The organism is Lysinibacillus fusiformis, assembly GCF_003049525.1.
Lineage (GTDB): Bacteria > Bacillota > Bacilli > Bacillales_A > Planococcaceae > Lysinibacillus > Lysinibacillus fusiformis.
Map to the genome: position 1 here is coordinate 1 of NZ_PYWL01000016.1, position 56,924 is coordinate 56,924.

Here is a 56,924-nt window from a genome sequence, read left to right on the forward strand (position 1 = left end):
ACTATATTCACTACTACAATCACAAACGAATGAAAGAAAAATTAAAAGACCTAAGCCCGGTGGAGTACCGAACTCAGGTCTTAGCAGTTGCTTAACTAAATATGTCTAACTTTTTTGGGTCAGATCAATACTAATCTCGATGGCTTTTATCATTTTCCTCCTGGACGCTCCCGAGGTAACTAGTACTTTTCTTCATGAATTTTACTGCTCTTGATGGATTGTCATGGAAATGAAAAAAGACTATAGGCAACTCAAAAGTTTTAGAGTTGATCTATAGTCTAATCCCACTTCTACTAAATTAGGGCATTTTATTTATTTCACATATTTAAAGACATTGACAAAGAATAACAGTACGGAAAGGGCTACAGCAATGCCGCCACCTGAAACGAATAGCTCAAATAACCACCGTGGCACATCAAGATAGACCATCATCATTCCAACTAATAGGAATGGAAGACCAATATTATAAAGCCAGAACTGTGCTTTAGCGAGACCTGTTTCCGCAGCATCTTTATAAGTCGAATAAATTAAACCAATGAATCCAGTAGTCAGCCAACCTACCACACCAATATGAGCATGTGTCGCTTTCCATTGAAGTTGAACAGTATAATGCATAAACAGTCCAAAAGCAAAAACAATCAATAAATAGAAGACTGAGAGCTTTATCCATTTAGCACCCATTTTCAACAACTCCTTTCCTGAAAGTGAATTTAGCTAGCTGCTACAGTATATTCGTGTCAAATAAAAATGATGCTTGTATGTATTTGAAAATATATGTCTTTTGTTGTTTTTTCTAACAGAAATAGAATGGGAGCTGTGACGGAAGTAAAATAGTTTAAATATAAATAGTTTAGTGTTAAACTATTTTTTGAATAGATTAGAAGGAGATGTGTATGAATGGGTAAATTAGATAACAAAGTAGTCATTATTACTGGTGGTGCAGGTGGTATTGGCAGTGGTATGGCTAAAGCAATGGCAAAGGAAGGAGCCATTGTCACGATTGTTGACTTAAATGCAGAAGCAGGCGAAGCCATGGAGAAAGATTTACAACAAATTTCTCCAAAGTCTATGTTCTTGCAAGCAAATTTAATGGAACGAGATCAATTACCAAAAATTATCGATACAGTTGTAGAAAAATACGGTAAACTAGATGTGCTAGTTAATAACGCTCATGCTGCGAAACAAGTTACAATAGAAGAAACAACACAAGCGGATCTTGACTTATCATTTGGAACAGGTTTCTATCCGACATTTTATTTAATGCAGGCTGCATTACCACATTTAAAAGAAACACAAGGTAATATTATTAACTTTGCATCTGGAGCAGGTATCCAAGGCCATGAGACACAGGCAGCCTATGCTGCAGCTAAGGAAGCAATCCGAGGCATTTCTCGTGTTGCTGCAAATGAGTGGGGCAGATATGGCATTAACGTCAATATCATTAGCCCACTTGCAGATTCACCAGGTGTACAAGCATGGGCAAAAGCACAGCCAGAGTATTATGAAGCAGTGAGAAATAAAATTCCACTAGGTCGTTTTGGTCATATTGAGCAGGATATCGGACGAGTAGCTGTCTTCTTAGCTTCCGACGATTCGCAATACATTACAGGTCAAACGATTATGGTAGATGGTGGTTCATTAATGCTTCATTAATGCTAGGCGTTTGAGGAGGATTTTTTTGAAACAGACAAGTATTTTTAAACTGATTCATATGATTGAACAGGTGAATAACGCCAATATTATACGTTTTACAAAAGCGTTTCCTTATCCATTAGGAATTTCACCAATTTTAGTATTAAATGAGCTGCATGTTAAAGGCCCTCAAAAACAGGCAGAATTAGCTGAAACCATTGGCTATACAAAAGGTGCAATGACAAGCATTGCTGAAAAATTAGTCAAGCTTGGATTAGCTGAAAGACTGTATGATCCATCTGATCGCCGTACCATTCGCCTGGACATTACTGATGAGGGAAAAGTAGCCCTATCAAAGGCTCAATCTATAGGGAAAGAAGTCTTTGTACAACTTTTTGAAGTATTAGATGATACAGAAATTGCCCAATATTTACAGATTCAAGAGAAGCTAGTACAGGGCATTCAAAATAAAAATGAATAACTAAAATTTATTTTATGTAAGAAGATGACCTATCCAAATCAACTCACCTCGATCAATTTTTTAGAGGTGGGTTGATTTTTTATTGTATATTTGTTGATTAACTAACAAGAAGGAATGAAAGCATAGCCTCAAGACTAGTCAAATACCATAAACAGGAAAGCGAGCTAGAGGTACATCTGATCATCTACTAAATGTTGTTGTATCTTTGCAGAAAAAATATGTGCATCAATTTGTAAAATAGTTGAATTTATTGAAAATTGTCCGCCTTCATTTTATAATACAATTACGGTTCTATTATAGAGACATATGAGGTGTAAGATGACATTAAAAACATTAGATAACTCATTAGAGGTTCTAAAATATTTTAATAAAGAAAATCCTACATGGGGTGTTCGAGAATTAGCGAAAGAAATGAACATTAGCCATTCTATTATTTATAGGATTTTAGCTACATTTGAAAATCAGGGCTTTCTAATTCAACACCCTGAGACAAAGAAGTATGAACTTGGGCTTCGTTTTCTAGAGTACGGTCAGATGGTAAAGGATAAATTAAACCTTTCTGATTTTGTATTACCCATTATGAAAAATCTGGCTGAAGCCATTAAGGAATCCGTATTTCTAACATGGCTAGATGGCACAGATGGCGTGACAGTAGAGATTGCAGAGAGTTCTCAAACTATTAAGTTTTCTGTGTCAATTGGCACACGCACCCCATTACATATCGGGGCATCATGTAAAACAATCATGGCTTTTCTTCCAGAGGAGAAGAAAAAAGAGATTATGGACCATGGCATGAAAAAAGTAACCCCAGAAACGATTACAGACCCTGATCAAATGTTAGCCGATTTGGAGAAAATTCAACAGCAAGGCTGGTGCTTTACTACGGGAGAATATTCTCACTCGGTATTTGGGGTAGGGGTCCCTCTTTTTAATAGCAAAAAAGAAGTGATTGCTTCTCTAACCATTGCGGGTCCAATTTATCGTAAACCAACAGAGGAGAAGCTACCTGAAATGATTAACGTTCTTCAGTACGGCGCGATGAATATTCAACGATATTTCGATCAATATAGCTTTAAATTGTACCAAGAATAAGGATGTAAAAAAGCCCGAGATAGTTAATGACTATCTGGGGCCTTTGTTTTGGTTAGCTCAATGAATTCCTTGATGCTGGTTACCGCGCTATCGATTTCTTCGAATGTATTAAAATAATGAGGTGAAAAGCGAGCCATTTTACGAATATGATTGCGCTCCATGATAGTATTAGCCATAAAAGTACCAGCTTCTATAATAATGCCTCGATCCGCTAAAAAATTAGTAACATCATCTGGAGCAAGTCCCTCAATATTAAACGGTGTAACCGATAATCGATATTCGCTATTTTGTGGGCCATAGAGGACAATGCCTGGAATCGTTTTAAGCTGCTCGATTAAATACTTCGTCAGCTGTTGAACACGCTCATATATTGGCTGCATACCAATCGCATTTGCGTAATCGATGGCCGACCCTAACCCTAATATACTTGGAATGACAGGACAGCCTGGCTCGAAACGTTTAGCTGTCTCTACGAATGAGTAATCGTTGTTTTCATAATTCCAGTTCGTGCTACCCCAGCCGATCATGATAGGGGTAATGGTTGGAATCAAGGCTTGTCGCACATATAAAAGACCAGAGCCTTCTGGACCACGTAGCCACTTTCGCCCACTAGCGACTAAAAAATCACAGCCTAGCTCTACCACATGGATAGGGAGTAAACCGACTGTTTGATTGGCATTAATGAACGTAAGCACGTTGTATTGTTGAGCAAGCTGACAGATGTCCCTTGCTGGCTGAAGGGCACCTGCCGCGTTTGACATATGGGCAAAGGCTATTAATCTTGTACGAGGCGTTATGAGCTGTTCAAGCTCTTGTAAGTCCACTATATAGTCCGCATTCGTTTTCAAAACTTTTAAGTGAACTCCTCGTTGCTGAAGGGCAAGCCAAGGTACATAATTACTTAACATTTCTGTATCAAGTATGATCACCTCATCATCTAATTGCCAATCTATGCCACCTGAAATATAATTAATAGCCATTGAACCATTTGGCACAAAGGCAATTTCCTCTTTTTTGGCACCGATAAATAAAGCCGTTTTTTCCCGAATTTGCTCTACCTGTTCATACGTTTCTTTACGAAAAGAGGGTAAATAAGGGCCGATACTCGCCTGTTTTTGAAGATAACTTGTCATAACATTCACTACAGGCTGAGGCATGGCCGAAGCGGCAGCTGTATTCAAATATATATATTGCTCTAGCAGGGGCATATCCTTTTGAATGGTCATCATATCCATCATTGCATTCACCAGCCTTATAAAATGATTAATTCTTTTGAAAAGGTCATTAAATTCTCGTAACCATTATTCGTAACTATGAGATTATCCTCGATCCGAACCCCGGCAACATCCTGTATATAAATTCCGGGCTCCACAGTAAATGCCATGCCTTCTTCTAACACAAGTGAGTTACGTTGCATTAAGTAAGGTTCTTCGTGAGCGCTCAAACCAATGCCATGACCAAGTCGATGTGTGAAATAGTCACCATAACCACCATCGCGAATAATTTCTCTTGCAATGCAATCTAGGCTTTGGGCAGTCGTCCCTGGCTTAATAGCTTCTATTGCTGCTTCATTGGCTTGTTTAACAAGGCTATAAATGTTTTGTAACGTTGGAGATACATCTCCTAAAGCTACTGTTCTAGTCATATCAGCCACATAGCCCTTATAAATAGCACCAAAATCAATGACAATGAATTCGCCTGCTTCTATTTTTTTAGTGCTTGCTCTGCCATGTGGGAGTGCACCACGATAACCTGAAGCAACAATAGTGCCAAATGGTGTTCCTTCTGAACCACGACGTCTCATTTCATATTCCAATTGAGCTGCTACTTCCATTTCGGTCACACCCACTTGTATCGTCGGTAAAGTAGCTGCAAGACTTTCCTCGACAATTTGTACAGCCTGTCGCATGTAGGCTAGTTCTTGCAGATCTTTTTTCATGCGTAATTCGCGAATGGACTCGCCAATATCAGATAAGTTTTCATATGTAAGCATTTCAATCGATTTCTGTTCATGGACACGCATAGTGTCAAATTCTACACCAATGGTCTGCAATGTTCCCATTTCCTTTTTTAGTCGCTGAATCGCCAGTGTAGGCCCTTCCTCATCAGAATAGGATAAAATAACGCCACCATTGCTAAGATCAACTTTATTTAGTTCTACTTGTGTCAAAATAAAATATAAATCATTATTAGCCGTTATAACAGCAAATGTTAGACGTTCACTTTGCTTTAGATGAAGACCAGTAAAATAATGCATATTTGGCCCTGGTACCAAAATAGCTATATCCATATGCTGCTGCATACGGGAAACTAACTTCTCTCTTCTTGTTTGAAACATAGGGTGATTCCTCCTAAAGGTAAGCAATAATAAGTCGGTAAAACGTTTCTAATATAGAGACGTTGTATCTTAAAAATAGTATAAATCAACAATAATGAATTTTCAATTTATTAAAGCGGAGAAACATACAATAGTAAAGGAAATGAAATAACAAATGTAGGAATAGTTTGGGGTAAATAAAGTAAATACTAGTGTACGTCTTTTTTTCGTCTAATATGCATATAAGTAGACTAGATAAACTTTTTTCCAACTTAATACGTCAAAAAGAGGGGCAAAATTGTTAAGCAAGAGAGGACTAACGTATGGAAAAAAACATGAAACGCTCTAAAGAGAAAAAGAGCAAGAAAAAATTATGGCTGTGGATCGTTGGTAGCCTACTAACTATTTTTTTAATTTTTATAGGAACTGCCTACTTTACCATCCAAAAAACAATGAACAAAATAAATACACCACTTTTACAAACAACAGATGCAGCACAGCTAGAAGAAAAAACAGTGATTAAAAAAGAACCTTTCTCGGTTCTGATGCTAGGCGTAGATGAACGAAAAGATGATAGTGGACGTTCTGATACGATGATTGTGATTACTGTGAATCCGGAAAAGCAAACAATGAAAATGCTTAGTATTCCCCGTGATACTCGTACAGAAATTGTCGGTCATGATACCGTTGATAAAATAAATCATGCCTACGCTTTTGGTGGTGTTCCAATGGCTGTAGATACGGTAGAAAATTTTCTAAATATACCGATTGATTACTATGTGTTTATTAATATGGAGGGCTTTTTACAAATTATAGATACGCTTGGTGGCGTGACAATTAACAATGATATGGATTTAACCTATGACGAATATCATTACCCAAAAGGAGAAATCACATTAGATGGTAATGAAGCACTTATTTTTTCCCGTATTCGTTATGAAGATCCACGAGGAGATTTTGGACGTCAAATTCGACAGCGACAAATTATTGAAGCGGTTATGAAAAAGGCCTCAACTCCGGCTACATTATTAAAGGCAACAGATATGCTGACGGTTTTAGGCGATAACGTTCGCATGAATTTCTCAGTAAAAGAGCTTATTCAGCTTCAAGGTATTTATAAGAAAATGGATAAGGGTATTGAGCAATTATCATTTGAACAAGGTGATGGTGAAAGGATTAACCGCATTTGGTACTACATTCCGAACGAGGAAGAGCTTCAAAAAATACAAGCCGATCTAAAAAACCATTTACAAAGCAAGTAAGCTTTTGCTTACAACAAGTATAATATATATGTAAAATTTTTGGCCATGAAGGGAGGGAGATGAATGAATGGGAGGACCCAGGTCCTTAGGTATACAGCTCTTAATCATTGCATGCAAAGCTATGTACCTAAACGCAAAACGCGAAGAAATCCAGTCCGTTCAACTATTAGAGGCCTACAAATATTATGTTTAAAATTATTTATGTAGTGCATAAAAAATCATTCATGTAGGGTGCATGCCTAGTTGAATGATTTTTTTTGACATGAATCATTTATCTATATTTCTTGAAATATCTGAAAATTCGATGTATACTGATATTAGAAATGGTTCAAAGGAGTGATTGTGATGATTATAGGCACAATTTTATTAGCAATTGCATTACCAGTTGGTATCGTATTAGCAGTAGATTTATTGAACGAGCAGCAACAGGTTGCTCCACAATCTAACCATTCTTAATTGGCAAATAAACAGAATCAGATATTTCTAGACAATGCTACATAGTAGCCTTGTCTATTTTTTATGGCGAATGAAACAATTTGTGTGATTCATTCGTCAATGAAGTATAGAAAATGTTATACTATTAAAAAAACAGTATCGGGGAATGAACATGCAAGAGGAAAAAACAACAAGCTTTAAAAAAGAACTATTATCCTACATCAAAATTATTGTCATTACAGCAATTGTCGTGTTTGGCTGTAAGCAATTTTTATTTGCCCCCATTAAAGTACAGGGGGCATCGATGTACCCAACCTACCATGATAAAGATGTGATAATTGTAAGTAAAACAAGTAAAATCGAGCGTTTTGATCAAATTGTTTTCCAATCACCTGTAGAAGATGAACTATATATTAAACGTGTCATCGGTGTACCAGGTGATAAGGTGGAAATGAAAGATGATGTATTGTATGTGAATGGCAAAGCCTACAAAGAAGATTACGTCAATCGTGAAACAGATGATCCTAACCAATTACGCATTACTGAAAACTTTACATTAGAGCAATTAGTGAATGAAAAAGAGGTGCCAAAGGGCATGTATTTTGTGCTTGGGGACAATCGCCTAAAAAGTAGTGATAGTCGCCATTATGGTTTAATTTCAGAGGATGCTGTTTATGGCGAGTCGAAATTAATCGTCTATCCATTTAAGCATTTTCACGTTGGCTCAAAATAAGAAATGATTAAGAGGCTACTTTAATAGTGGCCTCTTTCTCTTTATGGGATGGTACATCTTTACATATTTTATAAGAGGGATAATAAACACAAATCATTGAATTTTCAACGGTTTCTTTAATAGGGGTTTGATTACTTCTTATGTGAGAACTGAGAGCTGGTTCTTCGATTGTGAGCTCTTCGGCTACTAATTCAACACCATAAAATAGTAATAAAAAATAGCATACAAATCCTACTATTCGCAAACAATCACCTCGTAAAATAGTTATTGTATGTTATTATGTATGGTCAAATTCATCAAAATATAAGCAGAAAATCGAAATTTTCTCTCGAGTAAACGAAATTTTTATGAAATGAACTCTATGAAAAAAAGGTATTGTCAATAAATTTTTCATGTGCTACTATAGCTAAAGTAAATATTTGAACTGTATAACCTCAATAATATGGATTGAGGGTCTCTACCAGGAACCATAAAATCCTGACTACAAAACTTTGTTTCATTTTTGTAGTCAGGATTTTTTTATTTTGATGCAGCCCATGATGTTGATATAGAAATGTCTGCTGAATCAAGCTCATGCAGCCTCAAACATATATTACAGATTTTGCAGTAGAGCTTATGTGGCAACTTCTTCTGCAAAATCTGGACAGGGGTATCATGGCTGATGAAAAATCTCCTATAAAAGTGAAAATGTAACGAAAGGGAGATTTCAATGAATTGGAGAGTTTATATTCTTGCGGTGACTACCTTTGCAGTAGGTTTAGTTGAATTAATCGTAGGTGGAATCCTACCAAATATTGCAAAGGATTTGAATGTTTCTTTAGCAACAGCAGGGCAATTAATCACTATTTTTGCACTTGTTTATGCGATTTCAGCGCCTGTTCTACTATCTTTGACAGCGAAGGTAGAACGAAAACGCTTATTCCTTATATCCTTATTTATTTTTACATTAGGTAATTTAATGACCTTCTTTAGTACAACGTTCACCGTTGTCCTAATTGCCCGAATTTTTACAGCGATGAGTACAGCATTAGTCATCGTTCTATCATTAACGATTACAACGAGAATTGTAGAGCCTAGACACCGTGCGAAAGCATTGGGGCTTGTTTTTATGGGCGTAAGTTCTGCACTTGTTATCGGTGTTCCAATGGGGATTTTTATTACGGAAGCTTTCGGTTGGAGAGCCGTATTTTTAGGCATTAGTATTCTTTCAACAATCTCAATGGTTTTAATAGCTTTGTTATTAGACAAAATGCCAATCGGGGAAGTCGTACCACTGAAGAAGCAAATGAAGTCATTGGCGAATTTAAAAATCCTTACAGCGCAATTAACGACTTTGTTTATGCTAGCAGGTCATTATATGCTCTACGCATATTTAACACCCTTTTTAGTAGAAGCCTTTGATATGAATGCTTCATGGATTAGTATTTGTTACTTAATCTTTGGTATTGCCTCTGTGAGCGGTAATGCTGTAGGTGGTTGGGTGAGCGATAAAATCGGGACAAGTAAAGCCCTTATTTTAATCGTCTCTACATTTGCGCTTGTCTTGTTTAGTATCCCTTATACAGTCATTGCCTTACCGGTCTTTTTACTGTTTACCGTTTTATGGGGAGCATTGAGCTGGGCTTTAACACCGCCATTACAAAATTATTTAATTCAAGCAGATCCTCAATCATCCGATATACAGCAAAGCTTAAATACCGCTGCGCTTCAAATCGGGATTTCCATCGGCTCAGCGCTGGGTGGTGCCGTATTTGCCTTTACTGGTTCTGTCATGCATTTAGCAAGTTTCGGAACTCTATTAGTTCTCTGTGCTTTAGGATGTGCTATCTTCTCCATTAAAAGAGCGCCTGTCTCACATGAGCATTCTGCGGATTATTCATCAGCGCAGCATCACTCATAATAAATGGTGAAATTATCCAAAAGTGATCCTGCTATAGCAGGATAATAGCAGCCTGATAGCGAATGTAAGGATAGAGGAGGTTGGTAATAGATGCAAGTAGATTTAACCGATTTTCAAAATGTCAAAGTCATCGCGACGATTGATCAAACTTTTTATAGAAATGTAGGTGCTATCATATTATATGAAGAGGATTCACACACATTATCTGTACGAAAATTGACTCGGAAAACAGTGGATCATTTTATACCAACAGACGAACTCGAACACTTTACATTTGCCTCTCATGCAGATGCCATAAAGTTCACGCACAAGCTTACGCGCATGAGTGCCTTGGATTACTTATTAGTGGCCCATAAAGAGAGACCCATACAATCATAACTGCCTTTATAAGCATTGGGAAAATAAAACATTCCCAGTGCTTTTTTTTGTCTAAGTGAATCTATTTGAGTTTTCTCTATAAAAATTAATTTCTCACTAGTTTATTATCATACTCTAGTTAACTATGGAATAGATTGTTGTAGTTAATGAATTTCACACAGACTGATGAAGTTTGAGATTTTATGGTGCCTATTATTTTCCAGAAAATAGTATGTGACCTTTAAATCTTGTGAATGGAAGGAGAACCCTATGACTGAATATCATCAACAATCGTCTACTGAAGTCATGAAGATATTGAACGTCACCACAGAAGGCTTGACCGATGGGGATGTTCAAAAGAGGCAACAAGTCTATGGCTATAACGTATTAGAGGAAGGTAAAAAGACTAGTACATGGGCTGTTTTTATGGGCCAATTCAAAGATTTATTAGTCATTATTTTATTGGTCGCTGCCTTCGTTTCCTTTCTACTTGGAGAGGTAGAAAGTACAATTGTCATCATGATTGTTGTTTTTCTAAATGCTATTTTAGGCACGGTACAGCATGTTAAAGCTGAACAATCTTTAGACAATCTGAAGGCGCTAACCTCGCCGATTGCCAAAGTAATGCGTAATAATCAGCTTATGGAAATTCCTTCTGAGGAAATTGTGGTGGGGGATCTTCTTATGTTAGAGGCTGGCGATTACATCAATGCAGATGGCAGACTATTGGAAAGTCATAATTTGTATATCAATGAAAGTTCTCTTACTGGAGAATCAATTGCCGTTGCCAAAAGTACTGACCCTATTCGAAAAAACAATGTTACGATTGCCGATAAGAAAAATATGGTGTATTCAGGTAGCTTCGTGACCAATGGACGAGGCATTGTAATGGTTACAGCTATCGGGATGCAGACTGAAATCGGGAAAATTGCTAATTTACTCGATACGGCTAAGGAAAAGAAAACACCTTTACAAATTAGCCTGGATCAATTTGGTGAAAAATTAGCATTAGGTATTACAATCATTTGCTTAGCCATTTTTACAATTGATCTTATTCGTGGACGAGCATTAGTAGAATCCTTTATGTTTGCCGTATCTCTAGCTGTCGCAGCTATTCCTGAGGCTTTGAGTTCCATCGTTACAATCGTCTTAGCATTCGGTACACAAAAGATGGCGAAGGAAAATGCCATTATCCGTAAGCTTTATGCGGTAGAAAGCTTAGGAAGTGTATCTGTAATTTGTTCTGATAAAACGGGTACTTTAACAGAAAATAAAATGGTTGTACAGGAAGTTTTTGTCGATCAGAAAAAAATTCCTCATGATTGGCTAAACCCAACAAATTCAGTGGAAAAAGAACTGATGGTAAAGGCACTTTTATGTAGTGATGCTGTCGAGCGTGAGCACAAGGAAATTGGTGATCCGACAGAAATAGCGCTTGTGAAATTAGGAAAGCATTACGGCTTAGATGAATTGATGATTCGCGAGCAATATCCAAGACTAGCTGAAATTCCATTTGATTCGGCACGAAAGCTTATGAGTACTGTAAATAAAATAGATAAACAGCCTGTTATGATTACTAAAGGAGCATTAGATGTTCTCTTGCCTAAAGTGACTAGAATAAAAACGGCAACAGGCATTTTTGAGATGACAGCTCAGCATCGCCAAAAAATCGAAGCGGTCAATCATGATTTTTCGAGGAATGGTTTACGGGTGATAGCCATTGCCTACAAAGATGTTTTACCGCAGCAAACAATTGATACAAGAGTAGAAAGAGATTTAATATTTGTCGGCTTAGTGGCTATGATGGACCCACCAAGAAAAGAGTCCAAAGAAGCTGTAGAAAATTGTATTAAGGCAGGCATTAAGCCAGTTATGATTACAGGTGACCATAAAATTACAGCTACAGCGATTGCCCAACAAATTGGGATTTTAAAAAATCCAGATGAAGCCATTGAAGGACATGCTCTCGAAAAATTCACAGATCAAGAGCTACAGGAAAAAGTTGATGATTATTCTGTGTATGCGCGTGTTACACCTGCTCAAAAGATTCGTATCGTCAAAGCGTGGCAGGATAAGGGTCATGTTGTCGCGATGACAGGGGATGGCGTCAATGATGGGCCGGCACTAAAACAAGCAGATATCGGGGTGGCAATGGGAGTGACTGGGACGGAGGTCGCAAAAGATGCCTCATCCATGATTTTAACAGATGATAATTTTTCTACGATTGTCAAGGCGATCGCCAATGGTCGGAGCATCTATACAAATATTAAAAATGCCATTTTGTTCTTATTATCAGGGAATGCAGGAGCTATATTTGTAGTGCTATATGCTACAGTACTCGGCTTACCAGTTCCTTTTGCACCCGTTCATCTATTATTCATCAACCTATTAACAGATAGTCTTCCAGCAATCGCAATCGGATTAGAGCCGAATAATAAGAAAACGATGAAGGACAAGCCTAGAAATGTTCATACCCCTCTATTAAATAAATCATTTACGACACAGGTGGTGCTAGAAGGAATTTTAATTGCCATCTCTACCATCATTGCTTTTCAAATTGGATTATCAACTGGCGATACATTAACGGCAAGTACAATGGCGTTTACAACACTTTGTTTATCAAGATTAGTGCATGGCTTTAACTCCAGAGCTAAACAATCGATCTTTACGATTGGTGTCTTTTCGAATAAATATGCATGGATTGCATTTTTAATCGGTGTCCTAAGCTTGCACATTGTATTGTTTATGCCAATGCTAACAACGGTCTTTGAAGTGGCTCCATTAACAATTGCCCAATTAGGCTTTATTTATAGTCTATCCGTGTTACCGTTCCTCGTAAATCAATGGTATAAGCTCCTGTTTGTAAGAAGTCGATAGAAGATGATTGAATGTTAAAACCACCTACATATAACGAGTAGGTGGTTTTGCTATTGTTTAATATTTAAAATGTACAAAAAAACACACTATTAAAAGTAGATTTAATAATGTGCAACGTAATGAATGATTTCGTTCAGCCAACATTTTTATTGGGCTGGTGCTAGAAGCCAGCCTTTAATTTTACTCAGTTCGATCAACTTAGACCCAAGTATAGCATAGCGCATATGGAGTTCACCATATTTGGCAAGATGCTTTTTCTTTACTGACAATTCCAATGCTTGGCTTACAGCAAGTAAAGAGGAAGCAATATTCATAGATAAAATGGCACTAATTTCACTATCATTAATGATGGATTTTCCACGTATATCCGTCATTTTCATTTTACTGTATGACATAGTTGTAGTGGGGGCAAGAACACCATTTTCCTTTAATAATAATGTCAGCTGTTTATTTTCCTCTTTTAAACATTGAATGAATTCCAAAATCATAATCTTTAATTTTTTATCTCGGGTATGGTTAAAAAAGGCATGGCTTGAAGCAATATAGCTTTGATTGACACCGAGCTGCGACCAAAGCCTAAACATCTCCTTAAATTGTAATGATGCTAGTTTGTCATTTATCATCGTTATTGTGACACTTCCTAACTCCTAGTATTTATCTAAGATTAGGATGGAACAGTTTATGACATTCTATTCATCTTTTACAATAAAAGTTTAATACAAGGGGTATTTTAATAATACGTGCCATACGCATACATATGTGGGGAAGGGTAATGGTATGGATATGGATAAGGGTATGGGTTTGGGTATGGACATGGTTTCATGGATGGCTTCTTTTGCTTGCATGAAGAATTATCAGTTGCCGATTCCACTCGATTACAGCCTTTTGGTGGCCCAATATAAGTAGATGGAACAATGGGTGCAATGGTTTTCTTCCATTGTTCCTCATCTAAACAATAGGTATGCGCCATAATATTGGCAGGTGTAAATTTCAATATATCGGAGCCTAAAATAACCTCTGGTGTTGGAGCGTCAAAGATAGCAAGCAAATGGGTGTTATCCTCTGTGGCAACCTCATAATGCCACCAGCCCTGTGGGATATTAGCTACTTGCCCAGGCTTAATCGGGTAGTTTTGAAGTTTTTTTGTAAAGGGATTTAAAAGGGAAACCGTTGCTGCACCAGAAATACAATAGACAAGCTCAGCTGCATTTTGGTGATAGTGTGGCTCAATGACATTATCTTTGCTTAAAAAAATATCCAGTAAAGATGTATTTTCTAATGTATTTAATTGTTCTACGCCAAGGATATTAATGTAATTTCGTGCATCTTTTTTAAAAAGCGTACTTTTGTTGACATCAAAGGTAAACTCTGCAGAAGGCGATGTATAATCGACATTTGTGTTAATACTTACATCCTTTCTCACTAAAATTGTGATATTCATCATCATCACAGATTATGATTGAAATGTTTATAGACTTATACAAATGCCTAGCGTTTGTCTAGAACTCTTAGCAAGCATATGCTAGAGGAATTGTATTAAATTACCACTGCTATTAAAGAACGTATGTGCGTATAATAAAAAGAACGTATGTTTTGTTTTGAGGGCGGCGTGGAAATCTTAGCAAAGCAGTCATGACTTTCAACGTTTTAGTTTTCTCGCAAGCGTCCCCCGTAACTGAGCTGAAAGGATGAGATAATATGATTAAAGATCGAGGAGCTATGAAATGGACATCGATGATGCTTCCAGAGCATTTACTGCTTTTGAAAAAGTGGAAGCAAGAGGTGCAGACAGAACCGCCACGGGAACGTGCAGAATGGGAGCTGGAGGAATTACAGCAAACCATCACACGTGCATTAGCAGAACGTAACTATATTATGTTAACTATTTGGGAAGAGGCTAATTTTGTTCAATATGGTGGCATTATTAAAGAGATGAATGAGATGGAACTTCTGCTAGAAACGATTACAACAACGAAACATATCGCATTGAAATATATTTATGCTGGCTATATAGAGGTGGATGGCAATAGCGGTATTGAATGCACAATCAGTGAGTGAATTTAGTGCCTAATAATGAATGGTACGAATGACAGCGGATAACAAAGTCACTCATTTGAACATCGAAAATGAGTGACTGTCTCCTTATAGGTGCAATTGCATCACTATTTGCTCACCAATTGGTCCCATTCGTCTTTCACCATTATCTTCAAAACCTACGTTGAGATACAAATTCTGCGCAGCGATATTTTTGTGATTTACCACTAACACTACTTCGTTAAATTCTTTAAATTCATGCTTGACAAAGTCAGCCAGTAAAAGCATTGCTTTTTTTGCATAACCCTTACCTTGCTGTTTATGATCCATAGATAAAGCGGTAAGTAACATCGCCTGTGGATTGCTAGAATATTCCTGTACTCTTTCAGTTGTATGAAGTACGAAAAAACCAACAGGTATTTTATTACTTAAAATCACAATAGGGTACTGTCCCACTTTTTCGATAGTAATCTCTTTTGGTAAGGCAGTAAATTGGTGCTGTTCTACGGGCAATTCAAACTCATTTAACTGGTCTGCATAGTCTTCTGAAAAATGTACTAATTCAATGTTAATTGTGTCTTGCATAAACAAGCCTCCTTTTTTATTATTGTATACATAGAACAAATGTTCGTCAAGAAGGCTTGTTTAATAATCAGGCAAGCTGGCGTTCTTTTACTTTATAAATTACCAAAAAATAAAATAAAAGAAATACTCACAATTAAAATCAGTGTTAAAGCCATTGTCACAATGCCTCTCAGCAAGGTCGCTAAATTTCTGACATCTTTCATTCCTACAACACTTAGGTAGAAGCATACGATTGACAATAGCATTGTCAGTGTCAATGGGTGAAGATGGACATAGGTGACAAAAAAGTCTTTTAAGGAACCGGACAGAAAAAATAATAGGATGCAACCTAAAGATAAAATAAAGGACCAAAAATTTAAATTAATGCCCATTTGTTTTCCTCCTCTCTACTAAAACGATAGTTCTAGAAAATCTATAATAGAGTAAAAGGATGCAAAAAGAGGCCACTTGGATGAAAGTGACCCCTAGAACCAATAAAGGAGTGTCATGTAAAGTAGAAAGAACTTTACAATACTATTATTATGTTAAGTTATCATTTGGAGATAGTTATCTATCTTCAATGGCGTAAGAAATATATTTTTATTATCTCATAACAGGTTAGAATTGGGTGAAGGGGAAATAAAAAAGGCTTTAAGCTTTTTCATCATTAGAAATAAACAGAAGCTAAAGCCTTCATATGACCATTAGCAAATGAAGCTTGCACCAACAATATTGAGAAGAATGAATAGGACAACGATGAGCACGAAAGTTGAACTGTTACCACTGCCATCATTTCCGCCACAAATAATTATTGAAATTGCCTACATTTCCACAGTATCCCACAAAGGTTTCCATATCAATTGTATGTATAAGATTCAAATGGAGGAGCGATCATCATCTAAGTAACTAATATTAAATGGTGCCATCAAAAAAACATCCTACACGGATGTTTTTAATATAACGGCTGCCGCGTTTGACAAGGCGGAAAACCATTGACATCTTGAATCATATGAAAATCATACTGCTTTAAAGCAAATTGACTTTGATACAAATATTCGAGGACAAGAAGCTTCCCACCTGAAACGCCACAAAGAACACCAGATGTTCCTTGCCCATTCGTCAATGAAACACCGACCGGTTGCCCGATTAAATAGTAAATTTTATGTTGCCAAGGCACTATGCCACTCCCTTCAATCTAATTATATGAATGTAATGGTCAAAGGTGCATAGGGGAATGCCTAAGGTGGGATCACTTTAAAGTGGACTATTAATTACACCATTAAAATATTGGTTTATATGCTATAATATGGATATAAAAAGGCGTGAATGAAGGGGTGATAATTGCGTGAGGAAATATATGATGTTTGCATAGCAATGGCTATGGCAAAAAAATATTGAGCATAGCCGTTGCTTTTCCTAAAAAAATCTACACATTTAGGAGTGCAACATGAGCTATAAAAAAGCAAAGCATATTTTACCTGAAGAGTTGTTAGCGGCCATTCAGGAATATATGGATGGCGAATATATTTATATCCCGCGGAAAGAACAACATAAAGCTGGGGATCTCGTACCACTATAAAAGCTGAATTGGATTTGAGAAATGCCAATATTTATAATGTTTTTTTATCTGGAATGGTTAGAGAAACGCTAGCTGAAAAATATTATTTATCCCTAAAGAGCATCCAGAGAATCATTTTAAATGAAAAAAGAAAAGCAGCAAATCAACAGTCATTGCGTTTTTAAATCGCGATGGCTTTTTTTCTTTTATGAAGGAATATTGAGGTTTTATCAAAATTAATAATCAGCTATATTACAGGTATAACAAGAATTACCAAATGGGAGAGAGCGATGAATTTTACTGAATTATTGGGCATGTCATTTCCGACCATCCAAACAGAACAAATTCGATTAAGAAAATTAAAACGAGACGATGCGCCATCATTATACAATTATTATTCTAATGAAAACATCTATCGTTATTTGGATTGGAATGGTCCAGAATCCATTGAAAGAAGTATTGAGGTCATTCATATTTGGAATGAGGGCTTTGAAAAGGGGTGGATAATTCGTTTTGCTATTGCTGATAAAATGTCAGATGAGGTGATAGGCACTATATTTTTAAGTGAATTTGAGGGTAAACGGGCTGAAATAGGTTATGAGTTATCAGAAAAATATTGGCATAAGGGTATTATGTCAGAAGCTATGAATGAAGTATTGGCAATTGGATTTAATCAGTTAGGGTTAGTGAGGATACAAGCCATTGTTGCTGAAGAAAACATAGCATCAAGGAAGTTATTAACGAAATTCAATTTTAAAGAAGAGGGCTATTTAAGACAATATGAATGTCATAGTGTGACTGGCGAATGTAGAGATATGTTGATTTATTCTTTACTACGGAAGGGATAACAACGTAGAGAAAGCCGATAGGAGAGAATTATGATCGCCAAAAACCACGATGTAAAGCTGGGATAGCGTTGTACAAAAACATCTTGGGGGCGATGTTAAAGTTGCTATCCCGCAATTAATGTATGTTGTTGTAGTTATGAACATAACCACTGTCAATAAATTGAAAAGTAAATGAAATAAAGAGGCAAAGTTGAATCGTTAACATCTTTTTTGAACCATCTATAAAAAATTGAAAAGAAAAATTAAAAAAACTCAGCATACAATTACGTGTTGCCTGAGTTTTCTTTACGTAGCTACGAATTGGTGGATTTTCCGCCATCCACATGTAAAACCTGTCCCATTACATGTCTAGAATCATCTGATGCTAAATAAACGAATGTCGGGGCCACTTCAAAGGGCTGTGCCATTCGGTTAAAAAGATTCCCTCCGTGCAATGCGTTTTCGTCAGAGGAAAAACTGGAGGGGATTAATGGTGTCCAAATTCGACCGGGGCAATTGCATTGACGCGAATCTGCTTTTTAGCCATGCTCTTTGCTAAAGAAGGAGTCCAGCCGACGACAGTTGCTTTTGTGGCAGAGTAATCGATTAATAAAGGCTCACCAGCATAAGCTACTACAGATGCGGTACCAATTATGTAGCTACCAGCCTGTAAATAAGGGAGGGCCGCTCTTGTCGTATAAAAATGTGAATAAATATTAAGCTTAAACGTTTCATCGAATTGTTCATCTGTAATGTCAGTCAGGTCATTTTGTTGAAACTGAATGCCAACATGGTTACATAATATATCTAAGCGTCCAAACGTATTAATGGTTTCATAAACAATATTTGCACAATGTTTTTTTTCACGGAGATCCCCAGGAAGGAGTAAACATTTTTCTCCTAGTTCCTCAATTCAATTTTTAGTTCGAGTAGCGTCCTATGCTCATCTAAATAAGCAATTGCTACGTCGGCCTCCTCTTTCCGCAAAGGCAATCGCAGCAGCTGCACCCATCCCACTATCACCCCCAGTAATAAGGGCTACTTTCCCTTTTAATTTTCCACTACCTTTATAATGAGGGTTTTCAATGATAGGCTTCGGCACCATTAAGCTTTCGAGCCCTGGTTGACGAAGCTGCCTTTGTTCAGGTTGGGTAAGAGGTACTTCTTTATATTGCGTAATCTTTCCATAGACAGGATATTGAGGGTATGGATCTTCTTTTTTACTGTCCTCAAACCATTTTTGATAAAAACGAATTTGTTCCATTAAATCTTGGTTATCTTGAGCTGGCCCGTCACTTGGATTGTTAATAACCAATCCCTCCTTTTCAACATATACTATGATTGATTACCTTCGTATGTTAGCAAGAAAAAGACCATCATCGCAGGGGATGGTTAGAATGGAGATTGAATTTTTCCCAGAAGTGACACGGTTACTAGAAAATAACGTATATTAATTAAACATTCATTATTTAAATTACAGCTGGTTTACACCGAGTATTGGTGTTAGACCCCCATATTATTGGCATCCCATTTACGAACCTTATTATCCATTAGTTTAAAGAAGTCTATGAGCTCACGTTTTGATCGAGCTCATTTTTATTTTGTTTTAAATGAGGAATTTGACATAATAGCATCGATGGCACAAGAGTGTAGGGGGATCAATATAATAAGTATGCGATTGTTGAATCTTGATGTTTAGGAGTGACACTAGGAAATGTTCATGACCGCTGTATGGGTAACGTTCATTTTTGGCAGTTTTTCATATATAATGTTGAAATATCCTCATGATGTTTTAAAGGTGAGCCCCTTTTCAAGAGGATTTGCGGAAAGCCCATTATTAAAAATCTACATCCAGTTGGTAGGATGGGTATTTGTATTACTGATTATTGGTGTTTGGACCGATGTCTTCATTCAATGGCAGTTTCTATAAAGTTTTTAAAAGATGAAAAATGCAGAATATTATTCCAATTTGGTGATTTTTTGCTTATTATTAAATTGGAGGTGGTTAGTAGATGTATAGTAATACTGCAAATATGATAAAACAAACAACAAATCTTATAAATTCATTGAATAAATTAAAACAAAATCTGACCTTTGTAAAATCATACGTCACTAGCGATAAAATATTGGCTATCTATTTTTTAAGTAATGCATATAGTGACTTTAATTTATTCAAAACTATTTATCTATCTGTAACACCTGGCGATCAAAAAATTGATGAATTCTTACAAGAGTTTGAAAAATTCTTTGTAGAAGTAAATAAATACTTACAGTTTATTTCTGAAGATAGTATGGAGGATCAACTGCATAAAGAAATAATGCTTTCGATTAATGAAACAGAAATGTACTTATTAAATTTATTAGATATTTATAGATAAATGTTTAGACATTCCTATGAAGGAGTGTCTTTTTATTACTAATACAGTATAACCAAGCTGAAAAATCGTATTAAAGAAGCTAGGATAAAATTGCAAACATTGCAAATATTTTATTTTTCAGAATTCGCCACCACAGAATCTTTGTACAGGGCCAAAGAGAAAGCTTTTAGCTAGTGGTGAATTATGTCCAACTAAAAAGCCGGATCTCGATAACTTGATTTAAAACATTAAGGGTGAGTGCAATAAAATCATTTGGAATGATGATTCACAAATAGTTGAGATGAATGTACGGAAGTTTTATTCAGAGCAGTCTAGAGCAGAGGTGACGATTAAATGAAAAATACATTTTGTTTACTGGTGATGCTCATGAAACGGTTAAGTTTGATTTTACAGCAAAGCATATTGCACTTTTGAAACTAGGGCTTTTAATCAACAAGATAGCTCAAAGGTTTTTAATCAGTAACGCTAATGTAGCTTTAATTGTTATGGACCTTGTGTTGGCGGGACGGATTGGGCCAAGAGCTGGTGGGTTGTTAGGTAAGAAGAAGGTGGTAGTTAAAAGAAGATGTTCAGCAAGGAAGGAGGAATCTTGCTGAACATTATTTTAAATATGATGATAATAATTTTACTGAAGGTTGGATTATTTATTAATTAATGAAATCTTGAGGAACGCATTCACGAACACCAGAATTTCTTAATGAGTTAAATAAAGCTGCACTAATTCTTAATAAAACATTGTTATCAGTGCCATTTTCTAAATCATAGATGACAAAATAAGAATTATCGACTGTAAAAATACATTTTCGTTCTAATTTAAATCCAGGTGGTACAGGAGGAAGGTTAAAACGTGGTACAACTACAGGTGTATCTCCTTCCTCTCTGATAAAATTGAAAGTTTGCTGGTCAATCTCATAGATATTAACTGGATCAATCTCCACACCTTTTTCTGGAATTGTAATTTCATCTTCAACTAATAGGAAAAAGCGCTCGTTTCGAAAATTAAAAAGACTTCTCGCTCCAATTTCAAATGATGCCAATTTATATTCACCTCCTCTTCTATACAATATTTTATTCATATCGAATACAGTTGTTTGGACCAAAAGGAAGGTGGAGTGAAGAATAGTTTCTGGACTGAAGTCATTAAAAGATAATAGTAAAGGTGAGATTGGTTTATTAATTTCAAATATGCATGGAGATTGACTGAACAATATGAAAAAATGTGCAATAAAAAGATCAGCTAACAATAAAGTTAACTGTTCAATGGGCTCTTTAAAAGTGTTTTACTTGGTAATTTTCTTCAGAAGTATCTACAACAGCTGATTTTTTCTTATTCTCATTACCAACAACATGACCTTCTATATATACTTCATTGTCGCATATTCACCTGAAGAACTAACTTCATTTATTGTAACATTGATATTGTTTTCCTTTTTAAAATGCTCAACTGTAACTTGTATTGCTTATTCTTTTGTATCTGACCATGCTTTTTCACTAAATTCCTTATTCATACCTTGGTCGATAAGGAAAAAGCCGCTAGAGCTAAAGCGATAATTGTAGTACCACCAAAAATAGATAAATATTTAATTAGTTTGTCATTCATAAAAAATTCTTCCTTAAATCATGTTTTCTAATAGTTTTTTAACAATAGTAATCCTATAACACGATTTTAGTTTTAACAATTAAATTTGGGTTACATGAAACTTATAGTAAGTATTAAGATCAATAAATGTACACGAGTGTTACTGAAAACTTTGAGGAAATGATTCATATTTAAAACACTCAGCATTACAGCTTGTGGCCGATGATGAATAAAAGATCAGTCCAAAATAGAAAAGCCGCAGCGTTTGCAGACGCTACAGCTCGAATTGGATTATGCCCTTTGATGGTGTTCACGAAGATTTACTTCAGTGGATTGAGAATTATCGTTGGATGGTGGAAACAATCGAGGAAGCAAGGCAGCCAGTAGCCTAAATCGATAACAACAGCTATATTCGAACTAAAATAGCTATGTATGGTATTGAAGCTACACTACCAAAGGTAAGTGGTGGGACGAGTGATCCAGTGTTTACAGAGGTACAACGACGTGTTTATTCGCTAAATTATCGGATTAAGGAATACGAGCAAAAGATTGCAGAGGTGCAAAAACGTATTTTGTTAGTACAAGGTGACAGAGAGGTTGAAGTGCTTCATAGATTGCTAGACGGGGATAGAATGAGGGTAATTGGTAAACATATGGGGTTATCTAGTACAACAATATTTAGGGTCAGAAAACAACATATTGAAACAAATGTTGAAGTAGCCGAAAGGCTGCTTCTTTTTAGTTTTTATAAAAGACTTGATCCTTAAACTAATAGCGCAGGTTTGTTCTATAACCAAAATAGGTTTATATCCAATTTTATATTTCTTTTTAACATATTCTAAAAATAATAGTGGGGTGAAACTCTCAGCTTATGGACTTATCACAAAGAATTACCAGTTGAATTTTTTAACGATTTTCTTTTTAGGGTTAGTAATGTTAATTTGGGGAATTAGAGAATTTCAACAAGAGCGAAAAGTTTATGGTTGGCTACTAATTGCGATATTTTTATTTTCAGTATTTGTGTCAATTCAGAGTTTCATATTGCTCTAAATATGGCTTGGTTTTTATGTGAACTTCGTCCACTTACCTTTTAGTCAAACTAACTGAGCAACAAAGTGCGCGGATACGCACTATAAATAAAAACACAATTCGCTTTACAAATATAACGTGGTGCAGCTCTACCACGAGTCGCAAATGAGCTAACTCGACAAAAACAATAGCAAAGCTTTCATCTTAGGATGGAGGCTTTTTCTTTTGCTTTGAAAACTACATCAACAGCCAAAACGCTATGAGTAGAGAGGGCGGAGTTTGGTGTGGTTTTAAGAGCAAAAAGGTATTACATATATTTCATTCTCAGGTTTAAGACTGGTTGGGAGGTGGAGATTGAAAAGAAATTATAAATTATTGTTGCAAACAAAGGGTATGGAAAAATATTTTAAACCCTATTCTAAACTTGATATTTATGATAGTGATACTATGAAGTCTCACTTACAAGTGAAATGGAAAGAATTTAGTTATGAAGATTTAAAATTAATGGATGAGACAATAGAAAAAGATATTAATAATAGCAACTTAATTAATTCACTTCTTGGTTTAGGGATTAGTATACTTATTTCTTAAGTAGTAGGATATGCAGCGATTAGAATGGGCTTTAAAGCAAATGATGCAAAAATTGATAAAGTAGTATCTTTAATATCTGTATCACTGTTTATAGTAACCTTAACTACGCTTGTGGTATAACGTATATCCAAAATATACGGTTGAAGAAAAATTAGATTACAAACTATAGTTAGAGCTTTATTAGATATAAAAAAATCTGAACAAAATACATAAATCTTGCTATCACTTTCAGGGTGGTAGCATTTTTTGTTGGAGGTGGTGATGTATGAGATATGAGAAAGCAGTTTATCTTTAATTAAAAAAAGCCACTATTACTGTGGCAAAATAAAAAAATACTTTTTAATATTGATCTCTATCTTTTAGTAATCACATATCCAAGCTTTCCCTACCCAGTAACACTGAGCAGCAGATGCAGTAGGGGCTGTAGAAGCAGCAGCAGCTCCGAAAAGTGCAGCAACTAATAAAATCATACCTAATTTCTTTTTCATTTTACTATCACCTCCTTATTTAATTATATTCTGCGAATTGGAAAAATATTACCTGGTTATATATTAAAATCTATTTTTTTATATTAAGTAGACTCTGAGAAAGAATGTAACTAGTTTTAGGTGGTTTAAAAACAAATGATGGAGGTGGGGTATATGAGAGATGGCTAGAGCAAGAGATACAAATCGAGCAATTGCAAAAATGTTTGGTGTTCCAGAAAAAACAAATGGTTCATGGAAATCAAAGGATAATTGGAATGAGAAACTTAATGGAGTACTCCAATCAGATGAACGGAGTACCCCGAATAAAGCAGGAGCTCCGAAAGGTAATGTATGGGGATGGATGACGAAGATGCGAAGAAATTTGCTCAAACTGGCATCTTTGAATTGATGGGGTGAAGATGATGACATTAAATATCTAACAAAAGATGTTAATGATCAAATGATCGAGAAACACCTGAATCGCTTAGAAGCGAACATCATGCGTATAGCCAAAAGCGTGAACTTCAGTGATGAATCGTTTGCAGGTAATTCTACAGGTGTGGCAATGAAGTATAAGCTTATGCGGCTCGAGAACAATTGCAAAACAATGGAGCGAAAGTTCATTACTGCTCTTGATCCTAAAGAAGTTGATGAGTCATGAATAAACAGGAAATCAATCAAATCTTAGATGAACTGGGAGCTAAAGCAGAGAGGGATATTGAAGTTGTATTTGCAAGAAGTTTAAAGTCTATTCTCGCTCATATGTTAGAGGGGCATCGTAAGTTTGGTAAGAACGGCCAAGCTACCTGGATTGACGTTAACAAGTACAATCGCTTTAATCAAGAGATGAAGTTAATTGCTCAACAGTTAAATGCTGTTTATAAAGAAGTTATTAAGCTCATACAAGCGTCACTGGAGCGTCTTTACATCGAGAGATACTTATTGATAGCTTACCTCTTACAACAGTCTACTGGCGAGGAAATGGTTATACAGACATGGCAATACGAATTGAGCAAGCTATGGGATGAACGAGGAAGAAAGCTATCCTTGTTGCTCGTACAGAGGGTGGTCGAGTTAGATCACAAGTAGATTTGGCTATTGAGGAACAGGCTAGCAAGACAGCACGGCTAACCAAGGTGTGGATATCATCACTTGATACTACAGTTCGCAAGTCTCATAGATAGCTAGACGGGCAAAGAGCTGATAAAGACGGCTATTATCATTATGGCAAGTGGAAATCAAAAGCTCCACGGCTTTGGGGCATAGCATCGATGGATATTCAGTGTCGCTGCCATACAATTTTACATGATCAATGGCAAACTCCCTGAGTACAGACGAGGCAGAGATTACATGGATGATACTTACCAAAAGAAATTAGCTACTCTAATTGAAGCTTACATGTCTGCTTAAGGATTGACCTACAAACAAGCTTTAAATAAGGCTTACAAAGAGGTGAAACCGCCTAGGGTCACAGTGCCATTCATAAGCTTTGAGGAATGGAGACAACAGTTTAGTGGTGAAGGGTGATTGAATAAACAAGTGTGCTTTAAGTTTTCTGAAAATTATGGGAGGATATAAAAAATGTGAACAATGTTTAATTTTAAATGAATTGCTTCTATAATAAAAAGAGCGCGCGCTGTATTTAATTGGAAGGAGCAACGAAATGATTGCAGATCAACAATTAGTTATAAACAATCTTGAAGAAAAAATAAGAATATTCACTCACACAGTTAATGGAAAGCTTATCAATGAAGAGGACTTCATTTTTACGAATACAGAAATACCCACGGATACATTTAATATACTTTTGCCGAAATCTTCACAGATAAAAAATGAATTTAACATTAGAAGTAGCATCGAAAGTATGACTCTTAAAGAATATCCCTTTAGTACGTGGATTGACTCTCGGTATTTGAACGCAAGCTGGCAAGACCTGATGGAAGAATATGACCTAAAAGAAGCAGAACGTAATGTAATGATGAAACTTGAAAATACTCTTAATATAGGTCAAAGAATTTCCCATCAACTTATGATTACTAGTGTGAAAAATAATGAAGATCTTTTAAAATATATAGAGGTATTTAAGAGCTTATTTGAAGGTACACCAGAAGAAGAGGCACTAAAAAGTTATTTTAACGAGTTTTCACTAAAAAAATTAGGTTCAGAAGTTCAAATGTTTATTGGTTGTATAGACGAAATGGCTGTAACTACCGGTTTATTAATAGAAAGCAAAGATAGTTATGGTATTTATGATGTGATGACAAAAGAAACATCTAGAGGTAAAGGACATGGCAGTGAAATGTTTCAATTTCTTCTAAATCAAACAAAGGATAAACAAAAACCGGTTGTATTACAGGCTTCCAATGATGGGAAAAATATTTATAAGCGATTTGGTTTTATAGAAATCGGAGAAATGGTTGTTTTTGAATAAATAGTTTTCTTGTTAAGCAAAAGGGCACTTTTATGCAACAAAGATTTTAAACTTCTTCATTTTATAATAGGGTAATTTGGACAATCTTACATTTCAAAAACATGCTTTGTAGATTTGTTATCTTATTAAGTTTATACGGTTAATCTAATCCAAGTTTTTTACAAATTTATCGTATGTGAAGTTAATGATAAATTTGTGATTAAGCCATTCATTTTGAGTGGCTTTTTTTATTTTTGTCTTTTTTCTCGTAGACGCTATAAAGAACGAGCACAAAAATATTTTCGAACAATTTAGTCAATCGAATAACTAAATTGGGCAAGAAGGAAAACATGAAACCCAATCCATTTAACCTAAAAACTTTTATACCTTAAGATATTCAGATGCTTGTAGGAGAAGGTAATCCTAATCCAGAGCCCGCTTGAACCTACATCGGAGCCAGCACCAGGAGGAAACGGTCAAGGGGCTATGTTGACACTTGAATCGGTTCAATCATTTTTAAACACAGAAACCAACAGAAAAGGATGATGGCACAATGAATTCACTAACGATACAACTAAAGCAAACAAGCAGTAGATAAAAAAATTATTGATAAGTCACACCTAGATAAATTTGACACTGGCACATTAACAGGTGGAGATTTTGAAGGTTTGAAGATCAGCATTGTACAGCATAGCGCTTAACATTACGGGCCCGTTACCTTAATTGGTAATGGGCTTTAATTATTAAAAAATATTTAATTCTAGAAAGTCATCAGTTTCCATAAAACCAAACTTCTTATACACTGGTCTACCCATTTTTGAAGCCCCAAGCCAGATTTGTGAAATACCTGAAATCTTAGCTTCATCAACTAATTTAGTTAACAGCTTTGTTGCGATTCCTTGCCCACGATAATTTTCATTAGTATACATATTTGTGATATAAGCCTTTTTTCCAGTCTTATTGGTGTAACAAGGTGGAAATTCATAAAAAATTACTGCACCACAAGCTATAATTTCTTCATTATCTTCCACTAGCCATTGAATTAAAGTACCATCACTTAGTTTATTTTTAAAGAAAACAAATAGTTCTCTATCAATATCTAAATTAGGTTCTATCCCCTCATCAACTAATTGCTTTTTTCTTAACTCGACCAATTTATCAATATCATCGACATTTGCTTTACGATATTTCAACTTCTCACAACTCCTTTATAAAATTATAACTGACCAGCTCTATAGCATAATTAATTCTAATCATTTTCGTTCTTATTAAACTAAACTGCATTAAGTTATTTACTAACCTGCACCGTTACTTTAATAAAACAACTCCCTAGTAAAGAAAACTCATAGTAAAAATACAAAAGCAAAAAGAATAAGACTTATTTATCTCACCTCCTACCCAAATTATACCATTGTCTATAGCGGAAAATAACACCTTCTTTCACTAACCTGCTCCGTCAGTTGAAGAAGAATCCGTTCCTCAACTCTTGAGGTTTGATTCTGTGCTTTTTTTACTTCTATAAATTAACACTCGTAAAAATACGAACGTTTGTTATGTAATTACACAAACGAATGTTCTTATCGAGGGGATGGAGTTGTATGTCGAATCCTGAGCAACGGCGACTATTTCATGAATTTTTAATTCTAGAAATGGCAGTTCAATCATTGCAACGTGATTTCTCAGTAATAGAAAATTTAAAAATGAGTAAAGGTTATTTACCAATCCTCGATAAGTTATTAAAAGACATAGGCCAAGATTATTACGTTTCAAAAAGGTTGTTGGCAAAAGAGAAAATAAGATTATTCAAAGTAGAAAAGATTGACGAGTATTTTAGTGATGTGTATGTAGCTACAGCAGAATTCCTCCTTCCAAATGCAATACAATAAAATTGTATCAATACTGGGTAGGTGTTGTTAGTATAGAATTCAACTGGTGCCCAAATAAATATAAAAGTAGATAAATAGAGAGAAAGATTTAGTGAGCCTGTAGGATAGGGTTCTATAGAAATGTATCAAAACTAGAAAATCTATAAACAGCTTTCTAAGCCGTTGGCAGGGTAATAAATATATAAAGAAATTAAAATATTTAGTCATTCAGGAAAACTAAGTGACTATTATTATCGTTTTCTAGTTATCTGTCCATTTATTTTTCTGTACCCCAAGTACCCCAGTAAAAAATCTTCTGTACCCCATTTGTACCCCACATAAGAATACAATTAACGGCATATAAATAAAGGTAGTTCAAAAATAAAATTTTCAGAACGTTGATTTAATGATAGTTCACTAACTTAAAATACTAGTAAATAAAACTAAATCTTAAGAAATTCTTCAGGTTCTACTAAGAAAATATTTAAGTTTATAGTATATACTTATAAAAAAAGGAAATTCACGAAACCATTTGAAGTTTTAAAACGTATTGGTAGTTGTAGAAAGAATATTGGAGTAGGTGAAGAAGTGGCACATACGATTTACATAGTATTAACTAAAACAGGGACATTATTATCGAAAGCGATAGGTATGTATACTGGTAAAGAGATGAATCATGCGTCAATCGCATTTGATGAGAGGCTATACGAAATGTTTAGCTTTGGACGTAGGCAATTAAACAATCCTTTAAGTGGTGGCTTTTTGCGAGAGGATGCGGAAAGAGGGCTATTTGAGTCAGCGGATTGTGTCATTTATCGTTGTAGAATTTCTCATTATCAATATTTAGAAATGGCTAAAATCGTGCGTTATATGTATTGGAATCGAGATCGTTATAAATACAACTTTATCGGGCTTTTTGGCGTGATGATGCAAAAGGAGGTAAGAAGAGAACGCGCTTATTTTTGTTCCCAGTTTGTAGCGACGCTATTAAAGGTGGGAGGTTTAAAGATTTATCAAAATCCAGCATTAATGACGCCTCACTGCCTAGGACAATTACCATATTTAGAGCAAGTATTTGTAGGGAAGCTGGCAGATTATTTACATGTTGTGCGTGAGCCAGCTATGATGTATGGCTAACCTATTCCGATTGATAGAACGTATAAATTTAAATGGCAGAATAGAAGGCTATTCAGGCAATCTTTTTGGAATCCAGAAGATGGCCTGATTTTTTTGCGTTAGTAATATTTTCCTCATGTAGAATGAAAATAAACCTAGTTGCACGATAAGTGAAAATGAGTCCTAATGCTGTTAATGAGCTACCATAAAATTGGTATCATAATGAATAGGTTAGTAGAGTCGATAGCGACAATTGCAAGGAGGAAACGTAAATGAGTGAAGAGGTTATGGCGGTAGGCTGGGATGCGATTGATGAAGCTGTATCACAGGTACATGGGGAGCAGGAGCCAAAGCATTACGGCACCATGATTCCTTATTCATTAGGTGGACAAGACCCTTTGGATGGTATAAGTGCCTATAAAAGTGAAATTCCAGTTCCCCATTGGCATTTTGTCACATATGGGTTCTCGGAACTATATGAAAAAGAGCTTGAAAATAAAGACTATAGTGGTTATGGATTTGAATTGACGTTTCGCTTAGTGCGCTCCGAAGAGGAGGATGAACCACCAGCGTGGGCGTTGAATCTATTACAGAATATGGGTAGATATGTTTTTAATAGTGGGAATGTTTTTAGAGCGGGTGATTATTTAGATGCAAATGGTCCGATCTGTCTGGATGCTGATACGCAATTAACAGCGCTAGCCTTTACGCATGATCCTGAGCTTGCTGAAATGGATACGCCGAATGGCAAGGTGGAGTTTATCCAAATGGTCGGCATTACAGAGGATGAACTAGAAGCAATGCAGACATGGAAAACTCTTGGTGTACTACAGGCTGGTATTAACCAAATTCCAAGCTATATAACGGACTTAACACGTCCCTCACTATTACAAAGCCCTGAGATTGTAGAGGCGGTAGAGCGAGGAATGATGGAAGATGGTTCAAGTACAGGCTTTTTATTTGTCGATCAGCTGGCTTGGCAGGTAGGGAAAAAGGGCTGGTTTAACAAACAATCCCATGTTATTCAATTAGGGGCGAAGCAGGCAGATGTCATCGGCAAATTATTACGTGGGCGAATAGTAAAGGAAAGAAATCTTAGCTTAGTCGGTCAAGATTTAACTATAGTATTTAAACCAGATCATCAAGTGGGTTATCAGGAAAATGAACAGGAAATTACCATTACATTGAACAAAGAGGCAGCTGAGGAGTTAAGTCAAAATTTAGTGCCGCAAGAAAAGCGGTTTGCCCTATCTTCATTAGAAGGTATAAGTTTCCAAATTATGAAAACACATATAAAGAATCAAGAAGGAGCGGTTGTGAAAACAATCGGATAAGGTAATCTCTCGCTAAATATTTTTTGGCGAGAGATTTTTCTCTAAGAAAGGATGGAGCAGATGCAGCAGTCTATACAATATTTTTTAGCGGATGTGTGGGATCAACTTACCAAAGTCTATCAGCAAGAAAGTAAACGTCTTGATGGTATTCAACATCAAAGCCGACTACAAGCAGGTATCTTTAACTATTTAAAAATCACATGGAAAAAAGGCAAAAGTCAATACGGGACTATTTGTATAGATGTCTATGAACCATTTAGCTGGAGTGATAGTGCTTATAAGGTGGATGCAGGGACATACATACAGGAAATTATAGAACAAAACTATGTGGAGGATCTTTTTTCGGTTTTATGTACGAAGATGGAGCAAATGTTTCAGGCACAGTCATATGGTCCTCGATTTTTTGATTATCATTTTCAGGTGTTGCTTGAATTTGAGTATGGTGAGACGATGTGGGCATTTCAAAAGGAGCTGCTTAATGTTCAGAAGCTAGCGTTCATGAAACATGAATTAGCGTCTTTTATGGAAACGAAAGTTATGGCAGAGCTTCCTGTGCTTCCAAGCGACAATGATGAGTTTTTCTTAGCACAGCATTTAGTCAATCCACATTTTTTCCAACAAACAGCAGAGGAGATCGAACCGATTATTCGTCAGCTACAGGAAAAACATCTGGCGAATAAAGAGCGTTTAAATCAGTGGAGCTATTATTTTACAAATGCTTTTAAACATTGGGCAGAAGACCACTTTTTAAAGAGCTATTTTGAGCAAACAGATGATTACACCAATGAGTGGTTACTTAAAAACGAAGACATAGAACCTTCTATGGAGCAGGAAAAGCTAGATTTCTTTCTCTATGTGGCGGTCAAAATCGGTTATAAAGAACCAGCTACTCGTTTACAATACCTTACTCTAGCTAAAGAGCTTGGCTCACAGCAGGCAACAGAGTATTTACGAAATGGAAGTGGTCGTTTTGAAAGTAAGTGCAAAAGTGCTTTTATTGAGGGGAGAGCAAATGATATTTTGCAAACGATTGATATACAAATAAAAAAGGAAGAGGAAGCGGCTTATCGTGAAGCGCTTCATTATATCATTCATCTTTTACAGGAAGGCTTTCCGAAGGGCTATAAAATGACTTTAAAGACGAAAGTGAAAAATTTCCTTCCGCTTAAAAAGCTAGCCAAATCGAAGCTTCATCAGTTTTTTGCTAATTGCCTAGCTTATCCTAGCCTTTTTCCTTTATTAGCAGACTATGCTCAGGTGGCAATGAAGGAATATGCATGGTACCAGGATGTAGAGCCAAGTGAAAAATCAGCCATGCCTGGAACCTATGCGGTTTTGGGCTTAGGGCTATATAGTAAGGATTATTTTCCGCTTGTGCAAAGCTACATGACCCTGGTCGATTCTGAGCATCAGTCTGTACAGGATTCCTATGGGGAGGCTTTTATTGAAGCTCACGTCTTATCGGTAGAGCTTATTCCTGTGTTTGTAGGCATTCTTCTTGGTGCTAATGAATCAGCAAAGCCGCTAAAAGGGATTGAAAATATGGAAGTAGAACTACTAAAGGCACTTGTTCAGGAGTTAGAAACGAAAGAAAGCTATGAGCGTGAATTTGTTTTGTACCGAATATTTGGCGGTGCTAAGAAGCTTGCGCAGCGTATAAAACAAGAAGAAAGGAAGGAAGTGCTAGAAAAATTACAACAATGGGTCAATTAGGAGGGGAAGCCAAATGGAATGGGCGGAGGTTAGCAAATCTAAAAATCTGGAGACTGTGCGAAAAGCTGTGAGCAAGCTGGATGTAAATGAACGCGATGCGCGAGGAAGAACACCGTTAATGCTTTTCATCACAAATCGAATGTCAATGGAAGGGATTGAGCTTCTGCTTGCGCAAAATATAGACTTGGAGGTACGAGATAAGCTGGGTGATACAGCACTTAAAAAAGCCGTGAAATTTAAGCGAAAAGAAGTTATTTCATTACTCCTTGCTAGAGGCATTTCTTTACAGGCTACAGAAGGAATGACAGCCACTGCCTGGTATGCCGCAAGAGCGCAAAGCGAAATAGCCGATTTATTGTTGGATACACCAGGCGCCATCAGATTGACCTTGAATTCGGAAGAACAGCGACAAGTGGATACCATCCTTTATGAAGAAAATCTCGAGAAGATGTGTCAACAAATTAGCAAGGTTTCCTCGTCTATTATTTTGCATGCCATTGTCAATCATTACAACTGGGATGATGGGCCAGAGCCGATGATAGAGGCATTAAACAATCCAGTATGTGCGGTGATAACCTTTATGAACATCTTTGAGTTAATGGAGGGTGATTATTGGCTCGCGCAAACAGAAGAGGAACTGGATGGCTTGCCTTGGAAGCAGCAGTGGAGAGAAATGGCGGAGAAACTACAGGTCAAGTTAGAACTTTAGTAGGAGGAAATTTTTAATGGATCAAAAGGCAAAGAAAATTTTAATGCAAACATTTTGGCAATCTGGTAGATGGAGAGATGGGGAGTATACGTATACAGAGGAGGATTTTCAGTATGCGAAAAGGATGGGCTTGATGTTTGATCGTTTAACGATTTCCCATGATGAATGTATACAAAGACTGCGACAGCTTCATGATGACAGGCTAACTAAGGATCTTGTGGTGAAGGCTTTTTTGCACAGCCTCTCGACCCGTAAAGTATATTTACGGAGTGCGTTATCAAGCTGGGCTCTTACTGCACAACTACCGATCCATACGTATCATGAGCGACCTGAAGAGTTAGTATCCTACAGTGCCTGTGGCTATTGTAATGAACATAAAATAATGTCGAATGAAAACTATATAAACGAAGATCTAAATGTCCTTAATTTTGAACGAGTGAAGTGGGGAGGTGTTCGCTTAAACTGGCTAGTGTATTGTTTGCTCGATCTTGAATGTTTAATACAAGAACAAGAGTCATTAATCGTTTGTGAGGCAGATATAGAGATTTTCAAACAGATGCTAGAGGCTATAAAGTCCTGTGAAGATATGGATGCTGCTAGACAATTAGAAAAGCGTTGGAAGGATGTTTTCAAGTCCAATCAATATGAGCGAGATGCCGTTATGGAAATATGGGGGTATGCTCGCCTACTAGAATCGACAAACGATTATCGCAAGGAACGCGGGCGGGGAACTGATTTTATGTCTATGGCAACTTGGAGAGGTCAGGACGGCTATTCAGAAGAAAAAGTGAATTTCTACTTTGGCTCTTATTTATAAAAAGAAGCTTTTTTGCAATGAATATAGAATGGTTCGTGCAATGGCGTCAGCAGAGCTGTAATACCTTTTACATATGACTCAAAAGTTCACGTCATTACAATTAAAGAGGGGCTATATGAAAAAAATCAAAATTATTTTGTCTTTACTTATAATCGTCATCGCTATTGGCTTTTTGATTGCAAAGAAAGACGGAGGATACTCTGCAACAGACGTATTAGAGAACGCTAATTTTACTGTTGAAAATCCATCTATAACCATTCATACCGTAGATACAGACAAAGAAGATATATATACACGAATTAAAATTCCAGAAGAAACGCAAAAAAGGCTTTTACAAGCTTTTCAGAATGCAAAATTTGATAAAGCAACTATAAATCCAGTTGATTACGATTACCGAATCACCATTTCATTAAATACAGGTTATACTATGTACCTTGTTTCAGAAAAAAGGTCATTGACCGTTAATAGGACGGAAGAAAATTATACCATGGTAAACGATAACGATTTTTTTAGCATATTAGAAAAGGTAACTAAATAAAGAGTCCACCATTTACTATTGTAAAGTGAGATTCTAAAAGCTTTGTGATTCTGTTTTTATACAAGTCCTAAAACAGCGCCACTACAGGAAGCGTATGTGTTTCTTACGTTATTATTGTCTGCAATTGGTGCCACTAGTTTATTTAGTGCACGAAATAAACTGATAATTTTAGCCATCTACTGTTGTTATTACAAATTCAATATTGCATCTCTCTATAAAGGGATATTTAAAAGCAAAACAACAACCTAAATTTTTAAAAAAGGTGAGAACATGAGAAAAAGTTTAATTTCTAATCTATTACTTTTGTTTGGCACGTTTATTTTACTAGGGGCTTTCGCTTATCGGTTATTGATTACTTCTGATATACCCGTTTCATATGCAATAGATGAAGCCGTTACTCTACATGTACTCATATTTATTTCTACAATGTTATATATTTGTGGCTCAATGATTATCTCTCGAAATACCATTCGATACACTGTAATAGCTGTATTAACGGTATTTATGGTGCTGAATATTTATCTTTTCAATACGGATGCTGAATATTTTGATGCCTCATATGCTCAAATAGCCATAGTCTTTATTCTGCATCCATTATTAGTTATTTTAATAAATGTTTTAGTGCAATTAAGAACAAGCCAACGCATTAAGACCGTTTTTGAGGATAAAACAGCTACAAGGTCGTATAAGGCTGCTGAATAAGCCCAAAATTAAATAGTGAATGACCGATAACAAACGCCATTTACTTGAGATAAAAAAATCTAGAAGTCCTGGCTATAAACACAATGAAAGGATTCAAATACGTAAATGTATTGACTCCTTTCAACAGTTTAGACAAAGAAAAAGCTGAATAGAGCTAATAAGATGGTCATAATAATGATAGGGGCAATCAGTTTCATATGTCGTTTCCGTTCTAAAACAACAATCGCTACATATTCACGAATCATGGCATTAGGCCAATAGTAAAAGGCCGTTTTCGAACCAATGCCCTGACTGTTTAAGCCAGCAAGTCTGGCATAAATTCCTGCACGAAATAAGTGGAAATTATTGGTTGTAAAGATACTGTTATATGCCTCGCCTTGTTTAATATCGTCCATTATTTGTTTCGAAAATAACATGTTTTGATACGTATTGACAGAACGATTTTCTTGTAGCGTATGCTCAATGGGAATCCCCTTTTCAATCGCATACCTTTGCATGGCTTCTGCTTCAGGTAGATTCTCATCAGATCCTTGACCACCAGACAAGATGATCGTTGGAGGGGTACTTACTGCAGCTTGTCTATGATAGAAATCGATCGCTTTTTGAATGCGGCTAGCTAACAGGGGCGGTACCTTATCATTAATTAAGCCACTTCCCAGTACAATGATAAAATCTTGATTATACTTGGGACGATTAAATTGATAGAGAAAATAAGCTGATAAGAAATTAGATAAATGGATAAAGAAATAAAATGTAATAAGGGATACCCCTGCAAATATCGGTTGGAGATGGCTTGAAAACAAGCTAGCTGGATTGATTATCGGTAACAGCATAAATAATAAAATGCCAATGGCTACTAGCAAGGTTAATGAATTAGCCAAGCGTCTACCTTCCCGTTTCATTAAAACTCTAGCATTTAAAAATAGGCCAAACATTAAAGCAATAATTGCAAAGGGAATAAGGAGAAAAAGGGCAATTAGTGGAATAACGACAGCCATTCTTAAAAAGTAAAGATCCGATGAAAAGGAAACAATGAAGCAGAATAACAGAAATGAACAGACAAACATATTAAATAGTAGTCCGTTAATCATCTTTCTTGGGTCTTTCCAATAAGAAAATAGAAAAATGAACAATAAAATTAGTGGAATAATGCCAAAATACATAAAAAATACACCTCTAGTGATGTTGTGGATGGTATCTTTCTATTATAAGGAATTATTAGCTGAAATCAACTAACTTTCAGCATGAGGAATGCCTTAGACCTTCAATGAAGGAATGGCATAGCATTGATTTCTAGTAAAGTATATCCACAACAAACGATTCTTGCTCTCGCTCTGTTTGTTCAAGTATCACGAAGGTAAAGTATTTCTGTTATACTATCAAACAGATAGAGGTGATGAACATGTATATTGTGACGATAGAAGGTCTACCCTATGATTGGCTCGGCTCATTGCAAGAACTACATGCCCATGTCTTTGATGGTGCTAAGCTAACGGTTGAAAAGCTAGCCAAGAAAGAGGGCCTCCTTTGCCTCTTGGCGGTGGAGGATGCAAATGTCATTGGCTTTAAACTAGGATATCCACATCCAGATGGTGTATTTTATAGTTGGTTGGGTGGTGTTCATGTCACGAAGCGAGGTCAGGGGATTGCTAGCCAATTAATGAAAAAACAGCATGAACATATTAAAACACTAGGCTTTGACAAAGTTCGTACATATGGCAGAAATACATTCAAAACCATGCTCATCACCAATCTCAAGCATGGTTTTGATATTGCTTCCACATTTGTGGATGAAATGGGAAGACATAAAATCATTTTTGAAAAATCGATAGATTGAGGAGTTCAACATGAAAGCATATTTAGCAAATGGATTATTTTCTTTAGGGGATCGTTTAGTAAATGAACAACTAGCCGCAGCAATTCGTGAAGCAGTACCAGGCATTGCCTTATATGTTCCGCAGGAGAATGATGCTATCAATGATAAATCAGCTTATGCGGATAGTTTAGCGATTGCTCAGGCAGACTTAGAAATGCTACAAAATAGTGATGTATTAATTGCTGTATTAGATGGGGTTGAGATTGATTCTGGTGTAGCCGCTGAAATTGGGGCGTTTTCTATGCTGAATCGTCCTATTATTGGTGTACTGACAGATGTTCGTCAACAAGGGCGAGACAATATGCAAAAAATAGAGGCATTGGTACGAGATGGGCTGGAGAATCAATTTGTCTACCGTAATTTATTTGTAATTGGCTTAATTAAACGTAATGGGGTTATTACAGCTTCTATTGAAGAGGCTGTGGAAGCTATTCAAAAATTGTAATACGAGGAGGAAAAACGATGCTATTAGCAACATCCGATGTGGTGGCAGGAAAAGAAGTGGTTGAAACATTAGGTTTAGTGAAGGGGAATTCTGTACAGTCAAGAAACATTGGGCGTGATATGATGGCTGGACTTCGAAATATTGTGGGCGGAGAGATGAAAGAGTATGCTGAAATGCTAGTGCGCTCCCGTGAAATTGCCACACAGGCAATGGAGGAAGAGGCCAAACAACTAGGCGCAGATGCAGTGGTTGGCGTACGCTATGCAACGTCTTCCGTGATGGATGGCACATCAGAAGTATTAGTATATGGCACTGCTGTCAGATTAAAATAAATAGTAAGAGGACTTTAATCGAATGGATTAAAGTCCTTTTTTATTCCGCATTTCTGTCATTTGATGTTAAAATTTTGTTATTTATGTCAAAAATTCAACCTATTTCGTTTATGGAATGAAGTTTTCGGATAGAAGGCGTATAGTACCAATTATACCAATTAACTAGAAATTTTATGGTGAAATAGGCTAAATGTGTAAAGATTGTTTAAAGTTTGGGCGTGAAAGAAAGAGTGGGATATATGGTGGATTCACTTGCTTAGTCAAGGAGCTCATATAGAAGTAATGGAGCCTCTTAAGCTTAGAGTAGAGCTGATTGAGATCATTCTGTCTATGCAGCAAAATTATCGTTGTATGGAATATAAGTAGATAAAACAAAAAAGAGGAATCGGACTGCGATTTCTCTTTTTCTTGTTTTGTGCCTACCTGTTAAAGGTATCGATTCTGTTGTCATAAGTAACCTCAAATTGTACGTACCCGTTTTCATTTTCATCTGAAAAAGTCAAAGCCTTTGGTTTACAACCTGATAAGAACAACATACAAGGTGAAATAGTAAAAAGTTTACACCTTATCTTATACATCCTTCAAATGGTATTTGAACGTATATCATGGACATGAAACATCATTAGCATGGAGTGGTGTCTATGTTTATTTTATTGAAAAAGCTGTTCAATGAATGACGTATCGAAATCACTAGTAAGCTTGTAATCCTTCATGTAATTTTCTTCATATAAATAAACGAATAAATGCTCGGCATCATCTAAACGTAAGCCAACTTCTCGGTCGCCATTAATCGCTAAAGTGATCCAATAAGCCTCTTTAAAATTAGATTTAGTAAACCATACCTTTTTTAATGGTTGCTCGTTTAATTGCTGCATGATTTGATTCATTTCAGCTTCATCTGTTATCGTTATTGTTTTTTCATCTGAGGCACGAATAATTTCAATCGACTTAATTGCCTCTACATCAAGACGTTCCGTAACCTCCTTTGAAAAATCCGTGTCACGCGTTAACAGCATTGTAGAGATATACAGAATAAGTAGAGGTAGTAAAATGCCTAGAAGTATTTTATATCTTTTTTTCATGCTCTTCTCCTTAAATTCTAAAAATTCGCACATATGTATTCTTATCCACGCTATAATTGAGCATATACTGAAATGATAAAGGAAGGCAATAAAATGACACATAATCATGCAGAAAAAGAACTTTTTTACCCAGACGGAACGATCATGTATCAAGGTGGTGTCAAAAAAAATGATTTCGGCCACGATATTTATGACGGCAAGGGCATATTATTTGACCAAGATGGTGAACGATTATTCGAGGGTGAATTCGTCAATCATATGAAACAAGGAAATGGCATTATGTATTTAAAAGGGCAGCTTATTTATCAGGGCGAATTTATTCAAAATAAAAAACAAGGTCATGGCATTTTATATAAGGACGGTGCCATTCATTATGAAGGTCATTTCCGGAATGATTTAATGGATGGTTACGGCATTTTATATTATGAAGAGGATCTTATTGCCCCTTATCAAGCTTTGCGCGAACAATATCCCCATTTAAATCAGCCTCAATACGAGGGTGATTTTGTTCATGGCATGAAAAAGGGCAAAGGCAAACAATACTATCCAAATGGTTTTTTACAATACGAGGGTGATTTTATTTGGCATCATATGCAGGGGGCAGGGAAGCTCTATTATCCTACTGAATCACCGACAGCCGAGGAGCTTTCCATTGGTGTGACAGCGCTCCGATATGATGGCTACTTTTTTGAAGATACGAAGCATGGTAAAGGGAAAATCTATTCTCGGCAAGGGGTTCTAGAAGCGGAGGGGCAATTTAAAGAGGATGCGATGACCGGACAAGGGGTACTTTATTATGCAAATGGACAAGCCTCTTATATAGGAGAGCTCGTGCATGGCAAAAAGCATGGACGTGGGGACTTTTATAATGAAGAAGGAAAGATCATTTACAGTGGCGAATTTATCGATGATGAACGGCTGCGGATTACACCTGAAATCGAGCAGGAGATAGAGAAACTACAAATGCAGCTAAATAGCCTTGTAGGTCTACCAAATGCCAAAAAGGAACTACATAATTTAATCAATTTTATTAAAATTCAAAGTTTGCGGGTGGATCATGGCTTAACAAGTTTTCCTATTACCTATCATCTTGTTTTCTCTGGTAATCCGGGCACAGGTAAAACAACAGTGGCACGTATTATTGGTCAAATTTATAAGCATCTGGGTGTCCTATCAAGCGGTCATTTTGTGGAAACAGATCGTGCAGGGCTTGTGGCAGGATATGTGGGACAAACAGCGTTAAAGGTTCAAGAAGTGGTCCATAAAGCAAAAGGAGGTGTTCTTTTTATTGATGAAGCCTATTCCTTGATCAATGATAAACAAGATGCGTTTGGCAAGGAAGCCATTGATAGTTTATTAAAAGCTATGGAAGATTTACGAGATGACTTAGTAATCATCGTTGCCGGTTATACAGAGCTTATGGAGGAATTTTTACAATCCAACCCAGGCTTTAAATCACGTTTTAATCATTTTGTACAATTTGATAATTTTAGTACACAGGAACTCTATGAGATTTTTGCTATGCTTTGTCATAATAATGACTATCAATATGGTGAATCCTTTGCACATCATATGAAAAGGCGGCTAGATCAAATACCAATTGAAAGCATCACTAACTTCTCGAACGGTCGTTATATTCGAAACTTGTTTGAAAAACTGGTAACCATTCAATCAAACCGACTAATTCAACAGGCATCGATAACAAAAGAACAGCTGATGACATTTGAGGAGCATGATATCTTATTGGGCATGGCAGAAAATTTATTTGATAATACTTTTTAAAGATAGTATGGTTGTACGTCTGCTCTAGAGCAAGTCGGCTAGCGGATAATCAAATTAAAAGCCTTAGCTAGTGTAAAGTGTGATGAGCAAAAGCAAACAAATATTCGTAGTCACTTATACTAAACACCAAATGGGAGGGAAAAGAAAATGGATGTGAAGACACTTTTATTGCAACAATGGACAAGCTGCTTAGATCAAGAAGACTGGTTTCCACCGCTTGAAAAAGTGCTAGAGGATATTACGCTTGAACAGGCGACTTGGAAACCAACTAAGGGGACAACGAATTCCATTTGGGAAATAGTTTGTCATTTACTTTTCTATAAAAAGCGACTTCTCGTGCGATATCTTGATGAAACAGAGAATGAACCGCAGGCAGAAAATAATGATGCTACTTTCCGTTTACCAACTTTGACGTTGCAAAATTGGAAGGAAACGAAAGAGGAATATTTATATGTACACCGCGAACTTGAAAAAATACTAGCAAAATCAGCACAAGAGGATTTAGATAGAGAGGTTCGTGGAGAACGAACATTAGTGCTTGAGCTGAAAAGTATAGCCATGCATGACGCCTATCATATTGGGCAAATCGTCTTTCTAAGTAAAATGCAGGATGTTTGGCCAGGGCAACACGACTGTTAAAAAGGATTCTGTAGAGAATAGGAATGTCCAAATCGGATGTTCCTATATTTTATACCAGAGCAATAACAATGCCGAAAAAAAGGGGGAAATGAATGAAAAAGCTCATAGCTATTATGCTAGTATGTGCTATCTTACCACGTGTAATCACCATCAACTTTACAGTGAATAATCATATCAATGTTCATCATAAAGGAGAGAAAAGTTGAAGAATTAAAAATAAGGTGGTAATATAAGACGAAACATACGCCATCGTATTTTTAAGGAGAATGATCATGCAAGTAACGAGAGATGATTGGATAAAAGCAGGCCTACAACAATTAGGGGAAGACGGCATACATAAAGTACGTATCGAGGCACTAGCTCGATCCTTAAACATTAGTAAAGGTAGCTTTTATCATTATTTTCGTGATCATCAAGAACTATTAGATGCCATCCTTGATTATTGGGAAACACATGCGACAAAAGCCATTATTGAAAGTATAGAGCAGGAAGGGGCTACTTTAGAGCAGCTCTTACGCATAAGCTTTCATAAAGATAAAAAAATAGAAATGGGTATCTATGCTTGGTCTAAGTATGATGCGCATGTCGCTACTCGAATTGTTCAAATTGAAGAACAACGAATTGACTGTGTCGCCAAGCTTTATCAAAAAAAAGGGATGGATGGAGAACAATCAATCGATCGAGCAAGGCTAGCTTATTTAACCTATGTTGGCTGGATGACTCGATATGAAGCCAACCCCCATTTTGATTTAGAGAAAATGGTGAAGCTGCTGTTATAGAAATTTATATGTCTCTAAGAGGGTGAAACAAATCTCTAGGGACCCTATTTATCCCCTAAACATACGGTGGCGTATGTTATTGATGGAAAAGGAGGAACTGATTATGTTTATTTTATCATTAGTTTCAGTGTGTCTATTATGGTTGATTAGTATCATTCATGTGTATTGGGCATTCGGTGGGCAATGGGGGACTGGAGCAGTTATACCCATTAAAGATGGCAGTCAACAAAAAGTTTTCAGTCCTAGGAAATGGGGGACATTCTGTGTGGCTTTGCTACTTCTATCAGCGAGTGTTATCATTCTTGTCCAAGGGGGTTATATGACAGCTTTACCTGCCTCTACCTATTCTAAAGTAGGATGTATCGCCTGTGCCATTGTTTTTAGTATACGAGCAATGGGCGATTTTAAATATGTTGGGTTTTTTAAAACAATCAAGCATTCTCAATTTGCTAGAAATGATACGAAGCTATACAGCCCCTTATGTTTGTTTTTGGGCTTAGTCTATATCATGTTATTGCTTTAAAAGAATGAATCCTCTAACATGATGAGAGTAAGCTAATGAATAGGGGGAACCAATTAATGCAGCAAATGATTTACTTACTTCGTCATGGCGAGACTGAATATAATACGCAGGGAAGATATCAAGGACAACTAGATTCGCCACTAACGGAGCTTGGTCGTGAGCAAGTGCAACAAAATGCTCGAATGCTGAAAACCTTCATTGATCATGCTCATGATTGGAAAATTATATCAAGCCCACTCGGAAGAGCCGTGGAGAGCACAGAAATACTTTGTGAAACGATCGGCTACAATTACAATAAGGTGGAGTTTGATCGACGATTAACAGAAGTGGCAGTTGGGCAATGGGCTGGTTTAAAAATGTCAGACATTCAGCAAACGTGGCCAGATTTATTGACGAACACAGATGCTTTTAATTGGTATTTCCATGCGCCAGATGGGGAAAGTTATGAAGCAGTAGTGAGCAGACTGTCCTCTTGGCTTAAAGAAATCCAACATCATCCAAAGGTGATCGTTGTCTCACACGGTCTAACGGGTCGTATTTTACGGGGGATTTATGCAGGGCTTCATAAAGAAGATGCACTTAAATTAGAGGTTTCTCAAGATGTGTTTTTTAAATTAGCTAATCAAGAAGTGACAAGAATTTGTTCTAATTTCGAAGATATCTATTAACGGGTTAAAGCGTATGGAGCCTTACCTTCTTTGCTTTTATTCAAACTTAAGGAATATTCAAAATTGCCGCCTATTATAATTGTGTAGGAGGCGTTTTTTTATGAAAAAATGGGTCTTATTTTGCTGTTTGGTTATCGTGATTTTCGTTTTATATGATACAAACAAAACACAAGAGTTTGCACATCTTGAGCTGCCGTCCTTACATAGTCAAAATGCTTTGCTACTTAATGAACAGGGCGACGTATTATATGAAAAAAATGCGGATGCCATCATATATCCTGCTTCATTAACAAAAATTATGACCGCTATTGTGGCAATTGAAATGACGGATGATTTACAAATGCAAACGATCGTCAAACCTCAAACAATCGCCAAATATACTGCTCAAAATGCCTCTATGGCAGGCTTTCATGCAGGAGATTTTGTCACGATTGAAGATTTGTTATACGGCACATTGCTAGCATCAGGTGCAGATGCAACGGCTACACTGGCTGAAGCCATTGCTGGCAGCGAGGATGAATTCGTCACTTACATGAACAATAAGGCACAGGAACTTGGCATGGACGCTACGCATTTTATCAATACAAGCGGCCTACATGATGAGGCACATGTATCAAGCTTACAGGATATGAGTAAGCTTCTCCGTTATGCATTAGAAAACCCGACCTTTTATCAAATTTTTACTTCGAAAGCTTACACGACACATGTTCCAACAGAATTGCTAATAGCAAATTCATTATTTACGAGAATGCCTAGCATGGATGGAACTATTTTGGGTGGAAAAACGGGATATACGCCAGAAGCAGGGTTATGTCTAGCATCATTAATGGAAAAAGATGGACGTAAATTTCTATTCATTACGACAAATGCTCCAGGTTATGCTTGGACACCACCCCCACATATCGAAGATGCTTTGACAGCCTACGATGCTCTTTAATAGGGCTTAACTCACGAATGATTGGCTATTTATGTTAAGCTATACTTGTTTGCAAGGAATGGAAGAAATTATCTAGCAGTGACCAAATGCCATGGAGGTAGAGTCGTAGTGAACCAACACCCATTTAAAATCATCCCATATGATCCCACATATGCGGAACAAACAGTGGTGATGTGGCGAGACAGCAAGAAACAGGCTATTGGGCAGGAAGAGCGGCATAGCATGGAAAGCCACATTTATTTTTTAAACCATATATTACTTGAAGAATTTCAAATCGATTTAGCGTTCATGGATAATCAAGTAATCGGAATGATTGCTTATAATGAGAAGGAGATTAGTCAGCTATATATTCATATTGATTATCAAGGATTAGGAGTAGGCCAAACATTATTAGACCATGTAAAAAAACAATCAAGTGGAAGATTAACGCTATTTACGTTCGAAGTAAATAAAAACGCACAGCGGTTTTATGAAAAGAATGGATTTACCATCATTGGAAAAGGACATGAAAATGAAGAGAATTTACCAGATATTCAATATGAATGGATAGATAAATGAATATTTAGCAGTTCAAAACTTTGTTGAAAAGGAGATTATCCATTTGTCACAAGGACTTATTCACCATATAGAAATAAATGTTTCTAATCTGAAAAACACCATACATTTTTGGGGATGGTTTTTAGAGGAATTAGGTTATCAACCTTATCAGGAATGGGAAAGTGGTCGGAGCTGGAAAATAGACGACACCTATATTGTTTTTGTCCAAACGAACGAAAAGTTTATGGATATCACCTATCATCGAAGTCGTGTAGGTTTAAATCATTTGGCATTCCACGCAAATTCGAGGCAACAGGTTGATGGTATAACAAAGCAATTAGAAGAAAAGGGCGTTCCTATTCTTTATGCTAATAAGCATCCATTTGGAGGGGGAGAAGAGCATTACGCTGTTTATTTTGAGGACCCTGATAGAATAAAGGTTGAATTAGTAGCACCGTAATTGTTGTGCGCAAGACAGGCGATCGTTTGTTCGAATTGTTAAAGCGCAACTATAATAGGCAATCACTATCCTTTATCGAAGCAACACACATGGTACTGAAATCAACTTGATTGATGACTAGTTTTATAGAAAATAGGGTAGTAGTACTGTATCCATGCCTTTCTAAAAAACATGAATTTGGAATCTGGTTGATTATAACTATTTTCTGGTATAGACGATTCCTCTATAATTAAAGTTAAATCTTAGCAATTTACAGACATGGAAAGACATCAAGGGCGGTGTAGAATAATGAAAAAATTTTTACCTTATGTTTATGCTTTTTGCTTGACGTTTTTACTAGGCTTAATGGTGGGGCAGCTGTCAGCAAGTGCTGAAGGATCAGTGAAGATTCAAAAGATCAATAAAGATGCGGTTATTTACGAGGAGCCATCCACAAATAGCGCGGAAATCGGTGAAGTTGCGAAAGGGAGCTTCCTCAAAGTGACACAAGCAAGTAAAGGGTGGACACATATTCAAACGCCAGAGCTGGCAGGCTATGTAACATCTGACGTTTTAGTGAAGGTAAAGTCGGAGGGCTACTTAGTTATTCAGAAGGGTGGCACAACTTTATTTACGGCACCAAGTCAAAATGCTCAGCATATTGGTCAACTATATGAAGGACGCATGGTCTATGTCTATGGCACAGCACCTGGTGGTTGGTCTTTCGTCCAATATGGAGAGGATATAGGCTATGTAGCAACAATTGCACTAAAGAAACCTGTACCAATAAAGAAACAAATTAATGCTCCAAACGGTGCTGAGTTACGCTTGACGGCTAGTCCAAATGGAGAAGTTCTAGGAACAATTGCTAATAAGATGACTGTGCAGCATTACATAACGCTGGCTGGCTGGGCTTATGTAGAAGCGGGCGAACAAAAAGGGTATGTCAAAGCTTCTGAATTAGCCAATATCCAGCTTACTAATAATAAAGTTTATAATAAAGGGGTGTCAGCACCAAAGGGTTCAAAAAAACGAGTAGCTTTAACCTTTGATGATGGACCAGATGCCAAAGTAACACCACAAATTTTAGCTACATTACAAAAATACGATGCAAAGGCAACATTTTTTATGGTAGGGAAAAATGTTTCAAAAAATGCTACAATCGTCAAGCAAATCTATGACGCTGGGCATGAAATTGGCAATCATACATCCAACCATAAAAAATTAACTGCATTATCCATCGCTGGTGTCAAACAAGAAGTAAATGGCACAAGCAATGCCATCTATGCAGCAATTGGTCAGTATCCGACTGTTTTCCGTCCACCATATGGGGCGACAAATGATCAAGTTCGTTCGGTAATGACAATTCCATCGATCTTATGGTCAATTGATACGCTTGATTGGAAGCATCATAATCCAGATAAAATTTTAGCGTATGTGAAAGCATCTGTAAAAGACGGCAGTATTATTTTAATGCATGATATCCATCAAACGACTGCCAATGGTTTAGATAATGTCCTTCTCTACTTACAAAAGCAAGGCTATGAATTTGTTACGGTTAGTGAGATTTTACAATAATATACGACCTAAAATCTAAGTCTGATATTTTGCTGACTTAGATTTTTTCCGATGAAATCCTTTCTGTGAACCTTGTATACAATAGGGGCGACGCGCAGCTAGTTATTTCAGCTGTAATAACTTTTAGAGTCGAGTTTACGTGAAGTGGAATAATCATAGAAAAAGCCGTACTAGTCTTTTAGAGACCAAAGTACGGCTTGTTTTTATTTAAATAAATTAATAGTTGTAATAATAATAGGAATACCAAACACGTCAATTAAAAAGGCGCCTACAATTGGTACAACGAGAAAGGCTTTTTTAGAAGGACCAAAGCGTTGGACAACGGCTGACATATTGGCCATGGCATTCGGTGTTGCTCCTAGACCATGTCCTGCGAAACCAGCAACCATCACGGCCGCATCATAGTTTTTGCCGAGTAATTTAAACAAGACGAAAGTGCTAAATACAACAATAAAGAATACTTGCGCAAAGACGATGATAAATAATGGAAGCGCTAAATCTGCAATTTCCCATAATTTAATACTCATTAGAGCCATTGAAAGGAAAACACCTAATGTTACATCTCCAATTAATGAGATACTCTTCATATTGATTGCTTCTGGTTTAAATTTATCCATAATATTGCGGACTAGGACAGCTACAAACATAGCTCCTACATAGCCTGGCAGAACGAAGCCTGTCGCTTCTGAGAATAATGTTCCAACATAGGTACCCACAGCCATACAGAAAGTAATTAATAAGACTTGTGTAAAGAATGAATCAGATGTAATTTGTTCATGTTTATTTTCATATTCGATTTCTTCAGCTTCTTGTTCATTGGGTGTTAAATTGTATTTACCAACTAAATATTTAACGATTGGCCCACCAATTAAACCACCAGCTACTAAACCACAAGTTGCAGCCGCAGCACCGATTGTCATTGCTGAGGAAATACCCAAATCTTCTAATGTTTGTCCAAATGCTGCTGCAGCACCATGGCCGCCTTCCATGGACACGGCACCGGCCATCATACCGATCAGAGGATGAATCCCCATCAGTGACGCAAGAGAAACTCCAATAACATTTTGCATGAGGGCAAGGAAGCCACATGCTAGCCAATAAATAATAAGTAATTTTCCGCCCAGCTTAACTAGCTTAAAGCTTGCTCCTAAGCCGATAGTTGTGAAAAACGTAATCATAAATAAACTTTGTAATGATGTATCCAGTGATATTTCTAAAGTTCCTGTAGTCTTTAAAATGGTCGCAAGTGCAGCAAACAGCAAGCCACCGACCACTGGTGCTGGAATACAAAAACGTTTTAAGAATCCAATTTTATTAATGAGAAAGCCACCTAATGCAAAGAGTGCAACGGCTAGAAACACCGTTGTAATTTGATTAATTTCGATCATGAACCTTGCCCCCCAAGTAAGTTGTTTAGTGCTTCATAGACAAAATAAGCACCTAATTTCACCGTACGTCCGTTTTCGTCTAATGACGGATTAACCTCACAAATATCAAAAGAGTGTGTATGTGGATGCGAAGTTACCTTTTGAAGAATTGTACGCACAGTTGTCGGTTCAAGTCCAAACGGTGAAGGTGCACTTACGCCTGGTGCCGATGCTGCATTTAATACATCCATACATAATGTTAAAAGCACATAATCGTGTTGATCCATATAATTTTGTAAATCATCCAATAATGGTTGAAGATTGACCGATGATGTCATGTCATCTTCTACTACATACTTCACTTGTAGCTCATCCGCTTTTTCGAACAGCTCTTTTGTATTGCCATAGCGTTGTATGCCAACAACAAAATAATCGACATATGGGTCTTGCTCTAAAATTTGACGGAACATTGTACCCGAAGAAGGCTGCTCGTCATATGGTCGTAAATCAAAATGAGCATCGATATTGATAATGCCGATTTTCGCTTCCTTTGGTAATGCCGCACGAACACCTAAATAATGACCATACAGTGTTTCGTGACCACCACCGAGCACGACACATTGTAATTTCTTTTGTAGGAGGGTGCTAACAACATCACCAAGCTCTCGCTGTGCCTCCTCTAGGGCGTGATTGAGACAAATAATGTTCCCTACATCAATGATTTGTTGCTCCTTCTCAAACGTCCACGGTAAACTAGATAATCCTTCACGTAGTGCGTTTGGTCCACTTGCTGCTCCTACTCGACCTTGATTTCGACGTACACCCTCATCGCAAATAAAGCCAATCATTGCAGCACTTTTCTTATCTGAAGCGCTTACATCATTAATCGCGATTCGTTTTACTTGTTGATGTAAACGGAAACTGCTTTTATTGGTTGTTGAGTCTATACGGCCTTTCCATTGTTTTTGATCTGTCATTGTGTACATAATCTTATCATCCCCATTGCAAATATTATTGTAGAAAAAATATTGTTGTAATTCATTATATATTCACATAATTATATTTACTAATATATAATTAATATTAATCTATAGCTTTAAACTATAAATGAGGGAGGATCACCGTATTGGATATTAAACAATTACAATATTTTATTGCTGTTTCAGAGCATATGAATTTCTCAAAAGCCGCAGAAAGACTGCATATTTCGCAGCCTTCCTTAAGCAATGCCATCAAAAAATTAGAACATGAGATTGGCACTCCCTTGTTAGACAGAAATACTAGAAATCTGCAGTTAACGGAAGCTGGTGAGGTGCTATTTGAACGTGCAAAAGTTATTGTGAAAAATATGGAAGTGTTAAAAATAGAAATGGATGAAGTCGTTGTACATGGCACGAGTGAAATCACCATTGGTGTGATGGAATCAATCAAGCATTGGCTTCCTAAAGTAATTGCTAACTATAAAAAAGACTATCCGCAAATGATGATCCATTTAGTAGATATTTTAGGCAGTAAACGTGTAAAAAAATCCTTGAAAAGCTATAAAACCCATTTAATTATTACCAATCAGCTAATGGATGATCCTGAGCTTGAAGTTAAGACCTTATATGAGGAACGTTTAGTAGCTGTTTTACCCCTCCATCATCCGTTAGCAAAGAAAGAGACTTTATCGATTTCAGACATTAGTGCAGAGCCTTTTATTATAAGTACAGAGGGGTTTCAAACAAGACGTGATATTTTGAATACTTTTGAACAAGCAGGGAAGAGCATTGATATTCAATTTGAAATTGAACGTTTTGAAACGGCTGTATCACTTGTAAGAGAAAATTTAGGGATAACCATCTTACCAGAAAACTATTTACAAGGTCCGACAGCTAAAACCATTGTTAAAAAGGAAATTGAAGGAGCGAATCTATGTCGGAATGTTTATTTGGTGTACTTAAAAAATCGCCATTTACCATTTGCTATCCGTCAATTACTGAAAGATGTGCTGCAATTTTTCGAAACGAAACCAATGTAAACTAATCCAATTGCTATATACATGAAATTTTCCTTTTAATTAGAAAATTCATGAAATGGAATTGATTTACTAGAAAAATAGCGGTAACATTTAATGTAAGAATAAAAATGAACAATCATTCATTTTTTTCGGAGTTCAAGCAAAGGGGGTTTCTTCCAATGAATTTTTCCTATAGTGAAAAAGTTGTGAAGTTACAGGACAAGCTGACGAATTTTATGGAGCAATACATCTACCCGAATGAGGCCGTTTATGCTGCACAAATCGAGGCGATGGAGGATCGTTGGGGAGCGATTCCGCCCATTATGGATGAGTTAAAGCAGAAAGCGCAGGAAGCAGGCTTATGGAATTTATTTCTACCAGATAGTGAATACGGAGCGGGTTTAACAAATCTAGAATACGCTCCATTATGTGAAATTATGGGACGTTCACTTTTGGCACCAGAAGTGTTTAATTGTAATGCACCTGATACAGGTAATATGGAGGTACTAGTTCGCTATGGTTCCACACAGCAAAAGAAGCAATGGCTTGAACCGTTATTACGAGGGGAAATACGATCTTGCTTTGCGATGACTGAACCTGCAGTCGCGTCGAGTGATGCTACGAATATTGAGGCAAGTATTGAACGAGATGGCGATGAATATATTTTAAATGGTCATAAATGGTGGACAACTGGTGCTGGCGACCCGCGCTGTAAAGTAGCTATTTTCATGGGCAAACATAAAGATTCAACGGCGCCTATTCATGAGCAACAATCTATGATTCTTGTACCAATGGATACGCCAGGAGTAAAAGTGGAGCGCATGTTAACGGCTTTTGGCTATGATCATGCACCAGAGGGACATGGAGAGGTTATCTTTACGAATGTACGCGTACCTGTAGACAATATTTTATGGGGAGAGGGAAAAGGCTTTGCCATTGCCCAAGGTCGCTTAGGCCCAGGAAGAATTCATCATTGTATGCGTCTTATTGGCGCAGCTGAACGAGCATTAGAGGTAATGTGTGTACGGGTACAGGAGCGTCATGCGTTTCATCGACCTCTAGCAGATCAAGGTGTGATGCGTGAACGTATTGCCGAGTCACGTATTGATATTGAGCAAGCAAGACTTTTAACATTAAAGGCTGCTTATATGATGGACACGGTTGGCAATAAAGAGGCAAAAGCAGAAATTGCAATGATTAAGGTAGTTGCGCCAAATATGGCACTGAGAGTTATAGACAGAGCGATTCAAGCATTTGGAGCTGCTGGTGTAGGGCCTGATACAACACTTGCTGCACAGTGGGCAAATTCTCGAACATTGCGTTTAGCAGATGGGCCAGATGAAGTACATCGTAATACAGTTGCCAAGCTGGAATTAAAAAAGCACGCGAAAAAACATAAGGAGCTGGTGAAATGACTGTAATGGAGTTATTTAGCTTACAGGGGAAAACAGCCATTGTGACAGGTGGGGGACGTGGACTCGGAGCACAAATTGCCCAAGGCTTTGCCGAGGCTGGAGCCAATGTTGTCTTATGCTCGCGAAAAGTGGAGGCATGTGAGGAGGTTGCTACAGCTCTTGAAAAATTAGGGGTTCAAACATTAGCGTTAGCCTGTGATGTGACAAAACCAGAGAATATTGCCAATGTTGTGGCGCAAACGATGACTACGTTCGGTAAAATTGATATTTTAGTCAATAACAGTGGGGCCTCATGGGGAACACCTGCTATCGATATGCCGTATGAAGCATGGCAAAAAGTATTTGATGTCAATGTGAATGGAACATTCCTAATGAGCCAAGCCGTCGGCAAAATCATGTTAGAGCAGAAAAGCGGGAAAATTATTAATATTGCTTCTATCGCAGGGCTTGGTGGTACACTACCTGCATTTATGGATACCATTGCCTATAATGCCAGCAAAGGGGCTGTTATAACATTAACGAAGGATTTAGCCGTCAAATGGGGACCTCATGGTGTCCATGTCAATGCCATTGCCCCTGGGTTTTTTCCAACCAAAATGTCCAATGTATTAATTGAACGTGGTCAAGATTATTTGATGGGCGCTACACCATTAAAACGACTTGGCTCCGAAAATGATTTAAAGGGTGTGGCGTTATTTCTAGCATCGGCAGCATCAGATTATGTGACAGGTGATGTCATTGTTGTTGATGGGGGCATGAGCTCCATTATTTAAAGGAGGGATAAGATGGATACAATGCAAGTAAGAGCAAGTGAACGACTAGATGTAGTCAAATTGCGCGCATTTTTAGAAAGCCATTTTTCTGAACTACCGCAGGGGCAATTGGAAATTTCACAATTTAGTGCTGGTCATTCCAATTTAACATATTGCTTGAAAATAGCTGAGTTTGAAGTGGTCCTTCGTAGACCGCCACTTGGCCCAGTTGCTAAGAAGGCCCATGATATGAAGAGAGAGTTTACCATTTTATCGGCCTTGCATCCATTTTTACCTGTGGTTCCAAAACCTTATGTTTATGTGGAGGACCTAGACATTATTGGCAGTGATTTCTTTTTAATGGAGCGAAAAAAAGGCATCGTCCTCGATACCTATTTTCCAAAAGGAATAAAACCGACGGAGGAACTGGCCCGTCAGCTGTCTGAAAAGATGGTTGACTCATTAGTAGCACTCCATGCAATTCCTTATGAGGACACGCCGTTACAGGACATGGTGAAGCCTGACGGATTTATGGAACGACAGGTACATGGTTGGATCGAGCGCTATGATAAGGCTAAAACAGCCGAGTATGCTGAAGTAAAAGCTCTAACAGATTGGTTAAAAAAACATATTCCTCATAATGAGGAGGCAACCATTATTCACTATGACTATAAATTGAATAATGCTATGTTTTCTGAGGACTACTCCGAAATGATTGGTTTATTTGATTGGGAAATGACCACAGTAGGGGATCCACTTGCTGATGTAGGTGTCGCAATGAGTTACTGGCTGCAAGCGGATGATCCAAAAATGCTATTACATGCACTAGGCGACCCACCTGTTACGGTATTGCCAGGATTTTATACCCGTCAGCAATTTATGGAACGCTATGCTGAAAAAAGTGGGCGAGATATTTCAGACATTCAATATTATTGTACATTTGCCTATTTCAAATTAGCAGTCATTTGTCAGCAAATCTATTATCGTTATGCCAAAGGGCAAACCCAGGATGATCGCTTTGCTCAAATGGATAAAATGGTCGCTGCCTTAATAAAACAAGCTTCAGCTTCTATTTAACCGTTTAAAAAACAGTTACTTTTCATTGAAGTAGCTGTTTTTTTATAATCCTATAACAGATTATCCGACATTATATAATAGTATTATTTAATGCCACTCGCACAAAGATTATTCAAATGACTCAACTACCACACGTAAAAGAATTAAGAGAGATGGAATGTATGTTCTTATTTTATCATAGATTCTATCTTTTTGCTAAAACTGAAAACAATAACGATTTATTGTTTTTCGATAAAAAAATATTGACTTAAGATGTGATGGGTATTATTATAGCTATAGGAAATCAGACGATATGCTTGGAAATGGATCACATACAATAGACAAATTATATGGAGGAAACGATGATGAAGAAATATTTATTAGCAACAATACCTATGATGATAGGTGTTTTATGTTTATTTATAAAAGGAATTATTGGTGATGAGGTACTAGCAAATGGAGTAATTGTGGAGAAGAACTTCTTTTTAATCCCATTGAGCTATTTATTTTTCTTTAGTGGCATACTAACATTGATCTTTTTTTCTATGCTAAAAAAACAAAATATCGCAAAATAACGCAAAAAACAGGCTTTTCATAGAAGCCTGTTTTTTTGTTAAGACCATGTTTGATCGAGCTTGTCACTGTAATAATGAATAGCTTTTTTGTAATCTTTAATGCCCTGATGGTTGGTTGTGATGACTAAAGTATTCAATAATGTTTCCATAGATTTTGCATGTTCACCAAGATTATAAAGTGTCATGGCATAAAAAACCTTTACATGCTCGGCTTCAGGAAATTCGTGTATAGCTTGTTCCAATGTCCGTTTTGCTTGTTCGTACAGCCCCAATGTCCGATACGTGCTCCCTAAACCTAGATAGGCATCCACTAGAATAGCTGGCTCCAATCCTAATTGAATGGCTTTTTCATAGTGGGGAACAGCTTCTTTTTCTTGTCCTAAAGAATCGTAGGTCCAGGCACATTGAAATTGATAGTAAGCATTTCCAGGTTCTTCTTTGACCAATGCCACCATTAATTGGTTGGCTTCCTTAAGCTGGCCACTTTCTCTTAATATTAGAACTTGCTCTAATTGTTTATCCATTGATTAAACCCCTTGTTTGTAATGTTTCGCATCATATGGGTAACCATTCAAAAAAAATTCTTACAGCTGCTAGAAAGATTCTTATTGAGTTGAAATACCTTCAAACGTTCTAATAAACTTTCTTTCATTTCCTCCCACCCTTTTTTAGATGCTTCCCTTATTATATAATCAATAATTTGCTAGAAACCAGTAGTAATGGTATTGTTTGTGTAAAAGTAAATCCATGAGGTGAATAGAATGCTAGAGCGTTCGATGGAAAAGACACGGGAATGCAAAGAGGAAAGGGAGTGATAGATTAATAAGAAAAGAGGATAAAAAATGACAAGAGACCAAAAGATTATTTGTGACGGATTTGAATTGCACTATTGTATAAAGGGACAAGGTGAGCCTATTTTAGTCATAGGAAGCAGTGTGTATTACCCGCGATTGTTCTCAGAAAACCTTTCCCAGCATTTTAAGCTTATTTTTTTAGATCATCGTGGATTTGTGAAGCCTCCTCGTCCTTTAAAACAAGAGGATTATACTTTAGAGAAAATTGTCGACGATATTGAACAAGCTCGACGATTGTTAAAGTTGGAACATTTCATTATTTTAGGGCACTCAGGGCATGCATTTATGGCGATGGCGTATGCTAACACATACCCTCAGCATGTTCGGAAGGTGATTCTATTAAATACAGCTACAACAAATAGCCAAGAAAGACAACAGCAAAGTCTGTCCTTTTTTGATGCGAATGCCAGTGTCGCGCGAAAAAAACAATTTGAACAAGAGATTGCTTTCTTAGCGCAAGATTTAAAGAAGGAACCTGAACGATGTTTTGTTCATATGTGTATTCGTATGGGTGCACATAGTTTCTATGATTATTCGTTTAATGCTACAGCTATGTGGGAAGGTGTTTATACGAATATGGAAGTCATAGATTATCTGTGGGGGAGAGCTTTCGCTGAGCAGGATCTTTTACCACTAACTCGATCTTTCCCTAAACCAGTTTTTGTTGGACTAGGTAGGTATGATTTTTTAGTTGCCCCTGTTTCATTATGGGCGGCAGCAGAGGATGCTTCTCAGGTTAAGAAAGTTATATTTGAAAAAAGTGGTCATAACCCTATGTTTGAAGAGCCAGAGTCATTTGATGAACAGCTCATTAATTGGATAAACGAAGGATAATTTTATAAAAATTAGAGCAGTAGTTGGTAACATGTATATGTTATCATACTGCTCTTTTTTTCATAAAGAAATAGGAAGGGGGTAGCCGTTAACGGTGAAAAACTTTCGCCCTATGGTTAGATAGGGGAGTCCGATCATTCGTTGTACACATGCTGATCACCAGAAATCTAAGTAGGTGGAAGATCATTATTAAACACCTACAACAGGCTACTTTCAAAAGAGAAGAGCCCATGCACTAGCTTGCCGTATTAGTTTTGCTTATAGCATTCACTTGCTGGCAGTCAATAATAACGGGTCTAGCCATGTCATCGATTTGAAGGAAATAGGCACAGCAGCTATGTGGATCGAGATAGATAAAGTAAATTCCGCAAAAACAATGGCCATCAGAAAGATAGACATCTACTAATGTCCCTGGGTCAAAACATTCTAACTGACTACAAATACAGCCTTCACATTGTTTTTTATCTTTATTTCTTACGTGGCTCTCAGACTGTTTATTCCCATCCTGAGAACTATTATAATACTTGATGCGATATGAATCTTCTTCTGCCATATCATCCGTGCCATAATAGTAACCTGTGCAATAGTTCTTCGAGTCACAATAGCATTTAGAAAATTTATGATAATTATTTAAATTTCTATCCAATCGTGTTAAATATCGATTTTCATCCATTTTTGAAACGCTCCTTTATGGTTTGAATGTTAATTTTAGCGCTAGTCTTCTATTTCTAATCTATGTAAAGGAGCTTTCTTGAGTTGGTATTCTGTCCATCTACTTGTCATATAAAAGAAAAAGCTAGACTCCTAAATAGAGTCTAGTCTTTTGAATGAGTTACATAATCTTCTTTCAGTAATCCATATATTTCTAAATCAACAACGCCTTTGCCGGACCATGATGTTGCTTGTCGTAATAAACCTTCTTTTATAAAGCCATTCTTTAGTAGTACTTTTTTCGAGGGCTCATTTAATGGCATGACTTCAGCTTGAATTCGATTCACCTGAACCTCCTCTAATAAATAGTTCACGACCATTTCAACGGCCTTCGTAGCAATGCCCTTTCCCCAAAAATCTTCCGCTAAGTAATATCCAATTGTCACCATATTTACTTTTTGATTAAAGTCCATAGCCTCAATAATAC

65 protein-coding genes, 4 pseudogenes and 1 riboswitch (1 of these 70 running past the window's edge) are annotated in these 56,924 nt (G+C 36.8%); of the genes and pseudogenes, 48 read left to right on the top strand and 21 right to left on the bottom strand.

The window, feature by feature from the left end:
• On the top strand, window positions 1–95 hold a 95-nt coding region (locus C9J29_RS21330), incomplete at its 5' end, for an IS3 family transposase (RefSeq protein WP_141395400.1).
• 217 nt (window positions 96–312) lie between these two features.
• Here C9J29_RS21330 and C9J29_RS21335 read toward each other — a convergent pair.
• Entirely contained in the window at window positions 313–681 is a 369-nt protein-coding gene (locus C9J29_RS21335) for a hypothetical protein (protein ID WP_008178511.1), read from the bottom strand.
• A gap of 216 nt (window positions 682–897) precedes the next feature.
• Here C9J29_RS21335 and C9J29_RS21340 point away from each other — a divergent pair, with 216 nt between their 5' ends.
• From C9J29_RS21340 to C9J29_RS21350, 3 genes are all read left to right on the top strand, one after another.
• Window positions 898–1,653, top strand: coding sequence for an SDR family NAD(P)-dependent oxidoreductase (locus C9J29_RS21340; RefSeq protein ID WP_008178510.1), 756 nt, complete (start codon window positions 898–900; stop codon window positions 1,651–1,653).
• A 25-nt stretch (window positions 1,654–1,678) separates the two neighbouring features.
• Complete coding sequence (locus tag C9J29_RS21345; protein ID WP_025117349.1) at window positions 1,679–2,113, top strand: MarR family winged helix-turn-helix transcriptional regulator; 435 nt, start codon at window positions 1,679–1,681, stop codon at window positions 2,111–2,113.
• A gap of 318 nt (window positions 2,114–2,431) precedes the next feature.
• Entirely contained in the window at window positions 2,432–3,205 is a 774-nt protein-coding gene (locus tag C9J29_RS21350; RefSeq protein WP_008178508.1) for an IclR family transcriptional regulator, read from the top strand.
• Window positions 3,206–3,228: 23 nt separating this feature from the next.
• Here C9J29_RS21350 and C9J29_RS21355 read toward each other — a convergent pair whose 3' ends face one another.
• Window positions 3,229–4,443, bottom strand: coding sequence for an aminotransferase class V-fold PLP-dependent enzyme (locus C9J29_RS21355; protein WP_107922728.1), 1,215 nt, complete (start codon window positions 4,441–4,443; stop codon window positions 3,229–3,231).
• A gap of 14 nt (window positions 4,444–4,457) precedes the next feature.
• Window positions 4,458–5,543, bottom strand: coding sequence for a M24 family metallopeptidase (locus C9J29_RS21360; RefSeq protein WP_107922729.1), 1,086 nt, complete (start codon window positions 5,541–5,543; stop codon window positions 4,458–4,460).
• Between the two features lie 302 nt (window positions 5,544–5,845).
• Here C9J29_RS21360 and C9J29_RS21365 point away from each other — a divergent pair, with 302 nt between their 5' ends.
• The 3 genes from C9J29_RS21365 to lepB all read left to right on the top strand — a co-directional run bounded on the left by C9J29_RS21365 (window position 5,846) and on the right by lepB (window position 7,952).
• On the top strand, window positions 5,846–6,784 hold the full coding sequence (locus tag C9J29_RS21365; protein WP_089987376.1) for an LCP family glycopolymer transferase: 939 nt from the start codon (window positions 5,846–5,848) through the stop codon (window positions 6,782–6,784).
• 345 nt (window positions 6,785–7,129) lie between these two features.
• Entirely contained in the window at window positions 7,130–7,240 is a 111-nt protein-coding gene (locus C9J29_RS21370) for a hypothetical protein (protein WP_008178501.1), read from the top strand.
• A gap of 151 nt (window positions 7,241–7,391) precedes the next feature.
• The gene (lepB, locus tag C9J29_RS21375) at window positions 7,392–7,952 is read left to right on the top strand and encodes a signal peptidase I (protein WP_036126595.1); all 561 of its coding nucleotides are present in this window, start codon (window positions 7,392–7,394) and stop codon (window positions 7,950–7,952) included.
• A gap of 7 nt (window positions 7,953–7,959) precedes the next feature.
• Here the strand turns inward: lepB and C9J29_RS21380 are convergent, their stop codons facing one another.
• On the bottom strand, window positions 7,960–8,196 hold the full coding sequence (locus C9J29_RS21380) for a hypothetical protein (RefSeq protein ID WP_008178497.1): 237 nt from the start codon (window positions 8,194–8,196) through the stop codon (window positions 7,960–7,962).
• 160 nt (window positions 8,197–8,356) lie between these two features.
• Window positions 8,357–8,456, top strand: a riboswitch (purine riboswitch).
• 205 nt (window positions 8,457–8,661) lie between these two features.
• On the opposite strand from C9J29_RS21380, the gene C9J29_RS21385 reads away from it, so the two are divergent.
• The 3 genes from C9J29_RS21385 to C9J29_RS21395 all read left to right on the top strand — a co-directional run bounded on the left by C9J29_RS21385 (window position 8,662) and on the right by C9J29_RS21395 (window position 13,086).
• A complete protein-coding gene (locus C9J29_RS21385) occupies window positions 8,662–9,852 on the top strand; it encodes an MFS transporter (RefSeq protein ID WP_025117356.1) in 1,191 nt (396 codons plus the stop codon).
• A gap of 90 nt (window positions 9,853–9,942) precedes the next feature.
• Window positions 9,943–10,230 carry a hypothetical protein gene (locus C9J29_RS21390; RefSeq protein WP_008178492.1) on the top strand — a complete coding sequence of 96 codons (288 nt, stop codon included), beginning with the start codon at window positions 9,943–9,945 and terminating at the stop codon, window positions 10,228–10,230.
• Between the two features lie 249 nt (window positions 10,231–10,479).
• A complete protein-coding gene (locus C9J29_RS21395) occupies window positions 10,480–13,086 on the top strand; it encodes a cation-translocating P-type ATPase (RefSeq protein ID WP_107922730.1) in 2,607 nt (868 codons plus the stop codon).
• A 146-nt stretch (window positions 13,087–13,232) separates the two neighbouring features.
• Here C9J29_RS21395 and C9J29_RS21400 read toward each other — a convergent pair whose 3' ends face one another.
• The gene (locus tag C9J29_RS21400) at window positions 13,233–13,709 is read right to left on the bottom strand and encodes a DUF3231 family protein (protein WP_008178489.1); all 477 of its coding nucleotides are present in this window, start codon (window positions 13,707–13,709) and stop codon (window positions 13,233–13,235) included.
• Window positions 13,710–13,816: 107 nt separating this feature from the next.
• Complete coding sequence (locus tag C9J29_RS21405) at window positions 13,817–14,491, bottom strand: cupin domain-containing protein (protein ID WP_237068898.1); 675 nt, start codon at window positions 14,489–14,491, stop codon at window positions 13,817–13,819.
• 293 nt (window positions 14,492–14,784) lie between these two features.
• Between C9J29_RS21405 and C9J29_RS21410 the strand changes: the two genes are divergently transcribed.
• The gene (locus tag C9J29_RS21410) at window positions 14,785–15,144 is read left to right on the top strand and encodes a YolD-like family protein (protein ID WP_107922732.1); all 360 of its coding nucleotides are present in this window, start codon (window positions 14,785–14,787) and stop codon (window positions 15,142–15,144) included.
• An 84-nt stretch (window positions 15,145–15,228) separates the two neighbouring features.
• Here C9J29_RS21410 and C9J29_RS21415 read toward each other — a convergent pair whose 3' ends face one another.
• The 4 genes and pseudogenes from C9J29_RS21415 to C9J29_RS21430 form a co-directional block, all read right to left on the bottom strand.
• Window positions 15,229–15,705, bottom strand: coding sequence for a GNAT family N-acetyltransferase (locus tag C9J29_RS21415; protein ID WP_036126585.1), 477 nt, complete (start codon window positions 15,703–15,705; stop codon window positions 15,229–15,231).
• A gap of 92 nt (window positions 15,706–15,797) precedes the next feature.
• Complete coding sequence (locus C9J29_RS21420; RefSeq protein WP_008181928.1) at window positions 15,798–16,076, bottom strand: hypothetical protein; 279 nt, start codon at window positions 16,074–16,076, stop codon at window positions 15,798–15,800.
• A 312-nt stretch (window positions 16,077–16,388) separates the two neighbouring features.
• Window positions 16,389–16,539: pseudogene (locus C9J29_RS25190) on the bottom strand (YjcZ family sporulation protein).
• A gap of 97 nt (window positions 16,540–16,636) precedes the next feature.
• Entirely contained in the window at window positions 16,637–16,861 is a 225-nt protein-coding gene (locus C9J29_RS21430) for a hypothetical protein (RefSeq protein ID WP_025117363.1), read from the bottom strand.
• Window positions 16,862–17,131: 270 nt separating this feature from the next.
• On the opposite strand from C9J29_RS21430, the gene C9J29_RS25025 reads away from it, so the two are divergent.
• Together C9J29_RS25025 and C9J29_RS21440 are read left to right on the top strand one after the other, a co-directional pair.
• Window positions 17,132–17,263, top strand: coding sequence for a hypothetical protein (locus tag C9J29_RS25025; RefSeq protein ID WP_255319035.1), 132 nt, complete (start codon window positions 17,132–17,134; stop codon window positions 17,261–17,263).
• 269 nt (window positions 17,264–17,532) lie between these two features.
• A complete protein-coding gene (locus tag C9J29_RS21440) occupies window positions 17,533–18,090 on the top strand; it encodes a GNAT family N-acetyltransferase (protein WP_090003314.1) in 558 nt (185 codons plus the stop codon).
• Window positions 18,091–18,383: 293 nt separating this feature from the next.
• Here C9J29_RS21440 and C9J29_RS21445 read toward each other — a convergent pair.
• A pseudogene (locus C9J29_RS21445) lies at window positions 18,384–19,333 on the bottom strand (SDR family oxidoreductase).
• Between the two features lie 748 nt (window positions 19,334–20,081).
• Here C9J29_RS21445 and C9J29_RS21455 point away from each other — a divergent pair.
• Together C9J29_RS21455 and C9J29_RS24825 are read left to right on the top strand one after the other, a co-directional pair.
• A complete protein-coding gene (locus tag C9J29_RS21455) occupies window positions 20,082–20,447 on the top strand; it encodes a hypothetical protein (RefSeq protein ID WP_008181425.1) in 366 nt (121 codons plus the stop codon).
• A gap of 250 nt (window positions 20,448–20,697) precedes the next feature.
• Window positions 20,698–20,784, top strand: a complete 87-nt coding sequence (locus C9J29_RS24825) for a RusA family crossover junction endodeoxyribonuclease (RefSeq protein WP_255250384.1) — start codon at window positions 20,698–20,700, stop codon at window positions 20,782–20,784.
• 310 nt (window positions 20,785–21,094) lie between these two features.
• Here the strand turns inward: C9J29_RS24825 and C9J29_RS21470 are convergent, their stop codons facing one another.
• Window positions 21,095–21,484, bottom strand: coding sequence for a spore coat protein (locus tag C9J29_RS21470; protein WP_090003313.1), 390 nt, complete (start codon window positions 21,482–21,484; stop codon window positions 21,095–21,097).
• Between the two features lie 1,024 nt (window positions 21,485–22,508).
• On the opposite strand from C9J29_RS21470, the gene C9J29_RS24830 reads away from it, so the two are divergent.
• From C9J29_RS24830 to C9J29_RS21485, 3 genes are all read left to right on the top strand, one after another.
• Complete coding sequence (locus tag C9J29_RS24830) at window positions 22,509–22,793, top strand: hypothetical protein (RefSeq protein WP_237068897.1); 285 nt, start codon at window positions 22,509–22,511, stop codon at window positions 22,791–22,793.
• An 88-nt stretch (window positions 22,794–22,881) separates the two neighbouring features.
• Window positions 22,882–23,076 (top strand): DUF3953 domain-containing protein, encoded by a 195-nt coding sequence (locus C9J29_RS25030; RefSeq protein ID WP_255319036.1) that lies wholly within the window; start codon window positions 22,882–22,884, stop codon window positions 23,074–23,076.
• Between the two features lie 333 nt (window positions 23,077–23,409).
• The gene (locus C9J29_RS21485) at window positions 23,410–23,646 is read left to right on the top strand and encodes a hypothetical protein (protein WP_107922734.1); all 237 of its coding nucleotides are present in this window, start codon (window positions 23,410–23,412) and stop codon (window positions 23,644–23,646) included.
• Window positions 23,647–24,005: 359 nt separating this feature from the next.
• On the opposite strand, the gene C9J29_RS25035 is transcribed toward C9J29_RS21485, so the two are convergent.
• Window positions 24,006–24,134, bottom strand: a complete 129-nt coding sequence (locus tag C9J29_RS25035) for a hypothetical protein (RefSeq protein ID WP_255319037.1) — start codon at window positions 24,132–24,134, stop codon at window positions 24,006–24,008.
• A gap of 178 nt (window positions 24,135–24,312) precedes the next feature.
• Here C9J29_RS25035 and C9J29_RS21490 point away from each other — a divergent pair.
• The 4 genes and pseudogenes from C9J29_RS21490 to C9J29_RS21505 all read left to right on the top strand — a co-directional run.
• Window positions 24,313–24,462, top strand: a pseudogene (locus C9J29_RS21490) (phage terminase small subunit-related protein); the annotation flags it as partial.
• 2 nt (window positions 24,463–24,464) lie between these two features.
• Window positions 24,465–24,747: pseudogene (locus C9J29_RS21495) on the top strand (phage portal protein); the annotation flags it as partial.
• Between the two features lie 23 nt (window positions 24,748–24,770).
• Window positions 24,771–25,202, top strand: a complete 432-nt coding sequence (locus C9J29_RS21500) for a hypothetical protein (protein WP_090003310.1) — start codon at window positions 24,771–24,773, stop codon at window positions 25,200–25,202.
• A gap of 574 nt (window positions 25,203–25,776) precedes the next feature.
• Window positions 25,777–26,544 carry a GNAT family N-acetyltransferase gene (locus C9J29_RS21505; protein WP_008181432.1) on the top strand — a complete coding sequence of 256 codons (768 nt, stop codon included), beginning with the start codon at window positions 25,777–25,779 and terminating at the stop codon, window positions 26,542–26,544.
• A 722-nt stretch (window positions 26,545–27,266) separates the two neighbouring features.
• Here C9J29_RS21505 and C9J29_RS21515 read toward each other — a convergent pair.
• Complete coding sequence (locus C9J29_RS21515) at window positions 27,267–27,716, bottom strand: GNAT family N-acetyltransferase (RefSeq protein WP_107922735.1); 450 nt, start codon at window positions 27,714–27,716, stop codon at window positions 27,267–27,269.
• 405 nt (window positions 27,717–28,121) lie between these two features.
• Between C9J29_RS21515 and C9J29_RS21520 the strand changes: the two genes are divergently transcribed.
• The 8 genes from C9J29_RS21520 (at window position 28,122) to C9J29_RS21555 (ending at window position 35,317) form a co-directional block, all read left to right on the top strand.
• Window positions 28,122–28,409, top strand: a complete 288-nt coding sequence (locus C9J29_RS21520) for a YhjD family protein (protein WP_008181437.1) — start codon at window positions 28,122–28,124, stop codon at window positions 28,407–28,409.
• Window positions 28,410–28,976: 567 nt separating this feature from the next.
• Entirely contained in the window at window positions 28,977–29,525 is a 549-nt protein-coding gene (locus C9J29_RS21525; RefSeq protein WP_008181440.1) for a hypothetical protein, read from the top strand.
• A gap of 251 nt (window positions 29,526–29,776) precedes the next feature.
• Window positions 29,777–30,838, top strand: a complete 1,062-nt coding sequence (locus tag C9J29_RS21530; protein WP_107922736.1) for a suppressor of fused domain protein — start codon at window positions 29,777–29,779, stop codon at window positions 30,836–30,838.
• Between the two features lie 51 nt (window positions 30,839–30,889).
• Window positions 30,890–32,551 (top strand): DUF6138 family protein, encoded by a 1,662-nt coding sequence (locus C9J29_RS21535; protein ID WP_371861938.1) that lies wholly within the window; start codon window positions 30,890–30,892, stop codon window positions 32,549–32,551.
• A 13-nt stretch (window positions 32,552–32,564) separates the two neighbouring features.
• Window positions 32,565–33,260 (top strand): DUF4274 domain-containing protein, encoded by a 696-nt coding sequence (locus C9J29_RS21540; RefSeq protein ID WP_107922738.1) that lies wholly within the window; start codon window positions 32,565–32,567, stop codon window positions 33,258–33,260.
• A 16-nt stretch (window positions 33,261–33,276) separates the two neighbouring features.
• Complete coding sequence (locus tag C9J29_RS21545) at window positions 33,277–34,077, top strand: hypothetical protein (protein WP_107922739.1); 801 nt, start codon at window positions 33,277–33,279, stop codon at window positions 34,075–34,077.
• Between the two features lie 115 nt (window positions 34,078–34,192).
• Complete coding sequence (locus C9J29_RS21550; RefSeq protein ID WP_107922740.1) at window positions 34,193–34,615, top strand: hypothetical protein; 423 nt, start codon at window positions 34,193–34,195, stop codon at window positions 34,613–34,615.
• A gap of 270 nt (window positions 34,616–34,885) precedes the next feature.
• The gene (locus C9J29_RS21555; protein ID WP_107922741.1) at window positions 34,886–35,317 is read left to right on the top strand and encodes a hypothetical protein; all 432 of its coding nucleotides are present in this window, start codon (window positions 34,886–34,888) and stop codon (window positions 35,315–35,317) included.
• 128 nt (window positions 35,318–35,445) lie between these two features.
• Here the strand turns inward: C9J29_RS21555 and C9J29_RS21560 are convergent, their stop codons facing one another.
• Window positions 35,446–36,480, bottom strand: a complete 1,035-nt coding sequence (locus tag C9J29_RS21560) for a YdcF family protein (RefSeq protein WP_089987361.1) — start codon at window positions 36,478–36,480, stop codon at window positions 35,446–35,448.
• 239 nt (window positions 36,481–36,719) lie between these two features.
• Between C9J29_RS21560 and C9J29_RS21565 the strand changes: the two genes are divergently transcribed.
• The 3 genes from C9J29_RS21565 to C9J29_RS21575 are packed head-to-tail and all read left to right on the top strand — an operon-like array spanning window position 36,720 to window position 37,970.
• Complete coding sequence (locus tag C9J29_RS21565) at window positions 36,720–37,154, top strand: GNAT family N-acetyltransferase (protein WP_090003305.1); 435 nt, start codon at window positions 36,720–36,722, stop codon at window positions 37,152–37,154.
• 10 nt (window positions 37,155–37,164) lie between these two features.
• Window positions 37,165–37,638, top strand: coding sequence for a nucleoside 2-deoxyribosyltransferase (locus C9J29_RS21570; protein WP_008177169.1), 474 nt, complete (start codon window positions 37,165–37,167; stop codon window positions 37,636–37,638).
• A 17-nt stretch (window positions 37,639–37,655) separates the two neighbouring features.
• A complete protein-coding gene (locus C9J29_RS21575) occupies window positions 37,656–37,970 on the top strand; it encodes a YbjQ family protein (RefSeq protein ID WP_008177171.1) in 315 nt (104 codons plus the stop codon).
• A 650-nt stretch (window positions 37,971–38,620) separates the two neighbouring features.
• Here C9J29_RS21575 and C9J29_RS21580 read toward each other — a convergent pair.
• On the bottom strand, window positions 38,621–39,052 hold the full coding sequence (locus C9J29_RS21580) for a DUF5301 domain-containing protein (RefSeq protein ID WP_089987359.1): 432 nt from the start codon (window positions 39,050–39,052) through the stop codon (window positions 38,621–38,623).
• A 93-nt stretch (window positions 39,053–39,145) separates the two neighbouring features.
• On the opposite strand from C9J29_RS21580, the gene C9J29_RS21585 reads away from it, so the two are divergent.
• From C9J29_RS21585 to C9J29_RS21625, 9 genes are all read left to right on the top strand, one after another.
• The gene (locus tag C9J29_RS21585; RefSeq protein WP_107922742.1) at window positions 39,146–40,834 is read left to right on the top strand and encodes an AAA family ATPase; all 1,689 of its coding nucleotides are present in this window, start codon (window positions 39,146–39,148) and stop codon (window positions 40,832–40,834) included.
• A 147-nt stretch (window positions 40,835–40,981) separates the two neighbouring features.
• Window positions 40,982–41,473 carry a DinB family protein gene (locus C9J29_RS21590; RefSeq protein WP_008177176.1) on the top strand — a complete coding sequence of 164 codons (492 nt, stop codon included), beginning with the start codon at window positions 40,982–40,984 and terminating at the stop codon, window positions 41,471–41,473.
• A 272-nt stretch (window positions 41,474–41,745) separates the two neighbouring features.
• Window positions 41,746–42,252, top strand: a complete 507-nt coding sequence (locus C9J29_RS21595) for a TetR/AcrR family transcriptional regulator (protein ID WP_043990266.1) — start codon at window positions 41,746–41,748, stop codon at window positions 42,250–42,252.
• Between the two features lie 100 nt (window positions 42,253–42,352).
• On the top strand, window positions 42,353–42,775 hold the full coding sequence (locus tag C9J29_RS21600; RefSeq protein WP_174804748.1) for a DUF3995 domain-containing protein: 423 nt from the start codon (window positions 42,353–42,355) through the stop codon (window positions 42,773–42,775).
• Window positions 42,776–42,831: 56 nt separating this feature from the next.
• Window positions 42,832–43,443, top strand: coding sequence for a histidine phosphatase family protein (locus C9J29_RS21605; protein ID WP_008177182.1), 612 nt, complete (start codon window positions 42,832–42,834; stop codon window positions 43,441–43,443).
• Between the two features lie 100 nt (window positions 43,444–43,543).
• A complete protein-coding gene (locus tag C9J29_RS21610) occupies window positions 43,544–44,380 on the top strand; it encodes a D-alanyl-D-alanine carboxypeptidase family protein (RefSeq protein ID WP_096365451.1) in 837 nt (278 codons plus the stop codon).
• Between the two features lie 108 nt (window positions 44,381–44,488).
• A complete protein-coding gene (locus C9J29_RS21615; RefSeq protein ID WP_107922743.1) occupies window positions 44,489–44,938 on the top strand; it encodes a GNAT family N-acetyltransferase in 450 nt (149 codons plus the stop codon).
• 43 nt (window positions 44,939–44,981) lie between these two features.
• On the top strand, window positions 44,982–45,377 hold the full coding sequence (locus C9J29_RS21620; RefSeq protein WP_107922744.1) for a VOC family protein: 396 nt from the start codon (window positions 44,982–44,984) through the stop codon (window positions 45,375–45,377).
• 288 nt (window positions 45,378–45,665) lie between these two features.
• Window positions 45,666–46,934, top strand: a complete 1,269-nt coding sequence (locus tag C9J29_RS21625) for a polysaccharide deacetylase family protein (protein ID WP_090003299.1) — start codon at window positions 45,666–45,668, stop codon at window positions 46,932–46,934.
• A 203-nt stretch (window positions 46,935–47,137) separates the two neighbouring features.
• Here the strand turns inward: C9J29_RS21625 and gltS are convergent, their stop codons facing one another.
• Window positions 47,138–48,322, bottom strand: coding sequence for a sodium/glutamate symporter (gene gltS / locus C9J29_RS21630; RefSeq protein WP_008177195.1), 1,185 nt, complete (start codon window positions 48,320–48,322; stop codon window positions 47,138–47,140).
• Window positions 48,319–49,287: a formimidoylglutamase gene (gene hutG, locus C9J29_RS21635; RefSeq protein WP_089987411.1), complete on the bottom strand. Its 969-nt coding sequence runs from the start codon at window positions 49,285–49,287 to the stop codon at window positions 48,319–48,321. The genes gltS and hutG overlap by 4 nt, the downstream gene beginning before the upstream one ends.
• A 140-nt stretch (window positions 49,288–49,427) precedes the next feature.
• Here hutG and C9J29_RS21640 point away from each other — a divergent pair, with 140 nt between their 5' ends.
• The 5 genes from C9J29_RS21640 to C9J29_RS21660 all read left to right on the top strand — a co-directional run bounded on the left by C9J29_RS21640 (window position 49,428) and on the right by C9J29_RS21660 (window position 54,098).
• Window positions 49,428–50,321 (top strand): LysR family transcriptional regulator, encoded by an 894-nt coding sequence (locus tag C9J29_RS21640; RefSeq protein WP_008177197.1) that lies wholly within the window; start codon window positions 49,428–49,430, stop codon window positions 50,319–50,321.
• 158 nt (window positions 50,322–50,479) lie between these two features.
• Entirely contained in the window at window positions 50,480–51,715 is a 1,236-nt protein-coding gene (locus C9J29_RS21645) for an acyl-CoA dehydrogenase family protein (RefSeq protein ID WP_107922745.1), read from the top strand.
• On the top strand, window positions 51,712–52,488 hold the full coding sequence (locus C9J29_RS21650) for an SDR family oxidoreductase (RefSeq protein WP_008177207.1): 777 nt from the start codon (window positions 51,712–51,714) through the stop codon (window positions 52,486–52,488). The genes C9J29_RS21645 and C9J29_RS21650 overlap by 4 nt, the downstream gene beginning before the upstream one ends.
• Before the next feature lie 12 nt (window positions 52,489–52,500).
• Window positions 52,501–53,544, top strand: coding sequence for a phosphotransferase family protein (locus C9J29_RS21655; RefSeq protein WP_008177211.1), 1,044 nt, complete (start codon window positions 52,501–52,503; stop codon window positions 53,542–53,544).
• A gap of 344 nt (window positions 53,545–53,888) precedes the next feature.
• The gene (locus C9J29_RS21660) at window positions 53,889–54,098 is read left to right on the top strand and encodes a DUF3955 domain-containing protein (RefSeq protein ID WP_253734822.1); all 210 of its coding nucleotides are present in this window, start codon (window positions 53,889–53,891) and stop codon (window positions 54,096–54,098) included.
• Between the two features lie 38 nt (window positions 54,099–54,136).
• Here the strand turns inward: C9J29_RS21660 and C9J29_RS21665 are convergent, their stop codons facing one another.
• Complete coding sequence (locus C9J29_RS21665; RefSeq protein WP_008177214.1) at window positions 54,137–54,622, bottom strand: tetratricopeptide repeat protein; 486 nt, start codon at window positions 54,620–54,622, stop codon at window positions 54,137–54,139.
• A gap of 318 nt (window positions 54,623–54,940) precedes the next feature.
• On the opposite strand from C9J29_RS21665, the gene C9J29_RS21675 reads away from it, so the two are divergent.
• A complete protein-coding gene (locus C9J29_RS21675) occupies window positions 54,941–55,786 on the top strand; it encodes an alpha/beta fold hydrolase (RefSeq protein WP_107922746.1) in 846 nt (281 codons plus the stop codon).
• Between the two features lie 235 nt (window positions 55,787–56,021).
• Here the strand turns inward: C9J29_RS21675 and C9J29_RS21680 are convergent, their stop codons facing one another.
• Together C9J29_RS21680 and C9J29_RS21685 are read right to left on the bottom strand one after the other, a co-directional pair.
• A complete protein-coding gene (locus tag C9J29_RS21680) occupies window positions 56,022–56,459 on the bottom strand; it encodes a hypothetical protein (protein ID WP_043990272.1) in 438 nt (145 codons plus the stop codon).
• A 142-nt stretch (window positions 56,460–56,601) separates the two neighbouring features.
• Window positions 56,602–56,924 carry the 3' portion of a GNAT family N-acetyltransferase gene (locus tag C9J29_RS21685; protein WP_107922747.1) on the bottom strand. Its footprint extends 259 nt past the window's final position, so the window shows 323 of its 582 coding nt (coding positions 260–582); the start codon falls outside the window, past its right edge — the gene reads right to left on this strand; its stop codon occupies window positions 56,602–56,604.

Excerpts from the sequence above, each read along its gene's own strand:
- C9J29_RS21575 (WP_008177171.1), top strand. The coding sequence starts at position 37,656 with ATGCTATTAGCAACATCCGATGTGGTGGCAGGAAAAGAAGTGGTTGAA.
- C9J29_RS21355 (WP_107922728.1), bottom strand. The coding sequence starts at position 4,443 with ATGATGGATATGATGACCATTCAAAAGGATATGCCCCTGCTAGAGCAA.
- C9J29_RS21675 (WP_107922746.1), top strand. The coding sequence starts at position 54,941 with ATGACAAGAGACCAAAAGATTATTTGTGACGGATTTGAATTGCACTAT.
- C9J29_RS21350 (WP_008178508.1), top strand. The coding sequence starts at position 2,432 with ATGACATTAAAAACATTAGATAACTCATTAGAGGTTCTAAAATATTTT.
- C9J29_RS21550 (WP_107922740.1), top strand. The coding sequence starts at position 34,193 with ATGAAAAAAATCAAAATTATTTTGTCTTTACTTATAATCGTCATCGCT.
- C9J29_RS21400 (WP_008178489.1), bottom strand. The coding sequence starts at position 13,709 with ATGATAAATGACAAACTAGCATCATTACAATTTAAGGAGATGTTTAGG.
- C9J29_RS21415 (WP_036126585.1), bottom strand. The coding sequence starts at position 15,705 with ATGCAAGACACAATTAACATTGAATTAGTACATTTTTCAGAAGACTAT.
- C9J29_RS21370 (WP_008178501.1), top strand. The coding sequence starts at position 7,130 with ATGATTATAGGCACAATTTTATTAGCAATTGCATTACCAGTTGGTATC.
- C9J29_RS21660 (WP_253734822.1), top strand. The coding sequence starts at position 53,889 with ATGAAGAAATATTTATTAGCAACAATACCTATGATGATAGGTGTTTTA.
- C9J29_RS21585 (WP_107922742.1), top strand. The coding sequence starts at position 39,146 with ATGACACATAATCATGCAGAAAAAGAACTTTTTTACCCAGACGGAACG.
- C9J29_RS21560 (WP_089987361.1), bottom strand. The coding sequence starts at position 36,480 with ATGTATTTTGGCATTATTCCACTAATTTTATTGTTCATTTTTCTATTT.
- gltS (WP_008177195.1), bottom strand. The coding sequence starts at position 48,322 with ATGATCGAAATTAATCAAATTACAACGGTGTTTCTAGCCGTTGCACTC.
- C9J29_RS25025 (WP_255319035.1), top strand. The coding sequence starts at position 17,132 with ATGAGCTATAAAAAAGCAAAGCATATTTTACCTGAAGAGTTGTTAGCG.
- C9J29_RS21335 (WP_008178511.1), bottom strand. The coding sequence starts at position 681 with ATGGGTGCTAAATGGATAAAGCTCTCAGTCTTCTATTTATTGATTGTT.
- C9J29_RS21410 (WP_107922732.1), top strand. The coding sequence starts at position 14,785 with ATGATTAAAGATCGAGGAGCTATGAAATGGACATCGATGATGCTTCCA.
- C9J29_RS21500 (WP_090003310.1), top strand. The coding sequence starts at position 24,771 with ATGAATAAACAGGAAATCAATCAAATCTTAGATGAACTGGGAGCTAAA.
- C9J29_RS21340 (WP_008178510.1), top strand. The coding sequence starts at position 898 with ATGGGTAAATTAGATAACAAAGTAGTCATTATTACTGGTGGTGCAGGT.
- C9J29_RS21395 (WP_107922730.1), top strand. The coding sequence starts at position 10,480 with ATGACTGAATATCATCAACAATCGTCTACTGAAGTCATGAAGATATTG.
- C9J29_RS21385 (WP_025117356.1), top strand. The coding sequence starts at position 8,662 with ATGAATTGGAGAGTTTATATTCTTGCGGTGACTACCTTTGCAGTAGGT.
- C9J29_RS21505 (WP_008181432.1), top strand. The coding sequence starts at position 25,777 with ATGATTGCAGATCAACAATTAGTTATAAACAATCTTGAAGAAAAAATA.
- C9J29_RS21360 (WP_107922729.1), bottom strand. The coding sequence starts at position 5,543 with ATGTTTCAAACAAGAAGAGAGAAGTTAGTTTCCCGTATGCAGCAGCAT.
- C9J29_RS21540 (WP_107922738.1), top strand. The coding sequence starts at position 32,565 with ATGGAATGGGCGGAGGTTAGCAAATCTAAAAATCTGGAGACTGTGCGA.
- C9J29_RS21605 (WP_008177182.1), top strand. The coding sequence starts at position 42,832 with ATGCAGCAAATGATTTACTTACTTCGTCATGGCGAGACTGAATATAAT.
- lepB (WP_036126595.1), top strand. The coding sequence starts at position 7,392 with ATGCAAGAGGAAAAAACAACAAGCTTTAAAAAAGAACTATTATCCTAC.
- C9J29_RS25035 (WP_255319037.1), bottom strand. The coding sequence starts at position 24,134 with ATGAAAAAGAAATTAGGTATGATTTTATTAGTTGCTGCACTTTTCGGA.
- C9J29_RS21590 (WP_008177176.1), top strand. The coding sequence starts at position 40,982 with ATGGATGTGAAGACACTTTTATTGCAACAATGGACAAGCTGCTTAGAT.
- C9J29_RS21440 (WP_090003314.1), top strand. The coding sequence starts at position 17,533 with ATGAATTTTACTGAATTATTGGGCATGTCATTTCCGACCATCCAAACA.
- C9J29_RS21580 (WP_089987359.1), bottom strand. The coding sequence starts at position 39,052 with ATGAAAAAAAGATATAAAATACTTCTAGGCATTTTACTACCTCTACTT.
- C9J29_RS21420 (WP_008181928.1), bottom strand. The coding sequence starts at position 16,076 with ATGGGCATTAATTTAAATTTTTGGTCCTTTATTTTATCTTTAGGTTGC.
- C9J29_RS21570 (WP_008177169.1), top strand. The coding sequence starts at position 37,165 with ATGAAAGCATATTTAGCAAATGGATTATTTTCTTTAGGGGATCGTTTA.
- C9J29_RS21545 (WP_107922739.1), top strand. The coding sequence starts at position 33,277 with ATGGATCAAAAGGCAAAGAAAATTTTAATGCAAACATTTTGGCAATCT.
- C9J29_RS21650 (WP_008177207.1), top strand. The coding sequence starts at position 51,712 with ATGACTGTAATGGAGTTATTTAGCTTACAGGGGAAAACAGCCATTGTG.
- C9J29_RS21665 (WP_008177214.1), bottom strand. The coding sequence starts at position 54,622 with ATGGATAAACAATTAGAGCAAGTTCTAATATTAAGAGAAAGTGGCCAG.
- C9J29_RS21595 (WP_043990266.1), top strand. The coding sequence starts at position 41,746 with ATGCAAGTAACGAGAGATGATTGGATAAAAGCAGGCCTACAACAATTA.
- hutG (WP_089987411.1), bottom strand. The coding sequence starts at position 49,287 with ATGTACACAATGACAGATCAAAAACAATGGAAAGGCCGTATAGACTCA.
- C9J29_RS21680 (WP_043990272.1), bottom strand. The coding sequence starts at position 56,459 with ATGGATGAAAATCGATATTTAACACGATTGGATAGAAATTTAAATAAT.
- C9J29_RS21455 (WP_008181425.1), top strand. The coding sequence starts at position 20,082 with ATGTATAGTAATACTGCAAATATGATAAAACAAACAACAAATCTTATA.
- C9J29_RS21625 (WP_090003299.1), top strand. The coding sequence starts at position 45,666 with ATGAAAAAATTTTTACCTTATGTTTATGCTTTTTGCTTGACGTTTTTA.
- C9J29_RS21530 (WP_107922736.1), top strand. The coding sequence starts at position 29,777 with ATGAGTGAAGAGGTTATGGCGGTAGGCTGGGATGCGATTGATGAAGCT.
- C9J29_RS21645 (WP_107922745.1), top strand. The coding sequence starts at position 50,480 with ATGAATTTTTCCTATAGTGAAAAAGTTGTGAAGTTACAGGACAAGCTG.
- C9J29_RS21655 (WP_008177211.1), top strand. The coding sequence starts at position 52,501 with ATGGATACAATGCAAGTAAGAGCAAGTGAACGACTAGATGTAGTCAAA.
- C9J29_RS21565 (WP_090003305.1), top strand. The coding sequence starts at position 36,720 with ATGTATATTGTGACGATAGAAGGTCTACCCTATGATTGGCTCGGCTCA.
- C9J29_RS21535 (WP_371861938.1), top strand. The coding sequence starts at position 30,890 with ATGGAGCAGATGCAGCAGTCTATACAATATTTTTTAGCGGATGTGTGG.
- C9J29_RS21520 (WP_008181437.1), top strand. The coding sequence starts at position 28,122 with ATGTCGAATCCTGAGCAACGGCGACTATTTCATGAATTTTTAATTCTA.
- C9J29_RS21555 (WP_107922741.1), top strand. The coding sequence starts at position 34,886 with ATGAGAAAAAGTTTAATTTCTAATCTATTACTTTTGTTTGGCACGTTT.
- C9J29_RS21390 (WP_008178492.1), top strand. The coding sequence starts at position 9,943 with ATGCAAGTAGATTTAACCGATTTTCAAAATGTCAAAGTCATCGCGACG.
- C9J29_RS21365 (WP_089987376.1), top strand. The coding sequence starts at position 5,846 with ATGGAAAAAAACATGAAACGCTCTAAAGAGAAAAAGAGCAAGAAAAAA.
- C9J29_RS21610 (WP_096365451.1), top strand. The coding sequence starts at position 43,544 with ATGAAAAAATGGGTCTTATTTTGCTGTTTGGTTATCGTGATTTTCGTT.